At 72.7% G+C, this 49,856-nt stretch carries 35 protein-coding genes and 1 pseudogene; 20 read left to right on the forward strand and 16 right to left on the reverse strand.

Translation table 11 applies throughout. The features are described from left to right. The 3 genes and pseudogenes from G472_RS39555 to G472_RS40825 all read left to right on the forward strand — a co-directional run. Window positions 1–378, forward strand: a pseudogene (locus tag G472_RS39555) (calcium-binding protein); the annotation flags it as partial. A 359-nt stretch (window positions 379–737) separates the two neighbouring features. Continuing rightward, window positions 738–1,952 (forward strand): PAS domain-containing sensor histidine kinase, encoded by a 1,215-nt coding sequence (locus G472_RS0122955; RefSeq protein WP_084536860.1) that lies wholly within the window; start codon window positions 738–740, stop codon window positions 1,950–1,952. A 165-nt stretch (window positions 1,953–2,117) separates the two neighbouring features. Then, window positions 2,118–2,552, forward strand: a complete 435-nt coding sequence (locus G472_RS40825; RefSeq protein ID WP_156927227.1) for a transposase — start codon at window positions 2,118–2,120, stop codon at window positions 2,550–2,552. Window positions 2,553–2,658: 106 nt separating this feature from the next. Here the strand turns inward: G472_RS40825 and glgX are convergent, their stop codons facing one another. Next, window positions 2,659–4,911 carry a glycogen debranching protein GlgX gene (gene glgX / locus G472_RS35115; RefSeq protein ID WP_084536861.1) on the reverse strand — a complete coding sequence of 751 codons (2,253 nt, stop codon included), beginning with the start codon at window positions 4,909–4,911 and terminating at the stop codon, window positions 2,659–2,661. Window positions 4,912–5,200: 289 nt separating this feature from the next. On the opposite strand from glgX, the gene G472_RS35120 reads away from it, so the two are divergent. The 7 genes from G472_RS35120 (at window position 5,201) to G472_RS35125 (ending at window position 16,080) form a co-directional block, all read left to right on the forward strand. Further along, entirely contained in the window at window positions 5,201–7,300 is a 2,100-nt protein-coding gene (locus G472_RS35120) for a hybrid sensor histidine kinase/response regulator (RefSeq protein WP_084536862.1), read from the forward strand. Between the two features lie 83 nt (window positions 7,301–7,383). After that, window positions 7,384–8,679, forward strand: a complete 1,296-nt coding sequence (locus G472_RS0122970; RefSeq protein WP_029010247.1) for a pentapeptide repeat-containing protein — start codon at window positions 7,384–7,386, stop codon at window positions 8,677–8,679. Between the two features lie 120 nt (window positions 8,680–8,799). Further along, a complete protein-coding gene (locus G472_RS0122975) occupies window positions 8,800–10,353 on the forward strand; it encodes an acyl-CoA carboxylase subunit beta (RefSeq protein ID WP_029010248.1) in 1,554 nt (517 codons plus the stop codon). Window positions 10,354–10,361: 8 nt separating this feature from the next. Next, window positions 10,362–10,715 (forward strand): OadG family transporter subunit, encoded by a 354-nt coding sequence (locus tag G472_RS0122980; protein ID WP_035693498.1) that lies wholly within the window; start codon window positions 10,362–10,364, stop codon window positions 10,713–10,715. Then, window positions 10,712–11,101, forward strand: coding sequence for a biotin/lipoyl-containing protein (locus G472_RS0122985; protein ID WP_029010250.1), 390 nt, complete (start codon window positions 10,712–10,714; stop codon window positions 11,099–11,101). Before G472_RS0122980 ends, G472_RS0122985 begins: the two co-directional genes overlap by 4 nt. 97 nt (window positions 11,102–11,198) lie before the next feature. Then, the gene (locus tag G472_RS0122990) at window positions 11,199–12,326 is read left to right on the forward strand and encodes a sodium ion-translocating decarboxylase subunit beta (protein ID WP_029010251.1); all 1,128 of its coding nucleotides are present in this window, start codon (window positions 11,199–11,201) and stop codon (window positions 12,324–12,326) included. A 100-nt stretch (window positions 12,327–12,426) separates the two neighbouring features. Then, window positions 12,427–16,080, forward strand: coding sequence for a tetratricopeptide repeat protein (locus tag G472_RS35125; protein WP_035693502.1), 3,654 nt, complete (start codon window positions 12,427–12,429; stop codon window positions 16,078–16,080). Between the two features lie 103 nt (window positions 16,081–16,183). Here the strand turns inward: G472_RS35125 and bcsN are convergent, their stop codons facing one another. From bcsN to G472_RS0123045, 10 genes are all read right to left on the reverse strand, one after another. Beyond that, window positions 16,184–16,879 carry a cellulose biosynthesis protein BcsN gene (gene bcsN / locus G472_RS35130; RefSeq protein ID WP_051341171.1) on the reverse strand — a complete coding sequence of 232 codons (696 nt, stop codon included), beginning with the start codon at window positions 16,877–16,879 and terminating at the stop codon, window positions 16,184–16,186. A 5-nt stretch (window positions 16,880–16,884) separates the two neighbouring features. Beyond that, the gene (locus tag G472_RS0123005) at window positions 16,885–18,615 is read right to left on the reverse strand and encodes a tetratricopeptide repeat protein (protein ID WP_029010252.1); all 1,731 of its coding nucleotides are present in this window, start codon (window positions 18,613–18,615) and stop codon (window positions 16,885–16,887) included. Continuing rightward, window positions 18,612–19,694, reverse strand: coding sequence for a family 8 glycosyl hydrolase (locus G472_RS0123010; protein ID WP_051341172.1), 1,083 nt, complete (start codon window positions 19,692–19,694; stop codon window positions 18,612–18,614). Before G472_RS0123010 ends, G472_RS0123005 begins: the two co-directional genes overlap by 4 nt. Window positions 19,695–19,697: 3 nt before the next feature. After that, window positions 19,698–22,130 carry a cellulose biosynthesis cyclic di-GMP-binding regulatory protein BcsB gene (locus G472_RS35135; RefSeq protein WP_035693504.1) on the reverse strand — a complete coding sequence of 811 codons (2,433 nt, stop codon included), beginning with the start codon at window positions 22,128–22,130 and terminating at the stop codon, window positions 19,698–19,700. After that, a complete protein-coding gene (gene bcsA / locus G472_RS0123020) occupies window positions 22,127–24,430 on the reverse strand; it encodes a UDP-forming cellulose synthase catalytic subunit (RefSeq protein WP_281173364.1) in 2,304 nt (767 codons plus the stop codon). The genes G472_RS35135 and bcsA overlap by 4 nt, the downstream gene beginning before the upstream one ends. Window positions 24,431–24,618: 188 nt before the next feature. Next, window positions 24,619–25,539 carry a LysR family transcriptional regulator gene (locus G472_RS0123025; protein WP_029010255.1) on the reverse strand — a complete coding sequence of 307 codons (921 nt, stop codon included), beginning with the start codon at window positions 25,537–25,539 and terminating at the stop codon, window positions 24,619–24,621. 70 nt (window positions 25,540–25,609) lie between these two features. Beyond that, entirely contained in the window at window positions 25,610–26,845 is a 1,236-nt protein-coding gene (locus tag G472_RS0123030) for a M20/M25/M40 family metallo-hydrolase (RefSeq protein WP_029010256.1), read from the reverse strand. Between the two features lie 3 nt (window positions 26,846–26,848). Then, a complete protein-coding gene (locus G472_RS0123035) occupies window positions 26,849–28,096 on the reverse strand; it encodes an allantoate amidohydrolase (RefSeq protein ID WP_029010257.1) in 1,248 nt (415 codons plus the stop codon). After that, entirely contained in the window at window positions 28,093–28,599 is a 507-nt protein-coding gene (gene uraD, locus G472_RS0123040; RefSeq protein ID WP_029010258.1) for a 2-oxo-4-hydroxy-4-carboxy-5-ureidoimidazoline decarboxylase, read from the reverse strand. Before uraD ends, G472_RS0123035 begins: the two co-directional genes overlap by 4 nt. Window positions 28,600–28,689: 90 nt before the next feature. Then, window positions 28,690–29,157, reverse strand: coding sequence for a bacteriohemerythrin (locus G472_RS0123045; protein WP_029010259.1), 468 nt, complete (start codon window positions 29,155–29,157; stop codon window positions 28,690–28,692). A 388-nt stretch (window positions 29,158–29,545) separates the two neighbouring features. Between G472_RS0123045 and G472_RS0123050 the strand changes: the two genes are divergently transcribed. From G472_RS0123050 to G472_RS0123085, 8 genes are all read left to right on the forward strand, one after another. Beyond that, window positions 29,546–30,754, forward strand: a complete 1,209-nt coding sequence (locus G472_RS0123050) for a urate hydroxylase PuuD (protein WP_029010260.1) — start codon at window positions 29,546–29,548, stop codon at window positions 30,752–30,754. 2 nt (window positions 30,755–30,756) lie between these two features. Further along, the gene (gene guaD, locus G472_RS35140) at window positions 30,757–32,118 is read left to right on the forward strand and encodes a guanine deaminase (protein ID WP_051341177.1); all 1,362 of its coding nucleotides are present in this window, start codon (window positions 30,757–30,759) and stop codon (window positions 32,116–32,118) included. Between the two features lie 54 nt (window positions 32,119–32,172). Next, window positions 32,173–33,045 (forward strand): IclR family transcriptional regulator domain-containing protein, encoded by an 873-nt coding sequence (locus G472_RS35145; RefSeq protein ID WP_051341173.1) that lies wholly within the window; start codon window positions 32,173–32,175, stop codon window positions 33,043–33,045. 151 nt (window positions 33,046–33,196) lie between these two features. Further along, window positions 33,197–34,966: a glyoxylate carboligase gene (gcl, locus tag G472_RS0123065; protein ID WP_029010261.1), complete on the forward strand. Its 1,770-nt coding sequence runs from the start codon at window positions 33,197–33,199 to the stop codon at window positions 34,964–34,966. A gap of 51 nt (window positions 34,967–35,017) precedes the next feature. After that, on the forward strand, window positions 35,018–35,815 hold the full coding sequence (hyi, locus tag G472_RS35150; RefSeq protein WP_051341174.1) for a hydroxypyruvate isomerase: 798 nt from the start codon (window positions 35,018–35,020) through the stop codon (window positions 35,813–35,815). Window positions 35,816–35,938: 123 nt separating this feature from the next. Then, window positions 35,939–36,844 (forward strand): 2-hydroxy-3-oxopropionate reductase, encoded by a 906-nt coding sequence (gene glxR / locus G472_RS0123075; RefSeq protein WP_029010262.1) that lies wholly within the window; start codon window positions 35,939–35,941, stop codon window positions 36,842–36,844. A 65-nt stretch (window positions 36,845–36,909) separates the two neighbouring features. Continuing rightward, a complete protein-coding gene (locus G472_RS0123080; RefSeq protein WP_029010263.1) occupies window positions 36,910–38,175 on the forward strand; it encodes a glycerate kinase type-2 family protein in 1,266 nt (421 codons plus the stop codon). 19 nt (window positions 38,176–38,194) lie between these two features. Continuing rightward, a complete protein-coding gene (locus G472_RS0123085; protein ID WP_029010264.1) occupies window positions 38,195–38,980 on the forward strand; it encodes an HpcH/HpaI aldolase family protein in 786 nt (261 codons plus the stop codon). Between the two features lie 13 nt (window positions 38,981–38,993). Here G472_RS0123085 and G472_RS0123090 read toward each other — a convergent pair whose 3' ends face one another. From G472_RS0123090 to G472_RS0123110, 5 genes are all read right to left on the reverse strand, one after another. Then, window positions 38,994–42,272, reverse strand: a complete 3,279-nt coding sequence (locus G472_RS0123090; protein WP_156927228.1) for a hypothetical protein — start codon at window positions 42,270–42,272, stop codon at window positions 38,994–38,996. Between the two features lie 85 nt (window positions 42,273–42,357). Beyond that, a complete protein-coding gene (locus tag G472_RS0123095) occupies window positions 42,358–43,293 on the reverse strand; it encodes a metal ABC transporter permease (RefSeq protein ID WP_029010266.1) in 936 nt (311 codons plus the stop codon). 20 nt (window positions 43,294–43,313) lie between these two features. Then, window positions 43,314–44,657, reverse strand: a complete 1,344-nt coding sequence (locus tag G472_RS0123100; protein WP_029010267.1) for a metal ABC transporter permease — start codon at window positions 44,655–44,657, stop codon at window positions 43,314–43,316. Next, window positions 44,654–45,490, reverse strand: a complete 837-nt coding sequence (locus G472_RS0123105; RefSeq protein ID WP_084536864.1) for a metal ABC transporter ATP-binding protein — start codon at window positions 45,488–45,490, stop codon at window positions 44,654–44,656. Before G472_RS0123105 ends, G472_RS0123100 begins: the two co-directional genes overlap by 4 nt. 12 nt (window positions 45,491–45,502) lie before the next feature. After that, on the reverse strand, window positions 45,503–46,489 hold the full coding sequence (locus tag G472_RS0123110; protein ID WP_029010269.1) for a metal ABC transporter solute-binding protein, Zn/Mn family: 987 nt from the start codon (window positions 46,487–46,489) through the stop codon (window positions 45,503–45,505). A gap of 210 nt (window positions 46,490–46,699) precedes the next feature. Between G472_RS0123110 and mntR the strand changes: the two genes are divergently transcribed. Further along, a complete protein-coding gene (mntR, locus tag G472_RS0123115) occupies window positions 46,700–47,134 on the forward strand; it encodes a manganese-binding transcriptional regulator MntR (protein WP_245593562.1) in 435 nt (144 codons plus the stop codon). Window positions 47,135–47,469: 335 nt separating this feature from the next. Beyond that, on the forward strand, window positions 47,470–49,152 hold the full coding sequence (locus tag G472_RS0123120) for a methyl-accepting chemotaxis protein (protein ID WP_035693508.1): 1,683 nt from the start codon (window positions 47,470–47,472) through the stop codon (window positions 49,150–49,152). The last annotated feature ends 704 nt before the right edge of the window (window positions 49,153–49,856 follow it).

Below are 49,856 nucleotides of genomic sequence, written 5' to 3' on the forward strand. Positions count from 1 at the left end.
GTGCTCTACGGCGGCATGGGCAACGACGTGCTGGCGGGCAACCGCGGCACCGACACGCTGTACGGCGGCGCGGGGGCCGACACCTTCCGCATCGAAGCACCGGGCGAAGGGGTCGACGTGATCGCCGACTTCGAGATCGGGGCGGACCGCATCGCGGTGGTCGGGCCCAATTTCGGCAACATCGCGACGGGCGTCCTGTCGGCGCAGCACTTCGCGCTGGACAACCCGCTGTCCGCCAACGCCACCTTCGTGTTCAACACGGCGACCGGCGTGCTGTCCTTCGACGCCGACGGCAGCGGGGCGGGGACGGCGGTGGCCATCGCCACCCTCAACGTCCGCACCCTCAGCCACACCGACATCACCGTGCTGGCAAGCTGAGGCCGGGTCCGGCAGCGGAAGGGGGGCGCCATCCGCTATCGGCGCCCCTCTTGCTGTTTGTCAACCCATGAAGGCCGCACATATCATGCGCATGAGCAAGGAGGATTTCATGCGCATTGCAGCCTACGACCCAGCGGCGAGGAAGCGGCCCACGAACGTGTCGCTGAACGAGGATCTGCTGGCGAAGGTTAAAGGGCGGTTTCCAGAACTCCAACGAGACCCGTAGCGCATACCCGTGGTTGATCTGGCGGCCACAATCCGCAGCGTTCCGTAAAATGCATAGCCCTTTGTCAGGCTACTTTGGCGCGAAAATTCATCAGACACTGTTGGGGTGACCGCAACCAGCCGGAACCCGTGGCATGACCGACCCGAGCCAGCAGAAGCAGCACCAGAACCGGGGAAGCGCGCAACGCGCCGCGCAGGACAAGATCGAGCGGTTGGGGCGCGTGGGAGGTCCATTCGTCGCCGCCGTCGAAGCCACGCGCATGCCGATGGTGGTCACCGACCCAACCATCGTCAACAACCCCATCATCTATGCGAATGCCGCCTTCCTGGAAATGTGCGGGTATGATCGCGAGGAGGTGCTCGGCCAGAACTACCATTTCCTCGGCGGCGAGAACACCGACCCCGAGGTGGCTCGCATGATCGACACTGCGCTCGGCGCCCGGCAGAACATCAACATCGAGGTGCAGTTCTATACCAAGGACGGCAGGGCGATCTGGGTAGCGCAACAGGTCAGCACGGTCACCGACGATCAGGACCGCGTCGTCCAGCACTTCTCCTCCTTCATCGACATCACCCACCGCAAGCAGGCCGAGGACCGTCTCCAGCGCATGACGGAGGACCTGGAGCGGCGCGTGCACGCTCGCACGAAGAAGTTGGAGGAAGCCAACGAGCGCCTGAAGGAAGAGGTCGAGCGGCGGGCTGCACTGGAGAGCGTATTGCGCGCCGCCCTGGAGGACAAACAGGAGGCGGTGCGCGAGAAGGAATTCATGATCAAGGAGGTCAACCACCGGATCAAGAACACTCTGCAAGCAGCGCAGTCGCTCCTACTGATCCAGTCCAACCAGGAAGACAGCGGCTGTGTAAAGGACGCGCTCCAGGATGCCGGTCAGCGGCTTGCCCGGCTGGCCGAGGTCCATGAACTTCTCTACCAGACCGAGGGCTACCAGACCATCGACGTGTCTAACTACCTGGAGACGCTGTGCCGCGGCCTGCTGACCTCGTTCCGCCGGGACCCGGACCAGGTCACTCTCGATGTCGATGCCGCCGAAACCGTCTGGGGGCCGGACTTGGTGCTGCCGCTGGCACTGATCGTCAACGAGGTGGTGAGCAACGCGCTCAAGTACGCCTTCCCGCAGGGGCGCCGGGGGCGCATTTGCGTCGAGTTGCGCTGCGCGCCTCAGAACATGTACCACCTGACGATCCGGGACGACGGCGTCGGCATGCCCGCCAAGCGCCGGGAGAACTCCCTGGGGCTGAAACTGGTGGACATGTTCGCCGAGCAGATCGGCGGCAGCGCGATCATCAAGAACGAGGGTGGTACGATCGTGACCGTCATCTTCCCGGCGTGATGGAGGAGCATCCAGTTGCACATCACAGAGCGGATTTTCTGAAAAGCGGCGGTATCGCTCGGGCGTGCCGTCACCTTCGCCGTCCCCCAGCGCTTCGGGATCCAACGGTTTCGCGCCGGTTTCCCCTGCATCTGACATGGGGAGGCGGGGACGGGGCCGACAGCGGTGGAACTGGTGGCGGGCCTCATTGACCAGATCGAGCGGGTCGTCACGGGAACCGGTCGGCCCCCAGCACCAACCGTCACCATCCTTGAGACGCTTCGCTTCTTCCTGCGGGAAGGCGTGCAGTGGCGGGAACGTCGGGCGTTACCGGATCGCGCCTTGGAATCAACATTGCGCCGTCGGCTGATGGACTGGAGCACAACGGCCCTCTTGCGCCGCGTCCACGCCGTGCTGATCCGCATGGTGCGCTCCGGCCCGGAAGCCGCCGAGCAGGCATGGGACGTCGTTGTGGATCGTTGCTCGGTGCGCGAAACGGGGCGGTGCCTTGACCGGGCCGAGCCCCACCGACCGCGGCAAGCCAGGAACCAAGTACCACCTGGTTGTTTCGACGGATGGGCTTCCGCTTGCGGTGTTGCCCTCGGCCGCGAACGTTCATGACATCCGGCTCTTTGAACCGCAGTTCAGATCGATGTCGTGGCATTGGCCGGGAAGGGGCATACCGATGGCAGCATCGAGACGCCGTCGGTGCCCCTCCCCGCGGTGCTCATGTCACCGGCACGCCGGCCGGCTGACCGGCGGTGGCGTCGGTGGTGACGGTCTCGGTGCCGTCACGCGCCGCCCGGGCGGCGGACTTCACGCCGTTTTCCGGCCGCCGGTCGGGCATCAGCTCGAACAGCAGCAGGGTGCGGCCGGGCACCGGGACCTCGTCGCCGGTGCGGCTGGCCGACAGCTCGACCCGGTCGGGGCCTTCGGTGTCCACCAGGCGCAGCCAGCGGCTGCCCCCCGCCACCGCCGGCAGGGTGAAGGGCACCACGTCGTGGTGGGCGTTGACGATCAGCAGCAGCGTGGCGTCGGAGGCGCGTTTCTTGATGCCGGTGGCCTGGGCGCGGCCGTCCATCAGCATGCCCAGACAGCGCGCCATGGGGTCCTGCCACTGTTCGGTCGTCTTCTCCTCGCCGGACGGGGTCAGCCAGGTGACGTCCTTGACGTCCAGTTCGGCGTTGTAGGCGCCCACCAGGAAGCGGCCGCGGCGCAGCAGCGGGTGGCTGCGGCGCAGCGCCAGCAGACGGCGCACGAAGGCGGTCAGGGCCCGGCCGTCGTCGTCGATCGCCTCCCAGTCGATCCAGGAGATCTCGTTGTCCTGGCAGTAGGCGTTGTTGTTGCCGCCCTGGCTGCGCGCGAACTCGTCGCCCGCCAGCAGCATCGGGGTTCCCTGGGAAAAAATCAGCGTTGCCAGCAGGTTGCGGATCTGGCGCAGGCGCAGCTCCCGGATCTCCGGGTCGTCGGTCGGGCCTTCGGCCCCGTGGTTCCAGGACAGGTTGTGGGCGTGGCCGTCGCGGTTGTCCTCGCCGTTGGCCTCGTTGTGCTTGTCGTTGTAGGAGACCAGGTCGGCCAGCGTGAAGCCGTCATGGGCGGTGACGAAGTTCACCGACGCCCAGGGACGGCGGCCGCGGCGGGCGAACAGGTCGGCGGACGCGGTCATGCGCGTCGCCAGCTCCGGCAGCTTGCCCTCGTCACCCTTCCAGTAGGCGCGCACGGTGTCGCGGTAGCGGTCGTTCCACTCCGCCCAGCCCGGCGGGAAGCCGCCGACCTGATAGCCGCCGGGGCCGCAGTCCCACGGCTCGGCGATCAGCTTGACGCGGGACAGCACCGGGTCCTGGCGGCAGGAGTCGAGGAATCCGCCGCCCTGGTCGAAGCCGTGCGGCTCACGCCCGAGAATGGTGGCCAAATCGAAGCGGAACCCGTCCACATGCATTTCGGTGACCCAGTAGCGCAGGCTGTCGGTCACCATCTGCAGCACCCGCGGGTGGCTGAGGTTCAGCGTGTTGCCGGTGCCGGTGTCGTTGATGTAGTAGCGGGTGTCGGGCGCCAGCCGGTAATAGCTGGCGTTGTCGATGCCCTTGAACGAGAGGGTGGGGCCCATCTCGTTGCCCTCGGCGGTGTGGTTGTAGACCACGTCGAGGATCACCTCGATGCCGGCGTCGTGGTAGCGGGCCACCATCTCCTTGAACTCCGCCGTGCCGCCCGACGCCAGGTAGCGCGGATCGGGGGCGAAGAACCCCAGCGTGTTGTAGCCCCAGTAGTTGCGCAGCCCCTTTTCCAGCAGGTAGCGGTCGTCCACGAAGGCGTGGATGGGCAGCAGCTCCACCGCGGTGACGCCCAGGGTGCGGATGTACTCCACCACCTCCGGCGCCGCCAGGCCGGCGAAGGTGCCGCGGTCGCGGGGCGGCACCGCCGGGTGCAGCATGGTGTAGCCGCGCACGTGCGTTTCATAGAGGACGGTGCGCTCCCACGGGGTGCCCGGGTGGCGATCCTGACCCCAGGTGAACGCGGGGTCGACCACCACGCATTTGGGCATGCCCGGCGCGGAATCGCGGCGGTCGAACGAGAGGTCGGCGCGGTTGGAGCCGACCCGGTAGCCGAAATGGGCGTCCGACCAGCGCAGCGGCCCCATCAGGTGCTTGGCGTAGGGGTCCAGCAGCAGCTTGTTGGGGTTGAAGCGGTGGCCCGCCCGCGGCTCGTACGGGCCGTGGACGCGATAGCCGTAGACCGTGCCGGGACGGGCGTCGGGCAGATAGCCGTGCCACACCTCGTCGGTGTATTCCGGCAGCTCGATCCGCTCCAGCTCCCGCCGGCCCTCGGGATCGAACAGGCACAGCTCCACCTTGGTGGCGTTGGCCGAGAACAGGGCGAAGTTGACCCCCAGACCGTCCCATGTGGCGCCCAGGGGGTAGGGGAGTCCTTCACGCACACGCGAACGGCGCAGAACGCGGGGGGCGCTGGGTGTTTTGCTCACGGAGGGGCCTCGGCGCTGGGAAAATGATGGATGGCGCCCTGCAACAACGGGTGAACGTCACCTTCGATCCGCAAGGCGTGCGCAAATACCACGCCTGTCCATTGGAAGAATGTCACTTATGATCTTGGTTATAGACGTCAAGACAGGTCGCAACCAAAGTTACCGCATGTTAACATCCGCGCCGTCGAAAAAGGATGAATACAACCCGATAGATCCCTGATCGGACAAGGGTTCCGGGTTCGCCCGTGCCACCGCAGCCCGACCGCAGCAGCCCGACCGCCCCACCGCCATGCTCCGTTCCCTGGCCCCCGCCCTGATCCCGCTGCTCGCCCCCCGCACGGCGCTGCTCGCCATCGTGGTGACGGTCTGTGCGCTGGGGGCGGGGTCGTGGGGGGCGGTGACGCTGCTCGACCACCGCGACACGCTGGCCCGCGCCGGTGCCGAGACCGGCCGGGCTGCGGCGGCGGTGGCCGGGCAGGCGCTGGGGGTGCTGGAGCCGCGCGCGGCCCGGGTCGACGCGCTGGCGCAGCGCCTGGCGGAGCACCCGGACGAGGCGGCGGACGGCGCCGCCGTGGCTGCCGTGGCGGGGGCGGACACCGCTGGCGCCCTGGCGGTGGTCGATGCGGCGGGGCGGTCCCTGGCCGGCCCGCCCGTGGCGATCACCGCGGGCGACGCGTACCGGCCGGCGCGCGGAGCCGGGCCGGCGGTGCTGACGGTGGAGGTCGGCGGGGTTGCGTCGCTGGCGCTGGCCCGCCGCATCGCCGGGCCCGACGGCGAACCCGACCGGTTCGTGCTGGGGCCGGTGCCGCGGCCGGACCTGGCGGCGGTGCTGGACGCCGCGCGAGGCGACGCCGCCCTGTACCATCCCGACGGGCGGCGGCTGATCGGCGACGGGCCGGAGCGGTGGGCGCCCGACGACGGCGCGCGGCTGTGGTCGCGCCGGCCGGTGGACGGACTGCCCCTGTTCGCCGGCGTGTCGGTGGCGCGCGCCGCCGTGCTCGCCCCCTGGTGGAGCCGGCTGGAGCGGGGGGCGGCGGTGGTCAGCCTCAGCCTGGCGGCGCTGCTGGGCGTTGCGGCCGTCGGCTGGCGCAGCTTGCACCGCGAGGAGACGGCCATGCGCGCCCTGGCCGAGGCCAACACCCGGCTGGAGCGCCGGGTGGAGGAGCGCACGGCCGACCTCAGCGCGCTGAACCGCAAGCTGATCGCGGCGCTGGCCGACAAGGAGCGGGCCAACCAGGCCAAGGCGCGCTTCCTGTCGGCGGCCAACCACGACCTGCGCCAGCCCTTCCAGGCGCTGCGCCTGTTCCACCACCTGTTGAGCGAACGGCTGGCCGACCCGCGCGACCGCGCCATCGCCGATAAGATGGGCACCGCACTGGACAGCGGCGAGGCGCTGCTGCACGCGCTGCTGGAGGTGGCGACGCTGGACGCCGGCGTGGTCAAGCCGACCATCGACGCGGTGTCCATGGACGACGTCCTGAAGGGCGTCGCCGCCGAGTTCGCCCCCGCCGCCGCTGCCAAGGGGCTGGAGCTGCGGGTGCTGCCCTGTGCCGCGACCGTGCGCAGCGACCCGGTGCTGCTGGCGCGCATGCTGCGCGACCTGGTGGGCAACGCCGTCGCCTACACCGCCGGTGGCGGTGTGCTGGTGGGCTGCCGCCGGCGCGGCCAGTGGCTGCGGGTTGAGGTGTGGGACACCGGCGCCGGCATCCCGCCGGAGCATCTGGACAGCATCTTCGAGGACTTCGTCCAGCTCGCCAACCCCGAGCGCGACCGCACCCGCGGCCTGGGGCTGGGGCTGGCCAAGGTGCGGCGCAAGGCGGCGCTGCTGGGCCATACGGTGGACGTGCGCTCGCGGCCCGGCCGCGGCTCGGTCTTCTCGATCACCGTGCCGATGGCGGCACCGGAGCCGGCGGCCGCCCCCTCCGCCGCCCGCGGCGGGACCGGCGAGCCGCGGCCGGCGGCCCGGCGCATCCTGGTGGTGGAGGACGATCCCGTCCAGCGCGCGGGCATGCAGCTTCTGCTGGAAAGCTGGGGTCATCGGGTGACCGCCGCCGCCGACGGCGGCGCCGCCCTGGCGGCGGTGCGCGCCGGCGGCATCCCCGACGCGATCGTCACCGACTTCCGCCTGCCCGGCGACCTCACGGGGGTGCAGGTGGTGACCCGCATCGCCGCCCTGGCCGACCGCCCGGTGCCCGGCATCATCCTGACCGGCGACACCGCCCCCGAACGCATCCGCGAGGCGGTGGCCACCGGCTGCCGCCTGCTGCACAAGCCCTTCTCCCCCGACCGTCTGCACGATGCCCTCCAGGCCCTTGCCGCCACCGACCCCGGCGGCGGCACGGGCGGCGCCACCGCCGCCCGCCGCACGGCGCAGCACGCCGCGGCGTGAGCACGGGGGCGGGGCGGATGGTGCGATTATCGGTTCGTTAACCCAGCCGCCGCCACCATCGGGGAGCATCGGAGCCCGCCCCCATGACCCAGTCCCGCTCCCTGACCCGCCTTGATCAGGCGCAGCTCGACGCCGTGGTGCGGCGGCACGAGATGTTCCGCAACGCCCGCATGGGGGGAGCGCGGGCGATCCTGTCGTTCTGCGATCTGTCGGGGCTGGACCTGTCGGGGCGCGACCTGGCGCACGCCGATCTGGTGGGGGCGTCGCTGAAGGGGACGAACCTGTCCGGCGCCCGGCTGGATTGCGCCGCCATGTTCGCCTGCGACCTCCGCCAGGCCAACCTGGAAGGGGCCAGCCTGATCAAGAGCGACCTGCGCGGCGCCTGCCTGCGCGGCGCCATCCTGGTGGGGGCCAACCTGTTCGAGGCGGACCTGCGCGACGGCTCCCTGGCCGAGAAGGACCGGGACGGCAGCCTGCGCGTGGTGCATGTGGACGCCGCCCGCCCGGCGGAGGCGTCGGGGGCCGACCTGTCGGGGGCCAACCTGACCAACGCCCGCCTGTCGGGCGCCATGGCCATCCACACCGACTTCACCGACGCGGTGATGAAGGGGTGCAAGCTGGTGCGCGCCACCATGCGCGGCGCCAACTTCTCCGGCTCCAACCTGGAGGGGGCGGACCTCTCCGGCGCCGATCTGCGCGGTGCCTGCCTGCGCGGCGCGGTGCTGACGGGGGCGGCCATGACCATGACCGACCTGACCGACGCGGAGATGGACGACACCCTCACCGACGCCCCGGTCGGCCGCGTCATCGCCGAGCTGGGGCGGTCCCTGGAGGAGTTGCTGCACGACCACATCCAGTGGGTGGGCACCGGCGGCGCCCGCGGCACGGCGCTCGACCTGACGGAGTTCGACCTGCGCCACGCCCCGTCGCTGGCCCATGCCTGCCTGACCATGCTGCGCGCCCCGCGCGCCACCTTCTACGGGCTGGACCTCACCGACGTGCAGCTCCAGGCGGCCAACCTGGACGGCGCCGACCTGCGCGTCTCCCGCCTCACCGGGGCCGACCTGCGCGGCACCAGTCTGAAGGGCGCGCGGATGAACAACGCCGACCTGCGCGGCGCCAACCTGCGCCCGCTGGTGTTCGACGAGAAGCGCTCCATGCGGGCCGATCTGTCGGGCGCGAAGCTGCGCTACGCCGACTTCCGCGGCGCCTGCCTGCGCGCCGTGATCCTGGCCGGTGCCGACCTCTCCTACGCCGATCTGCGGGATTGCGACCTCGCCGGCGCCGACCTCAGCCACGCCCGGCTGTTCGGCGCGAAGCTGGAGCGCCGGGCACTGGCCGGCGTCACCCTCGACGGGGTGGCGGGCCTGAAGATGTGAGCATGTGCGGCGACGCTTTTGATCCACATCACGGTGCGGCCGCCCGCCGCCCCCTAAGGTCGTAGGACCGGACCGCCCGCGGTCCCCCGCCTCACCGTCCTTCCGACCCACCGGATTCCCATGGCGATCAGACCCGACCTGTTGCAGGACCTCGCCGCGCGTCGCGAGAAGGCCGCCGCTTCGGCGAGCGAGGAGAAGATCGCGCAGCGTCACGCCAGGGGGCAGTTGACGGCGCGCGAGCGGCTCGACCTGCTGTTCCAGCCCGGCACCTTCCAGGAATTCGGCCGCCACGTGCAGCACGCCACCCGCCATTTCGGCATGGAGGGCAAGGAGCTGCCGGGCGACGGCGTGGTCGCCGGCAGCGGATTCGTTGACGGCCGGCCGATCGCCGCCTTCTCGCAGGACTTCCTGGTGGCCGGCGGGTCCCTGGGGCGCATGCACGCCCAGAAGATCTGCGACGTCATGGATCTGGCCGGCCGCGCCGGCATGCCGCTGGTGGGTTTCAACGACAGCGGTGGCGCCCGCATCCAGGAAGGGGTGGAGAGCCTGTCGGGCTACGGCCAGGTCTTCAACCGCAACGTCCTGCTGTCGGGCGTCGTGCCGCAGGTGGCGGTGATCTGCGGCACCTGCGCCGGCGGTGCCGCCTACAGCCCGGCGCTGATGGACTTCATCGTCATGACCCGGCGCGGCGCCAGCATGTTCATCTGCGGGCCGCAGGTGATCAAGGCGGCCACCGGCCAGGACACGACCATGGACGAAATCGGCAGCGCCGAGGCGCACGCCGCCATCTCCGGCAACATCCATTTCGTGGCCGAGGACGACGCCCACGCCGCGGCGCTGGTGCGCGAGCTGCTGTCCTACCTGCCGTCCAACAACATGCAGGATCCGCCGCACCGCCTCGATCCCGAGCTGACGCTGGCCGACGACCCCGCCATTGAGGACCTGATCCCCGAGGCCGGCAACGCCGCCTTCGACGTCCACAAGGTGATCGCCCGGCTGCTGGACGACGGGCGCTTCCTGGAGGTGCAGGCGGCGTTCGCCCCCAACATCGTCGTCGGCTTCGGGCGCATCGACGGCATGGTCGTCGGCATCATCGCCAACCAGCCCAACGTCAAGGCCGGCGCGCTGGACATCGACGCGGCCGACAAGGCGGCGCGCTTCATCCGCGTGTGCAACGTCTTCTCCGTCCCCCTGCTGACGCTGGTGGACGTGCCGGGCTTCCTGCCCGGCGTGTTCCAGGAACGGCACGGCATCATCCGCCACGGCGCCAAGATGCTGTTCGCCTACGGCTCCGCCACCGTGCCGAAGATCACCGTCATCATGCGCAAGGCGTACGGCGGCGCCTTCCTCGCCATGTGCTCGCGCGACATGGGGGCCGACCTGGTGCTCGCCTGGCCGACCGCGGAGATCGCCGTCATGGGCGCCGAAGGGGCCGTCAACATCCTCTATAGGCAGGAGCTGGAGGCGGCCGACGACCGCGCCGCCCGCGCCGCCGAGCTGGCCCGCGCCTACCGGCAGGAGTTCGCCTCCCCCTACCTGTCGGCCGGCAAGCTGTTCGTCCACGACGTGATAGAGCCCCGGCGCACCCGCGCCGCCGTGTCGCTGGCCCTGCGCACGCTGCTGTCCAAGCGCGAGAGCCGGCCCCCGAAGAAGCACGGCAACATCCCGCTGTAGGCGCCGCCATGGAGCACCTGGTCTTCATCCTGACGGGCTTCGGCACCGTCCTGGCCGTCCTGGCGCTGCTGGCCGGCTTCCTGGCGCTGGTCGGCCGCGTCTTCGCCGCCCGCCCGGCCGCGGCTCCGGCCCCGGCCGCGCCGCCCCCGGCCCCGGCGGCCGAACCGGCGGTGCCCGCCCACCATCTGGCCGCCATCGCCGCCGCCGTCGCCGTCATGACCGACGGTCGCGGGCGCGTGGTGCGCGTGCGCGCCGCCGCCCACCGGTCCGACGCCTGGGCCCGCCACGGCCGCGCCGAACATTTCGCCGGCCACCGGGTGCGCTGGGGCTGGACCACCAAGACCCACAAGGACCCGCTATGAGACGCTTCCGCATCACGGTCGAGGGCACCCCGTACGAGGTGACGGTGGAGGAGCTGGACGCTCCCGCCCGGTCCGACGTCGCCGCCGCGGTTTCCGCTCCCGTCGCTCCGCCGCCGGCTCCGGCGCGCGCCCCCGCTCCCGCCCCCGCGGCGGCCGGGGCCGCTCCCGCCGGGCCCGGCGCCGTGGTCAGCCCGCTGGCCGGCACCATCATCGCCGTCGCCGCCAAGGCGGGCGACCGGGTGGAGGCCGGGCAGAGCCTGCTGACGCTGGAGGCCATGAAGATGCAGACCTCCGTGGTGGCGCCGCGCGCCGGCACGGTGGCCGCCGTCGCCGTGGCCGCCGGGGCGACGGTGCAGGAGGGGCAGGTCCTCCTGACCATCAACTGAACACGCAACGGCGGGCGCGCGCCGAATGGCGCGCCGCCCGCATGGCGTAAGAACCCGGCGGTCCGGCCCCTTCGGACCGCGGATGAGAGGTGCCGTCGTGGAAGCCTTGTCCGAGATGTGGTCCCTGACGGCGCTGCCGCACCTGACCATCCAGATGGTCATCATGTGGGGTGTGGTCGCCGGCCTGTTCTATCTGGCGATCCGGCACAATTTCGAGCCGCTGCTGCTGGTGCCCATCGCCTTCGGCGCGCTGCTGGCCAACCTGCCGACCGAGGGGCTGATCAACCCGCCGGCGGGGGAGACGCCGGGCGGGCTCTACCATTACATCTCCCAGGGCATCCACCTGGAGCTGTTCCCGCCGCTGATCTTCCTCGGCGTCGGCGCGCTGACCGACTTCGGGCCGCTGATCGCCAACCCGCGCACGCTGCTGCTGGGGGCGGCGGCGCAGTTCGGGGTGTTCGCCACCTTCCTCGGCGCCGTCGCCATCGGCTTCACGCCCGAGCAGGCATCGGCCATCGGCATCATCGGCGGGGCGGACGGCCCCACCTCGATCTTCCTGGCCAACAAGCTGGCGCCGGAGCTGCTGGCCCCCATCGCGGTGGCCGCCTATTCCTACATGGCGCTGGTGCCGCTGATCCAGCCGCCGATCATGCGCGCCCTGACCACGCCGGAGGAGCGGCGCATCCGCATGCGCTCCCTGCGCACCGTGTCGCGGCTGGAGAAGGTGATCTTCGCCCTGTCCGTGACGGTGTGCTGCATCCTGCTGGTCCCCGCCGCGTCGGCGCTGATCGGCATGCTGATGCTGGGCAACCTGCTGCGCGAATGCGGCGTGACCGAACGGCTGTCCAAGGCGGCGCAGAACGAGATCATCAACATCGTCACCATCTTCCTCGGCACCAGCGTCGGCATCACCATGACCGGGGAGCGGTTCCTCAACCCCGAGACCCTGGCGATCATGGCGCTGGGCATCGTCGCCTTCGGCGTGTCCACCGCGTCGGGCGTGCTGATGGCCAAGGGGATGAACCTGGTGACCCGCGACAAGATCAACCCGCTGATCGGCGCCGCCGGCGTGTCCGCCGTACCCATGGCCGCCCGCGTCGCCCAGGTGGAAGGGCAGCGCGCCGATCCCGCCAATTTCCTGCTGATGCACGCCATGGGTCCCAACGTCGCCGGCGTCATTGGCACGGCCGTCGTGGCGGGCTACTTTATCGCCATGCTGACGTGACGCTGGCCCGGTCGGCGGGCCGATGACGACCGCAGGGGACGACGACCGCAGGGAATGAGCGCTTGAGAGGTCCATCCGTCTTTCGGTCCCTTCGTCCGCAATGACGGCGGGACGGCTCCTGGCCCGCGCGGTGGAGCGGCACCGGGCCGGCGACCTGGCGGAGGCGGAACGCCTGTACCGGCAGATCCCGGCGGCCGGGCCGGAGCACACCGAGGCGCTGCATCTGCTGGGCGTGCTGGCCCACCAGACCGGCCACCACGACGCCGCCCTGCGGCTGATCGGCCAGTCCCTGGACCGCGACGCCGGCCGGGCGGAGGTGCACGCCAACCACGGCCTCGTCCTGCACGCGCTGGGCCGCGTGGCGGAGGCGGAGGCCGCCTACCGCCGGGCCCTGGCCCTGCGCGAATCCTACCCCGAGGCGCACAACAGCCTGGGCAGCGCGCTCCAGGAGCAGGGCCGGCCGGCCGAGGCGCAAGCACACTACCGCCGGGCCCTGGATCTCCGGCCCGCCTATCCCGAGGCGCTGGTCAACCTGGCGACGCTGCTGCGCGACGCCGACCGGGTGGTGCCGGCGGAGGCGGCGTTGCGCCGGGCCGTGGCGCTGGCACCCGACGATGCCGCGGCGCTCGACACCCTGGGCGTGATCCTGACGGAGACGGGGCGGGCCGCGGCGGCGGAGGCCGTCCACCGCCGGGCCCTGTGCCTCGCCCCCGGCGACCCGGAGGCGCTGGTCAACCTGGGGCTGGCGCTCCGCGCGCTGGGGCGGACCGGCGAGGCGGAAGCCTGCTACCGGCACGCCCTGGCGCACGCTCCCGGCGACGCCCTGGCGCGCTGGAACCTGGCGCTGCTGCTGATCGGCCGGGGGGATCTGGCGGAAGGGCGCGAGCTGTACGAGGCGCGCTTCGAATCGCGCCGCGTGGCGGGCGGGCGCGACCCCGGGGTGCCGCGCTGGCAGGGCGAGGACGCCTCGGCCCTGCGCCTGCTGGTGTGGCGCGAACAGGGCATCGGCGACGAACTGCTGTACGGCACCTGCCTGCCCGATCTGGCGGCGGTGGCCGGCCATGTGGTGCTGGAGGTGGACCGGCGGCTGGTCGGGCTGTTCGCCCGCTCCTTCCCGCGGGTGACGGTGCGGGCGGACAGCGTCGACGGGGCGGGGCGGGAGACGGTGGTCCCCGCAGACGCCGACCGCCATGTGCCGATGGCCTCGCTGCCCCGCTTCCTGCGGCGCCGCTACGCGGACTTTCCGCCGCGCACCGACTATCTGGTGCCCGACCCGCGGCGGGTGGAGCTGTGGCGCGACCGCCTGGCCGCGTGCGGGCCGGGGCTGCGCGTCGGCGTCTGCTGGCGCAGCGGACGCACCCACGGGGAGCGCAAGGCGCAGTACACCACGCTCGACCAATGGGCGCCCCTGTGGGCGCTGCCGGGGATCACCTTCGTCGCCCTGCAGTACGACGCCCGCGACGACGAGGTCGCCGGCGTCGCCGACCGCTTCGGCGTGCGCCTGCACCGCTGGCCCGACACCGACCTGAAGGAGGATCTGGAGACGGCGGCGGCCCTGACCGCGTGCCTCGACCTGGTCATCACCGTCCAGTCCTCGGTGGGGGAGATGGCCGGGGCGCTGGGGGTGCCGGTGTGGCGCTTCAGCGCCGGCCCCGACTGGACCATGCAGGGCACCGGTTGCCGCCCCTGGTTCCCGTCCATGCGCATGTGGAGCCCGGGTGCCGCCGGCGCCGGGCTGGACGGGGTGCTGCACGCCATGGCCGCGGAGCTGCGGCGCCTGCGCGACGCCGCCGACCCCTTTGCGGCGCTGGCGGCGGCGGCCGACCGGCTGTTGGACGCCGGGCGCGGGCCGGAGGCGGAACCCCTCTACCAGCGCGTGCTCGCCGCGCGGCAGGAGCACCCGGCGGCCCTGCACGGCTATGGCCGGCTGGCCGCCGCCGCCGGGCGGCCGGACATCGGCGCCCACCTGATCGCCCGCGCCATCGCCGCAGGCGGCGGCACCGCGGCCCGCCACCGCGACCACGCGCGGGCCCTGCACGCGCTGGGCGCCGCGGCGGAGGCGGCGGAGGCGTACGGGGCGGCGCTGGCCATCGACCCCGCCGATCCGGAGTCGCGCGGTGCCCGCGGCGTCCTGCTCCTCACCCTCGGCCGGGCGGCGGAGGCGGAGGCGGCGCTGGCCGGAGCGGCCGCGCAGGCAGCGGATTGGGCGGGGCTGCACGCCAACCGCGCCCTGGCTTTGCACGCTCTCGGGCGTCACGCCGACGCGGCGGCGGCGCTGCGCCGGGCGCTGGCCCTGGACCCGGCCCTGGCGGAGGCGTGGAACACGCTGGCCTCCCTGCGTCCGGGGGAGGATGCGGCGGCGGCGGCGCGCTGCGCCGGCCGCGCCCTGTGCGTACGCCCCGCGTACGCCGAGGCGTACGGCAACCTCGGCCTCGCCCTGGCGGCGCAGGGGCGGGCCGAGGCGGCGGTGGAGTGCCACCGCGCCGCGGTGCGCCTGCGCGATGACCCGGCGGCGCTGGCCAACCTGGCGCTGGCGCTGGAGGCGGCGGGTCAGGGCGACGCCGCCGGCCTGGCGTGGTGGCGCCTGCTGCTGGCGGACCCCGGTGCGCCGGCGGGCTGGGCTGGCTTGGCCGACCTGCGCCAGCGCCAGGGGCGGGGGGAGGCGGCGGTGCGGGCGTGGCGGCGCGCCCTGGTGCTGGCGCCGCAGCGGGCGGAGTGGCACTACAACCACGCCAACGCCCTGCACGCGCTGGGCCGGCCCGACGCGGCCGACGCCGCCTACCGCCGCGCCGCGGAGGCCGACCCGGCCCTGGCGCTCGCCCGCTTCAACCGCGGCTATGCGGCGCTGGCCCGCGGCGATGCGGTGGCGGGGTGGACCGGGCTGGAGGCGCGCTTCGCCGCCGGCCGCGCCCATCCCGACCGCCGCTTCCGCCGCCCCGCGTGGGACGGCGGCGACCTTGCCGGGCGCACCGTGCTGGTGTGGCGCGAGCAGGGTGTGGGGGACGAGCTGATGTACGCCTCCTGCTACCCCGACCTGATCGCGCGCGCCGGGCGGGTGATCGTCGAATGCGATCCGCGCCTGGTGCCGCTGTTCGCCCGGTCCTTCCCCCGGGCGACGGTGCGGGCGGCGACCGACGACCCCGACGACATGGACGTGCACGTTCCCGCGGCGTCGCTGCCGCTGCACCACCGCCGCACGCTGGCGGCCTTCCCGCCGCGGGCCGGCTGGCTGAGGGCCGACCCCGCGGCGGTGGCGGCGTGGCGGGACCGGCCCTTAGCGGCCGGCCCCGGCCTGCGGGTGGGCCTGTGCTGGCGCAGCCGGTTCCGCGACGCCCGCCGGTCCGCCGGCTACACCGGCCTCGCCGCGTGGGCGCCGCTGTTCGCGGTGCCGGGGGTGCACCCGGTGATCCTGCAATACGACGACTGCGCCGCCGAGGTGGCGGAGGCGGAGGCGCGCTTCGGGGTGCGGCTGCACCGGCCGGCCGGCCTCGACCTGCTGAACGATCTGGACGGTGCCGCCGCGCTGACGGCGTCGCTGGACCTGGTGGTGTCGGCCGGCACCTCGGTGGCCGAGATGGCCGGGGCGCTGGGCGTGCCGGTCTGGCGCATCGGCGCCGCTGGCGAGTGGACGGCGCTGGGCACCGCGGTGCGCCCCTGGTACCCGTCCATGCGCCTGTTCGCCCCCCGGCCGGGGGAATCCATGGACGACCTCCCCGGCCGGATCGCCGCGGCGCTGCGCCGGGAGTGCCCATGAGCTGAGGATCGGAGCGTACCGGTGCGGGCCCCCACCCAACCCCCCGCTTCACTCGAAGGTCAGGATGGCGATCGATCGGGCAACGGCGGCTGCGGTGCGCCGGTCAGCGGTCGGGGGCGAGCGGCAGGGGGGCGGCGGGGGGCGGGGTGTAACTTCCGGCGTCCAGGATGTCGGGGGCGGCGGTCAGGGTCAACCGGTCGAAGGGGGCCAGCAGCGCCGCGGCGGTGACGTCGCGGCCGCACATACGCCATTCCAGGCGGACGGCCGACAGGGTTTCCGGCAGCACGCGGGTGCGGTCCTCGATGAGCTGCCAGGCCAGCACGCACCGCCGGGTGGCGTCGCCGGCCACCGCGTAATCATAGTCCCCGTAGCGGTTGCGCCCGGCCACGGGGGCAATGTCGGCGTCCAGGCCGGGGAATTCCCGCTCCAGCGTGTCGCGCAGCCGCTCCTCGGTGTAGAGGGGCACGGGGAAGGGGCGGTCCGGCCGCGTCAGGGCGCCCAGCACGCTGTCCGGCACGGCCTCCACGTCGATGCTCAGGCGGTTCTCGCCGGGCAGGCTGGTCGGGTTCTCCAGGACCAGCACGTAGGACCGGTAGAGGGCGCCGATCGTCCGCGCCCGCGCCCCGACGGCGGCGGGCATGCCGCCGGCACCGGTCAGGACGGGCACCTCCCCGGCGGGAATGCGCGACCAGGTGGTCGGCACCCGGTCGCCGGTGTCCTGGCGCAGGCCGGGCCCGCAGCCGGCGGCGGCGAGGGCCGCAAGCGCGGCGACGGCGATGGAGACGGCGGGCTTCGGCACGGCTCTCACTCCCCCCTGTAGATGGCGCGGCGGGCCACGGACACCGCCTCGCGCGTGTCGGCGGTGCTGAGCCGGCGGTCCAGCGCCTCGAACACCGCCAGCGCCTCGTTCTGCCGGCCCAGGGCGTACAGCGACCAGCCGCGCATCAGCGTCAGGCCGCGCGGCTCCGCCTCCAGCTCGCGCCGCGCGTCCAGCAGGCGCAGGGCGTCGCGGTGGCGCTGCTCCTCATAGGCGCGCAGCGCCTGGCTGGCCAGGGCGCCGGCCCGCAGGTCGCGGCGCTGCGCCTCGCTCAATTGGCTCGTCGGCAGGTCGCGGACCACGCCGGTGGCGTCGTCCTGGCGCAGGCGGGCCTGCAGGGCCCCGTACTCGGCCCCCTCGGTCAGCCGCCGGCGCTCGGCCGGCGGCGCCGACGGGGCCAGGGCCAGGGCCTGCGCGAAGGCCGCCTCCGCCTCGGTCGGGCGGTCCAGCTCCATCAGGCACCAGCCGCGCTGCTGGGCCAGCGCCGCGGTGAAGCGGTTGGCCCGCCGCTCCGCCTCGATCAGGTCCAGGCAGCCGCTCCAGTCGCGCGCGGCGAGGGCGCGGTCCAGCGGGCTCGGCCCGCGGGGTGCCGCGGGGCCGCCGGTGCCGGCGGGACGCTCCACCGCGCGCACCGCCTGGTCCACGCGCCGCGACGTGCCGCGCCACGGGCGGGCCGCCTCCAGCGCCTCGGCCCGCCGGTTCAGGCCGGCATAGGCCAGCACCAGCCCTTCCGCCGCCCGTTCGCCGGGCTCCCACTCGTTGGCGCGGCCGAACCACTCCAGCGCCTGCGCGAAGCGGCGGCGGTTCTGGTGGAACCAGCCCAGCGCCAGGGCGCCGTCGGCGTCGCGCCGCTCCAGCACCGCCGCCTCCGCCCGCGCCAGGTCCGCCGCCGCCGGCTCGGCGCCGCGCGCGCCCAGGCGGGCGAGGGTGCGGCCGACCTCCAGCTCCGCCAGGGCGCCGCGCACCGCGGCGTAGTCCTCCCCCTCGGCGGGGTTGGCGGTGGCGCCCAGCTCGGCCAGGTCGCGCACGCGCTCCGGCGGCAGGTGGGCGGACGCCTTGAACAGGGTGTCCCGCCGCTCCGCGGCGCGCGGACAGGTGGTGACGGCGGTGCGGTACAGGGCGAACGCGTCCTCCGTCCGGCCCAGGCGGCCGTACGCCTCGGCCGTGCGCCACAGGGTGTCCAGGCGGGCGCAGGTCAGCACCCGCGGCTCGGCGGCCGCGGCCTCCACCACCTCGCTCCAGCGGTTGGCCTCGCTGGCGTCGCGCACCCGCCGGGTGGCTTCGGCCAGGTCGAGTTCCTCCAGCAGGCGGGCCGAGGGCTGCCAGCCCGGCGTGCGCACGCGCTGTTCGGCGATGGCGGCGCGGGCCTCGGCGATGCGCCCGGCGGACAGCCGCTCCCAGAAGGGGGTCTCGTCGACGCCGCTCGGCTGCGCCTGCGGCGCGAACAGGTCGGCGGGCGGGTCCCACAGGGGATCGATGGCCTTCAGCCGGGCGATCTCCGCCTCCAGCCGGGCGACGTCGCCGATGCGCGCGTAATAGCGCAGGGCCGTCTCGTCGATGCGCCCCGGCACCGGGGCGCCGGGGGAGTCGACCTCCACCTCCACGCCGGGGGCGAGCGCGCGGGGCGTGGCCTGCGCCGCGGCCTGCGACGGGAACGCGGCGGCCAGCAGGGCGGCCGCCGCAGCCGGGATGAGGGCCGGGAAGAGGGGGCGGGTCATGGGGCGAATCCGAGGCTGCGTTCCGCCAGGCGGGTGAGAAGGAGGAGCACGGTGGAGTAATAGTCCTCGCCCGTTGCCCCCGGCGGCACGGTGACGTTCGCACCGGTGGAGGCGAGGCGGGCGGCAAGGCGGTGGACGGCGAGCATGCCCGACGACGCCGCCACCTGCGCGGTGGTGCCGCCCGGCAGCGACACGGTGGCCGGCACCGGCCCTCCGGCAAAGCGCGCGGTCAGCGCGCCGTAGGGCCGGAAGTAATAGGGATCGCGCAGGCCGCCCCAGGCGAGGTACAGGGGCACGCGGATGGCATCGTACCCGAACTGCTTGCGGAAGCCGTCGGGCAGGGTCACGGTCCCGTCCGCCTCCACCTGCGCCCAGTCCGGCGGAAGCTGCCACTGGCTGAACCGTGCCTTGGCCAGCAGCACCAGCCCCGACGTCACAAGCTCCTGCCAGGGGCCGTCCGGATCGGCGGCGGCCATGGCGCGGAAGGCCGGGAAGACCAGATAGCTGGGATTGACCACCACCGCCGTGCCCTTGCGGAACCCTTCCATGCCCGGCAGGGGCAGCGTCAGGCCGGCGTGGCGCACCACGAGATGGCGCGCCACCGCCCGGGTCAGGGTCACGCCGGGCTCGCGCAGGCCCGAGTCGGGCCACAGTTCGCCGGCGCGCAGCAGCGCCCAGGCGATCAGGACGTCGCCGTCGGTGGCGTTGTTGGGGTCGGTGACGCCCTTGCCGGGCTCCCACTTCCAGGCAACGAGCCCGTCGGGACGCACCATCAACTGGCTGCGCGTCCAGTCCCACAGGCGCCGGAACGCGGCGCGGTCGCGCGCCGCCGCGGCCAGCAGCATGCCGTACCCCTGGCCTTCGGAATGGCTGATGCCGGCGTTGCCGGTGTCCACCACCCGTCCGTCGGCGGCCACGAAGCGGGCGGCGAAGTCCGCCCACGCGGCCGGTGCCAGCTCCGCCTCGCGGCCGGCGGCCGACATGCCCGTTCCGGTCATCGCGCCGGCGCCGACGCCGGCCGCGGCGGCGGCCGCGGCCGCGGTGATGGCGAGGGCGGTCCGCCGGTTGATCGCGCGCATGCCCTAGTCCTCCTTCGTGCGGCCGAGCCGGAGCAGGATGTGGATGGTGAAGGCCAGCACCACGACGGCCCCGAGCAGCAGGCCGAACAGCACGTCGATGCGCTGCGACAGATGGCTGGCCACGATCAGGAACAGGTTGCCGAGATCGGCGCGGTTCACCAGGATGCTGTAGCGGGCTGCCGGCGCGATGGCGTCCATCCCGCCGCCGGTGCTGCGCCACAGGGCCGCACCGCCCTCCAGCATCGTCCACAGCGGGGCGGTGACCAGGCGCTCCGCCGCCCGGGCCACCACCCCCGGGTCGGCGCCGGTCAGCACCGTCCATGTGGCGTCACCGGCGGTCGGGGCGCGGAACTGCAGCAGCGCCGTGTCGGGCAGCATGTCGTCGGCCCCGAGCGTCAGGGACTCGGCGGCGTGTGACGTATCGTCCGCCGCACCGGCGCGCCCCACCAGCTCGATCAGCCGGCCGACCAGGGCGGTCAGCGAAACCGACCCGTCGTCGGGCGGCGGGACGGTGCGGTCGGCCGGGGTCTCCCATCGGGCGGCTCCGTTGCGCGCGCCCGACGGCACCACCGGCTGTCCGGCCGCCGCCGGCTGCGGGGCGCCGCGCACCGCGCGCAGCCGTTCCACGATGCGCCGCCGCTCCGCGTCGGGCAGCGGCTCGCCCGCGGCCTCCGCCTGGGAGATGCGGGTGCCCGCCTCCAGCAGGCTGGCCAGGCGATCGGGGCCGATCCGGGTGCCGTCCAGCGCCGCCTGCGGCAGGCTGGTGACCGGTCCGACGATCAGCGCGTCGCGGGTGCCGGGTGCGGTCCAGCCCACGCTGGGCACCGGGTGCAGCACCTCCCCGGCACTCTGCGCCAGCCGCGCCACCAGGGTGAGCGCCACCCCGTGCCAGGCGTCGCCCTGGCCGGCGACCACCAGGTCGAACGGTTCGGGCCGGCTGCCCTCGTCGGGGCGCACGAAGGGGAAGCCGGTGCGCGCGGTGGTCCCCAGGTCGGGCATGCCGACCAGCCGGGCGAAGCCGGGGATCTCCAGCTCGCTGCTGTCGAACAGGGTGAAGGTCGGCTTGCGGACGGCGAACAGGCAATCCGTCTCCTGCGCCGGCGGAAGTTCCGCGTCGAACTCGATCCGGTTGGGGCCGGGGCGGAACAGGTTCATGGGCAGGCGCATCTCGGCCCGCCGGATGTCGCCGCTGGAGCGCCGGTCCACCTCGATGGCGCCGCCGATGCGGCCGTTGATGCGCACGTTCAGCACCGCCCCCGGACCGATCTCCCCCTCGAACGCGGCGTTGACCCGCAGGGCGATGGTGCGGTCCGCCACCGGCCGGTAATCGGCCGGCAGCCGCACCGTGAGGCGGCCGGAATAGCGGTAGCCGGTGTGGGTCGCCGTTTCGAACCCCAGGCGCGACAACCGGTAGCGCCCCTCGCCCAGCGTGTCGGGAGGCGGCGCCATGCGGGCTTCCGGCGGGCCGTCGAGCACCACGGCGGCCTGCGGCGGCAGCGGCCGGCCGGGATCGGCCAGCCGCAGCAGGGCGCGGTCCACCTCCTCCGGTGTGCGGCCCGACGCCACCAGGACGAACCCGCCGGGCATGTCCGGCACGGGGTAGACGCCCAGGAACGGGCCGGTCACGCCCTGGAGCACCGGTGGGGCGAGCACGCCGCTCAACTCGTCGCGGGTGCCGATCAGAATCGACTTGGGGCCGGGCATGGCCGGGCCGGGCACCGGCACCGGTGCCGCCTCGCCGGTGCGCGGCGGGGCGGGCAGGGCAACGGTGATCACGCGCGGCGCCCGGTCGCCCAGGGTCAGCGCGTAGGCCTGCGCCGCCAGCGCTCCCCAGCCGAGATGGTCGGGCCGCATCGCCTCGCCCACCCGCAGGACGGCGAGCGGCGATGCCGCCCGGTCGCTCGCCGCCAGAAGCTGGGGCAGCATCGCCAGATCGGGGGCGGGCGGCGCCCCATCGCTGCGCAGCACCAGGGAGGAGCGGTCCAGATTGATGCGCGTCCACAGATCGAAGGTGCCGCGCACGTTGCAGAACGCCCGGTGCTGGGCCTCCTGGCGCAGGGTGATCCGGTTGGCGCCGGGGCGCAGGCGGCCCGGCGGCAGGGAGATGGACGCGGTGACCGGCCCGCGGTAAGCGGACAGCGGTAACTCCGCCAGAGGCTCGCCGTTGAGCGACAGCAGCAGCCGGCTGCGTTCCGGCAGCAGGTCGATGCCGTTCTCGTACTGCAGGGACAGCACCACCTGGCGCAGCGGTGCGGTGGGCGGGACCATGACGGTGAGGTCCAGGTGGTCGATTTCCCCCGCCAGCTCGGCCCGCGCCGCGCCGTCGGCCGGGCCGGACAGGGGCACCACCCGCTCATCCGCGGCGCGGGCCGGGGCGGGTCCGGTCAGCGCCGCCAGGACCGCCAGGACCATCAGCAGGGCACGCGCGCCGGTCATCGTTCCTCGGCCTCCGCCGCCGGGCGGCCGGCCAGCGTCCGCACGCCCAGCACCAGCATGGCGACGATCGCCACCGTCGCGCGCGGGACGATGCGCGAGAAGAAGTACACGAAGCCCAGCATGAGGTTGGGCGCGTTGGAGCGCTTGCGGCCGATCCAGGCGTCCCAGCCGGCACTGTTGCCGAACACCAGGCGCGACACGGTCAGCACCTCGTCACGGTCGGCCGGGGCGAAGCCGGCGCCCACCAGCAGCTCGCCGCCGCGCGCTTCCGTGCGCAGCAGCTTCACCCGCGTCGCCAGGACCTGGCCGTCGATGGGATCGGCGGTGGAGAACAGCGGCTTGTCCTGCCCGGCCAGCCGGTCGCCCCAGCGCCCCTCGACGCGCAGGCCGAGCCCGCCCGCCGACACGTCGGCGACGGTCAGCGGCACCACCGTGCCGTCGTCCAGGGTCAGCTCCCCCGGGCGGTCCATGGCCACCCGCTCCTGCTTGCGCACGCGCTTGCGCTCGTACACCACCGCCAGGCCGCTGGCCGCCAGCAGGAAGCTCAGCAGGTTCCACACCGCCACCGGGGCGATGGCGTCGCGGTGTTCGGGGAACATGGCGTAGCGCCAGGCGCACAGGGCGAGCCCCGCACCCAGCAGCAGGGCCACCACCAGGAAGGGGCCGGCGTGCTCGGAGAAGCGGGTGCGGTCGACCGCCTCGCCCTTGGCGGTCACCTTGAAGGTGGGTTTGCGCGGGCTGAAGATGGTGGACAGGGCGGCGCGGCCCACGTGCAGGGACTGCACGTATTCGTAAAGCTCGGAGAACAGCGGCCAGCGGGTGCGCCCGTGGAGCAGGTGCCCCAGGAAGATCGCCGAGAAGATGTGCGGCAGGACGAAGCAGGTGAAGTCGTACAGGTTGACCCGGAAGATCTCCAGCCCGAAGAACGCGTAGCACAGCGGCGCCAGCATGAACACCGGGCGCCAGAACCAGAAGAACCAGTACATCATCGTGCTGGCGTAGCAGAGGCGCTGGGGGATGGTCAGGCCGCGTTTCAGCCACGGGTTCTTGAGGATGAAGAGCTGGATCATCCCTTGCGCCCAGCGGGAGCGCTGAGCGATGAAGGTGGAGAAGGTTTCCGGCTGCAGCCCGGCGATCAGGGGGCGGGGCAGGTAGGCGCTGCGCCAGCCGCGGGAATGCAGTTCCAGGGCGGTTTCGCAATCCTCGGTGATGGTTTCGCCGGCCAGCCCGCCGACCTCCTGCAACGCCGTGCGCCGCAGCACCGCCGCCGAGCCGCAGAAGAACGAGGCGTTCCACCGGTCCAGCCCCGGCTGGATGGAGTAGTAGAACATCTCGTTCTCGCCGGGCATCCGGTCGAAGGTGCGCAGGTTGTATTCCACCGGGTCGGGATTGACGAAGAAGTGGGGCGTCTGCACCAGGAACAGGCCGGGATCCCGCTGGAAGAAGCCGACCGTGCTGCGCAGGAAGTCCACCGTCGGGGCGTGGTCGGCGTCGAGGATCAGGATCAGCTCGCCGGACGAGCGGCGGAAGGCATAGTTGACGTTGCCCGCCTTGGCGTGCTCGTTGCGCTCGCGGGCGATGTAGCGCACGCCCAGGCGCTCGCACAGGGCCGACAGGGTGGCCCGCCGCTCCCGCGCGGCCGCGGCGGCCGCGGGGTCGGCCTGGTTGACCTTCTGGTCGGTTCCGCCGTCGTCCAGCAGGAACACGGTGAAGCGGTCGCGGGGATAGTCGATGGCCACCGCCGCCGCGAGCGTCGCCTCCAGAAGCTCTGTGTCTTCGTTGTAGCTGGGGATGAAGACGTCCACCGTGGGCCAGGTCGCCGGCTCCCCGACCAGCGGCACGGGCTTGCGCACCACCGGGTCGAGGATGACGAACAGCGACAGGAAGAACAGGGTGAAGGTCATCAGCTCGGCCAGGAACAGGATCAGGCCAGGGATGAAGTTCAGCAGGTCGTCGGCCGGCGGCAGCGTCCCGTCGATGCGCCAGAAGAAATAGCGCAGCGTGATGAAGGCCAGCAGCAGCACCGTCATGGTGCGCGCGTGCCAGAACCGTTCGGAAAAGCGGCCGAGCACGCCCGCCACCACGACGATGGCGATGGACACCGCGGCGCTGGCGTCCCGTCCCACGGGCAATGCGGCCAGGCTGAGGAACGCCGCCGCGGACACCGCGCACAGGGCCCACATCAGCCACCGGGTCAGGCGCGTTCCCGCGCCGGCCGGCGGGCGCGTTCCAACGCCCGGCGGCGGCGGCGGTGGCCGGCGATCATTCGCAGACGAAGAAAGCGACGGGGTGATCGGCACTGAGCAAACCTGAAGACGGGCAGGGACGAACCAGACATACAGTATGCTTAAAATGCGGCAAGCATTTTCGTTGAGGCCGGAAGGCGTACAAAAAACGGCCGATGAGGCGTTGCGACATACGCACGCTCTGTCGAAGCGCAATGTTGCCGGTCGTCCCGCGCTGTCGCAATTTGCGACAAGGTGTCGCGTTACATGATGGCGTCCGGGTCGATGGCGGTGAGCGCCGTGCGGGTACGGTCCACCAGGAAATCGGCGAACACGCGCACCTTGGCCGGCAGCAGGTTGCGGTGCGGATAGAGGACGGCCAGGGACACGGGTTCCGGCGGGGTGGCGGGCAGCACCGGTTCCAGGGCGCCGCTGCGCAGGTGTTCGGCCACCTCCCACAGGGGTTTCTGGACGATCCCCTGGCCGGCCAGCGCCCAGGCGGTGAGCACGTCGCCGTCGTCGGCGTCGATGCAGCCGGCGACCGCCAGTTTCATGGGGCCGTCCGGCCCGCTCAGCGTCCAGCGGTACTGCTGCGAGCCGGGAAAGCGCAGCAGCAGGCAGTTGTGGGCCAGCAGGTCTTCCGGCCGCTGCGGCCGGCCGCGGGCGTCCAGATAGGCGGGGGCGGCGCACAGCACCCGGCGCAGGTCGGCGATCTTGCGCACCACCAGACCGGAGTCCTTCAGCACGGCCATGCGGATGGCCACGTCCACGGCCTCGTGCAGCAGGTCGATGAGATGGTCCGACAGCCGCAACCGCACGTCCACCGCGGGATGGGCGGCGCGGAACTCCGGCACCAGGGGGGCCAGCAGACGGCGGCCGAAGCCCAGGGGCGCCGTCACCCGCAGGTTGCCGGCGGGCACCCCGGCCTCACCGGCGACGCTGCTCTGCGCCCGCTCCACGGCGTCCAGCACCTCCAGGCAATGCTCGTGGAAGACGGTGCCGGCCTCCGTCGCCCGCACCTGCCGGGTGGTGCGGTTGAGCAACCGGGTCCCCAGATGCTCCTCCAACTGCTGGATGCGGTGGCTGACCACCGCCGGCGACAGGCGCAGGCTCCGCCCGGCCGCCGACAGGCTGCCCAGTTCGACGACGCGCACGAAGATGCGCATGTTCTCCAGCAAGGCCATCCCATCCCCTCCGCCGGTCAGCGGAGGGCATTGGTGCACCGCACCGGGGTGCGGCGCAAGCCCGGCCGTATCAGGTGCCCGTCAGCAGGTCGCGCAGGGTCAGGGCCACCACCTCGGTCGCCCGGTACAGGTCGTCCAGGGGCAGGCGCTCGTCGGCGCGGTGGGCGTTGGCCTCCTCGATGCTGCGGGGGCCGGCGCCGTAGAGGACGATGGGCACCCCGGCGGCGGCGTAGTGGCGGGCGTCGGTGTAGAGCGGCACGCCGGTGGCCCCCACCGGCTCGCCCATCACGGCCGTGGCGTGGCGGCACAGCAGGGTCTCCAGCCGCTCGGTGCCGGCGACGGGCTTCAGCGGCTCGGCCAGCAGGATGCGGCGCACCGCCACCCGGGCGGCGGGGAAGGCGGCGGCCGCCCGCTCGATGACGCCGCGCAGCTCCGCCTCCACGGCGGCGCCGGTCTCCTCGGGGATCATGCGGCGGTCGAGGCGCAGGGTGATGCGGTCGGGCACCACGTTGGTGTTGATGCCGCCGCGGATCAGGCCGACGGTGAGCTGCGGCGTGCCGATGCCGGGGATGGCCGAGACGGTGCCGGCGTAGCCCTTGCGGTGGGCGTACAGGGCGGTCAGCACGTGGTTGGCGGCCTCCAGCGCGTCGATGCCGGTGGCGGGCAGGGCGGCGTGGGCGGACTTGCCGGTCACCTCCACCTCCAGGTGCAGGCAGCCGTTGTGCGCCGTCACCACCGCATAGGAGAAGCCGGCGGCGATGGCGAAGTCCGGCCGGGTGATCCCCTCCTCCAGCAGCCGGCGCGGGCCGATCTCGCCCCCCGTCTCCTCGTCGTAGGTCAGGTGCAGCTCCACCGTGCCGGCGGGCGGCACGGGCAGGCGCTCCAGGGCCAGCAGCGCCCAGGCGTAGGTGGCGAAGTCGGACTTGGACACCGCCGCGCCGCGCCCGTACATCCAGCCGTCGACGATCTCGGCGCCGTAGGGGTCGCGGGTCCACCCCTCGCCCGGCGGCACCACGTCGCCGTGGGCGTTCAGCGCCACCACCGGGCCGTCGCCGAAGCGCCGGCGCACCACCAGGTTGGTGGCGCTGATCATGCCGTTGGCCCGCGCCACGTCCGCCGGCACGGGATGACGCTCGACGGTGAAGCCCAGCTCCTCCAGCAGCGCCGCGGCGCGCTCGGCGTGGGCGGCGCAGTCGCCCGGCGGGTTGTCGGAGGGCACCCGGACCAGCTCCGCCAGGAAGCGGGTCTGCTCGGCGCGGTGGCCGTCCAGGAAGGCGCGGATGAGGGAGGCGCTGTCGTCGGTCATGACTCAGGTCCGTTCGAGGCCGGAGGGATCCAGGTGGCGAATGGTGTCGAGAAGGACGCGGACGGCCAGTCCGGCGTCGTCGGCGGTGATCGCTTCGGCGGGGTGGTGGCTGATGCCGCCGGCGCAGCGCACGAACAGCATCCCCACGGGGCAGAGGGCGGCCAGCGCCATGGCGTCGTGGCCGGCGCCGCTGGGCAGCCGGTGCGGCGGCACGCCGGCCCGTGCCGCCGCGGCCTCCAGCGCCGCGATCAGCGGCCCGGCGCAGGCGACGGCGGGGGCGTCGTGGGTGCGCTCCGCGTCGAAGCCGACCCCGCGCCGCGCCGCCACGGCGCGGCAGGCGGCCAGGATGTCCGCCGCCGCCGCGGCGCGGGCGTCGTCGCGCGGGGCGCGCACGTCGAGGGTGAAGCGCACCGCGCCGGGGATGACGTTCACCGCCCCCGGCACCGCCGCGATGCGGCCGACGGTGGCGACCAGATCCGGCTCGGCGGCGCCGCGCGCCTCCACCGCCAGCACCATCTCGGCGGCGGCGGCCAGCGCGTCGCGGCGCAGCCCCATGGGCACGGTTCCGGCGTGGCCGGCGGTGCCGGTCACCGTCAGCGCGAAGCGCGACGCGCCGTTGATGGCGGTGACCACGCCCAGCGGCAGCCCGGCCGCTTCCAGCACCGGCCCCTGCTCGATGTGGACCTCCAGGAAGGCCAGCACGTCGGCGCGCCGGCGTGCGACGGCGGCGAGGTCGCCGGTGCAGCCGAAGCGGCGCAGCGCCTCGCGCACGCTGATCCCGTCGGCGTCCACGGCGTCGAGGGCGGCGGGGTCGGCGGTGCCGGCGACGGCGCGGCTGCCGGTGAGGGTGACGGGGAAGCGCACTCCCTCCTCGTCGCCGAAGCCCAGCACCTCCACGGCGAAGGGCAGGCGCTCGCCGGCCCGGTGCAGTTCGGCCACCGCGGCGACGCCGGCCAGCACCCCGAGGTTGCCGTCGTACGCCCCCGCGTTGCGCACGGTGTCGATGTGGGAGCCGATCAGCAGCGCCGGCCGGCCGGGCTCCGCGCCCTCGTAGCGGCCGACGACCGTTCCCGCCCCGTCCAGCCGGACGGTCATGCCCGCCTCGCTCATCCACCCCGCCAGACGGTCGGCGGCGGCGCGGTGCGCGGGCGTCAGGTAGAGGCGCGTCAGCGCCCCGGCCTCTTCGGAAAAGGCCGCGAAGGCGTCCAGGCGCTCCATCAGCGCCCGGCCGATGGGATCGCCGCCGGTCATTGCGCCAGCGCCCGCAGGCGCAGCAGGGCGATGCGCTCCACCTCGTCCAGGGCGGTGGCAAACTCGGTGTCGGGGTCGTTGGCCACCCGGCGCTCGAAGGCGGCCAGGATCTCGTCGCGCCGCCGCCCCCGGACCGCCATGATGAAGGGGAAGCCGAAGCGCGCCCTGTAAGCGTCGTTCAGGGCGGTGAAGCGGGCGAACTCCTCGGGCGTGCAGCGGTCGAGCCCGGCCGACGCCTGTTCGGCCGTGGAGTCCGCGGTGAGGCCGCCGGCCACCGCCAGCCGCCCGGCCAGGTCGGGGTGCGCGTGCAGCACGGCCAGTTGCCGGTCCCGCCCGGCGGCGCGGAAGACGGCGCACATCGCCGCGTGCAGGGCGTCGGTGCCGTCACCGGCGGCCGGCGGGCCGGCGTCCCACACCGCCGCGGCAATCCATGGCGAATGCTCGAACACGCCGCCATAGGTGGCAAGAAAGCGTTCCCGGTCCATGCCGGCAGGGGTCGTCATCCGTGGGGCCTCCGCCAAAGGAAGACCCCACCATAGCCGGGACCGGCGGCGGACACCTTACGGAATGCTTTGAAACTGTTTTCTCGGGGATCAGGTCGCGCCGGAACGGACGAAGCGGGCGAAATCCCGATCCTCCACCAGGATGTGCTCGCGCATCCACAGCTTGACGAACTCCGCGACGACCAGCAGGGACGTGCGCTCCTGCGGCAGCCGGTCCAGCCGGGCCACCGTCGCGCGCAGCCCGGTGTGGAGCGTCCGGTGGCGGTCCAGACCGGTGTAGCCGAACCGGGCCATCGCCTCCTCCTCGTCGTGGAAGTGGAGGTCGGCGTAACGGATCAGGTCCCGCGCCATGCTGTCCAGAAGGTGGATCGACCCGCCCCGTTCCACGGCGTGCACGAAGTCCCCGTGCAGCGCGAACAGGCTGCGGTGCTGTTCGTCGATCCGTTCGATGCCGGTCTCGTAGGAGGGATGCCAGATCAGGCAGGCGGCCGGCGGCATGCCGGGCGGCCGGCGCAGGGGGGTGAAGGGACCGGGCTCCATGTCCGCGTCATGGCCCATCAACGGCTCCCGTCCGGGTTCAATAACGGCAAGCTGCATGGCTGACATCCATCCGAGACCCGCCCAAGAAGGAAAATATGCGCCTGATCTCGTTCCAAAACCATCATCCGTAAGAAGGAGAACGGCGCACACTGTCCCTTTGTATGCGGAGAAGGAGTGTCAGGGGCTGCGTTATGCTCTCACAGTGGCGTTTGAATTCTCTGCCCGATTGTGACGGTTTCTTCGTTTCCGGGCGGCGAATTTTTCTTCCGGCAACGCCGGGTGGCGATCCGGCGGGAACGCCGCCTTTCGGAAATTTTTGAAGCAGTTGGCGATCGCAGCCACCGTTCCGGCGCGTGCGGGGGGTGGTAGAAAGGAAAGGGACGGACGGGGAGCGAAGGGGGCGGCGATGGATGTGATGGCGGATGCGGCGGCGTGGGACTGGGTGAACTTCATGGTGCGCTGGCTGCACGTGGTGGCGGCCGTGGCCTGGATCGGCTCGTCCTTCTACTTTATCCACCTGGACGCCAGCCTGCGGCGGCGCGACCACCTGCCGGCCGGCACCGCCGGCGAGGCGTGGCAGATCCATGGCGGCGGCTTCTACAACATGGTGAAGTACACGGTGGCGCCGCCGCACCTGCCGGCGGAGCTGACCTGGTTCAAGTGGGAGGCCTACACCACCTGGATCAGCGGCTTCGCCCTGATGGTGGTGCTGTACTACCGCAGCGCCGACCTTCTGCTGGTCGACCCCGACGTGCTGGCGCTGGAACCCTGGCAGGCGGTGGCGATCTCCGTGGGTCTGCTGGTGCTGGGCTGGGTGGTGTACGACCGGATGTGCCGGTCGCCCCTGGGCCGCGACGACGGCCGGCTGGCGGCGGCGGGCTTCGTGTTCCTGGTGGCGACGGCCTGGGTGACGACGCAGGTGTTCAGCGGCCGCGGCGCCCTGTTGCAGATGGGAGCGCTGATCGGGACGATGATGGCGGCCAACGTGGCCATGGTCATCATTCCCAACCAGCGCCGCACCGTGGCGGCCATGCTGCGCGGCGAGGCGCCGGACCCGGCATTGGGCCGGGCGGCGAAGCAGCGCTCGCTGCACAACAACTACCTGACGCTGCCGGTCGTCTTCCTGATGATCTCCAACCACTACCCGCTGGCCTTCGCGACCCCGTACAACTGGGTGATCGTGGCGCTGGTGCTTGTCGTCGGGGCGGCCATCCGCCACTTCTTCAACAGCCGCCACGCCGGCAAGTCGACGCCCTGGTGGACCTGGGGCGTCGCCGTCGCCGGCATGGCCGCCGCCGCCTGGCTGGGCGGCGTCGGCCCGACCCGGCCGGTGCAGACGGCCGCGGCGTCCCCGGTGACCTTCGCCCACGTGGAGGAGATCGTCCTGTCCCGCTGCAGCATGTGCCACACCGCATCCCCCGTGTGGGAGGGCCTTCCCGCCGCCCCCCGCGGCGTCGTCCTCGACAGCCCCGAGGCGATCCGCCGCCACGCCGGCCCCATCGGCATCCACGCCGGCCTGAGCACGGCCATGCCTCCGGCCAACGTCACGCAGATGACCGATGCGGAGCGCCGCGTGCTCGCCCTGTGGGCGGCCGACCCCGCGGCGGTCCGGTGAGCGTGACCGGGACCGAGAACGGGGCGGGCAGCGCTCCGGCCGCCCTGCGCGGGCGCCTGCTCAGCATCACCGCTGACCCGGCGGGGCCGGGCGACACGCCCGGTTTCCTCTATCTGGAGGACGGGATGCTGCTGATGGCGGACGGGCGCATCACCGCCGTCGGCCCGGCGGACGCGATGGCGCGGCGGCTGCCGGCGGGGGCGGTGGTCGACCATTTCCCCGACGACCTGATCGTGCCGGGCTTCATCGACACCCACATCCATTTCCCGCAGACGCAGGTGATCGCCTCCTACGGCGCGCAGCTCCTGGACTGGCTCAACACCTACACGTTCCCCGCCGAACAGCGCTACGCCGACCCCGCCCGGGCCGCCGCCGACGCCCGCTTCTTCGTGGAGGAGCTGCTGCGCAACGGCACCACCACCGCCGTCTGCTACGGCTCTGTCCACCCGCAGTCGGTGGACGCGCTGTTCACGGCGGCCGAGGCGCGGGGCATGGGGCTGGTGGCGGGCAAGGTGATGATGGACCGCAACGCGCCCGCCGCCCTGACCGACACGGCCGAGCGCGGCTATGCCGAGAGCCGGGACCTGATCGCGCGCTGGCACGGGCGGGGGCGCCAGCGCTACGCGGTGACGCCGCGGTTCGCCATCACCTCCACCCCCGCCCAGCTCGACGCCGCCGGGGCGCTGCTGAAGGAGTTCCCGGACGTCCACCTGCAAACCCACCTGTCGGAGAACCCGGACGAGATCGCCGCCGTGCGCGCCCTGTTCCCCGCGGCGGCGAGCTACACCGACGTCTACGACCGCCACGGGCTGCTCGGCCCGCGCTCCCTGTTCGGCCATTGCCTGCACCTGGAGGAGGCGGAGCTGCGCCGCCTGTCCGAAACCGGATCGGTGGCGGTGTTCTGCCCCACGTCGAACCTGTTCATCGGCAGCGGCCTGTTCGATGCCGCGGCCATGGAGCGGCCCGACCGGCCGGTGCGCACGGCCCTGGCCACCGACGTGGGTGGCGGCACCTCCTATTCCATGTTGCGGACCGCGGCGGAGGCGTACAAGGTTCTGCAACTGCGCGGCCGGAACCTGCCCGCGCTCGCCGCCCTGCACCGGATGACGCGGGGTAACGCCGCGGCGCTCGGCCTGGAGGGGGAGGTGGGGGCGCTGGAGCCCGGGCGCTGGGCCGACGCGGTGGTGCTGGACGCCCGCGCCACCCCGGCCATGGCGCACCGGATGGCCGCCATCGACGGCGACCCGGAGGAGGAGCTGTTCGTGCTGATGACGCTCGGCGACGACCGGGCGGTGCGCGCCACCTACGTGCAGGGGCGCCGTGTTCACGACCGCGCGTCGGATTCCGCTCGCCACGCGGGCTGAAAACGTGGAAACTCGTCCGCATCGTGGAAGATGGCACCCGGGGAGGGGCGGACGATGGCGAAGGGTCGGCAGGCGGAGACGGTGCGCGCGCGCGTCAGGACGGTGGCGGAGCGCGGCGGTGCGGCGGACAAGGGCGCGGCGGCCGACAAGAGCGGCCAGGTGCAATCCCTGCAACGCGCGCTGGCCATCCTGCAAACCCTGGCCAACAGCCACGACGGCCTGACCCTGACCGAACTGTCGCAGACCGTGGGGCTCGCCCCCTCCACCACGCACCGGCTGCTGACCACGCTCCAGCAGCAGCAGTTCGCCCGGTTCGACCCCATCGGCAACGTCTGGCAGGTGGGGGTGGGGGCCTTCACCGTCGGCAACGCCTTCGTGCGCACCCGCGACGTGGCGCTGATGGCGCGGCCGGTCATGCGCCAGCTCATGGAGGACAGCGGGGAGACCGTGAACCTCTACGTGGAGGACGGCGGCGAGGCCATGTGCCTGACCCAGATCGAGTGCCGGCAGCTCATGCGCGCCATCGCCCGGCCGGGCGGCCGGGTGAAGATGCACTGCTCCTCGGTGGGCAAGGCGATCCTCGCCTGGCTGCCCGACCGCGACGTCACCAAGGTGCTGGAACGCCACGGCCTGCCGGCCTTCACCGAACACACCATCGCCACCCCGCGGGGCCTGCGCGACGATCTTGCCCGCATCCGCGCGCGCGGCTACGCGGTGGACGACGAGGAGCACGCGGTGGGTATGCGCTGCGTGGCCGCCCCCATCTTCGACGAACACGGCCGCCCCGGCGCCGCCATCTCCGTCTCCGGCCCCGCCGCCCGCATCGACGACGGCCGCCTGGCGCTCGTGGGCTCCCTGGTGGTGGAGGCGGCGCGCACGGTCACGCACGAGCTGGGCGGTCTGTCGGCGACCCGCGCCGCCTCGTAAGAGACGCTTCCGGTTCTATTTAACTCACCGGAAACAAATGATAAAACGCCGAAATTCCACATCACGAAAACGCTTCCATACCATCTTGCGCGATGCGCCCCTCCCGGCCTAGCCTTGTCGTCAGGACATCGCACAAAGGGAGGGACCAACGATGCCGAAGATGACCGCGATCGAAGCGGCGGTTCACGTCCTCGAAAAGGAAGGCGTCACGGTCTGCTTCGGGGTGCCCGGCGCCGCCATCAACCCCTTCTATTCCGCGCTGATGCGCAACGGCCGCATCGGTCACGTGCTGGGCCGCCACGTGGAAGGCGCCTCGCACATGGCGGAGGGCTACACCCGCACCCGGGCCGGCAACATCGGCGTGTGCGTCGGCACCTCCGGTCCCGCCGGCACCGACATGATCACCGGCCTCTATTCGGCCATGGCGGATTCCATCCCCATCCTGTGCATCACCGGCCAGGCGCCGCGCGCCCGCCTGCACAAGGAGGATTTCCAGGCCATCAACATCGCCGACATCGCCCGGCCGGTGACCAAGATGGCCACCACGGTGCTGGAACCGGCGCAGGTGCCCTACGTCTTCCAGCAGGCGTTCCACCTCATGCGCTCCGGCCGTCCCGGCCCGGTGCTGGTCGATCTGCCGCTCGACGTGCAACTGGCGGAGATCGAGTTCGATCCGGAGACCTACACGCCCCTGCCGGCCTTCAAGCCGGCGGCCAGCCGCGCCCAGATCGAGAAGGCGCTGACGATGCTGAACGCGTCGGAGCGGCCGCTGATCGTGGCCGGCGGCGGCATCATCAACGCCGACGCCGGCGACCGTCTGGTGGAGTTCGCCGAGCTGACCGGCATCCCCGTGATCCCGACCCTGATGGGCTGGGGCACCATCCCCGACGACCACCCGCTGATGGCCGGCATGGTGGGCCTGCAGACCTCGCACCGCTACGGCAACGCGACGATGCTGGAGTCCGACTTCGTGCTCGGCATCGGCAACCGCTGGGCCAACCGCCACACCGGCTCGGTCCCCGTCTACACCAAGGGCCGCACCTTCGTGCACGTGGACATCGAGCCGACCCAGATCGGGCGCGTGTTCATGCCCGACTTCGGCATCGTGTCGGACGCCGGCGCGGCGCTCGACCTGTTCATCGCCGTGGCGAAGGAGATGAAGGCCGCCGGCCGCCTGAAGGACCGCAGCGCCTGGGTGGCCGACTGCCAGCGCCGCAAGCGCACCATGCTGCGCCGCTCCGACTTCGACACCAAGCCGATCAAGCCGCAGCGCGTCTATCAGGAGATGAACCGCGTCTTCGGCCGCGACACCCGCTACGTCTCCACCATCGGCCTGTCGCAGATCGCCGGCGCCCAGTTCCTGCACGTCTACAAGCCGCGCCACTGGATCAACTGCGGCCAGGCGGGGCCGCTGGGCTGGACGCTGCCGGCGGCGCTCGGCGTGCGCGCCGCCGATCCCGACTGCGACATCGTTGCCCTGTCGGGCGACTACGACTTCCAGTTCCTGATCGAGGAACTGGCGGTGGGCGCCCAGTTCAACCTGCCCTACGTGCACGTGCTGGTGAACAACTCCTACCTCGGCCTGATCCGGCAGGCGCAGCGCGCCTTCCAGATGGACTTCCAGGTCCAGCTCTCGTTCGAGAACATCAACGCGCCGGAGGTGAACGGCTACGGCGTCGATCACGTCAAGGTGGTGGAGGGGCTGGGCTGCAAGGCCATCCGCGTTACCGACCCCGACGACCTCGGCGCCGCCTTCGCGAAGGCGAAGGCATGGACGAAGGAGTTCCGGGTGCCGGTGGTGGTCGAAGTGATCCTGGAGCGGGTGACCAACATCGCCATGGGCACCGAGATCGACAACGTCACCGAGTTCGAGGAGGTGCTCGACATCTCCGAACCCCGGCCCGAGACCGTGCTGGTGTAACATCCGGCCCCGCGGGGACCGGCAGCCAAGAACCTTCAGGGAGAACGAACGATGGCGAAATTCGCAGCCAACCTGTCGATGCTCTACACCGACATCGACTTCCTCGACCGCTTCGATGCGGCGGCGAAGGACGGCTTCACCGGGGTCGAGTACCTGTTCCCCTACGCCTTCGCCAAAGAGGACCTGGTGGAGCGCCTGCGGCGCAACGGGCTGACGCAGGTGCTGCACAACCTTCCCGCCGGCGACTGGGACAAGGGCGAGCGCGGCATCGCCTGCCTGCCCGACCGCGTCGAGGAGTTCCGGGAGGGCGTGGACCGCGCCATCGCGTACGCCACGGCGCTCGGCTGCACGCAGGTCAACTGCCTGGCCGGCAAGGCACCCGAGGGCGTGTCCGCCGACACGGCCATGCAGACCTTCGTCGACAACCTGAAGTTCGCGGCGCCGCGCCTCCGGGACGCCGGCATCCGCCTGCTGGTGGAGCCGATCAACACCCGCGACATTCCCGGCTTCTTCCTGAACACCTCGCGACAGGCGGAACGGGTGCTGGACGCCGTCGGCTCCGATAACCTGTTCATTCAGTACGACGTCTATCACATGCAGATCATGGAAGGGGACCTGATCCCGACCATCCAGCGTCTGCTGGCGAAGATCGCCCACGTGCAGATCGCCGACAATCCCGGGCGCAACGAGCCGGGGACCGGCGAGATCAACTATCCCAACATCTTCGCGGCGCTCGACCGGCTGGGCTATCAGGGCTGGATCGGCTGCGAGTACAAGCCGGCGGGCAAGACCACCGACGGTCTCGGCTGGTACGCTCCCTACTGCATCAAGCCCGAGCCGGTCGCCTGATACGGCCGGAAAAAGATCCGTTCCGTTGGTTTCCAGCCGTGAAGCCCGACAGATCAATGCTTTGCATTGATCGATCGGGTCATACCGACAGCCGACAATCGATATTTGCGGAGGAGAGACGCTATGAAGGTGGGATTCATCGGCCTCGGCATCATGGGCCGCCCCATGGCCGGTCACCTGATTAACGGTGGCCACACCCTGTTCGCCTACGACATCAACCCGGTCCCGGCGGATCTGGTGGCGGCCGGCGCCACCGCGTGCACCAGCGGCCGCGACGTGGCGGAGAAGGCGGACGTCATCATCACCATGGTGCCCGACACCCCCCATGTGGAGGCGGCGCTGTTCGGTGAGAACGGCGTGGCAGCGGGCCTGACGGCCGGCAAGACCGTGGTCGACATGTCCTCGATCTCGCCCATCGCCACCAAGGGCTTCGCCAGGCGCATCAACGAGCTGGGCTGCGACTACCTGGACGCCCCGGTGTCGGGCGGCGAGGTGGGGGCGAAGGCGGCGTCGCTGACCATCATGGTCGGCGGCCCGGACGCCGCCTTCGAAAAGGTGAAGCCCCTGTTCGAGCTGATGGGCAAGAACATCACGCTCGTCGGCGGCAACGGCGACGGCCAGACCACCAAGGTCGCCAACCAGATCATCGTCGCGCTGAACATCGAGGCGGTGGCCGAGGCCCTGCTGTTCGCCTCCAAGGCCGGTGCCGATCCGGCCAAGGTGCGCCAGGCGCTGATGGGTGGGTTCGCCAACTCCCGCGTGCTGGAGGTGCACGGGGAGCGCATGGTGAAGCGCACCTTCAACCCCGGCTTCCGCATCGAGCTGCACCAGAAGGACCTGAACCTGGCTCTGTCCGGTGCCCGCGCGCTGGGCCTCAGCCTGCCCAACACGGCGACGGCGCAGGAGCTGTTCAACGCCTGCGCGGCCAACGGCGGCAGCGGCTGGGACCATTCCGCCATGGTCCGCGCCCTGGAGATGCTGGCCAACCACGAAGTCGCCCCGACGCCGCAGGCGGTGGCGGCGGAGTAAGCTGTCCTCAGCCTCCTCCCCCGCCCGGAGGCGGGGGAGGGCCATCGAAGCGAACGGAGGCACCCATGGAAACCCCCCGGCACCTGCTGGAAGCCATGTTCCGGGCCGCGGTGGATGCGGCGCTGCCGGCGGTCTGCGTGCCGCCGCACCTGCCGGCCCCGCCGAAGGGGCGCACCGTGGTGGTGGGGGCCGGCAAGGCCGCGGCGTCCATGGCGAAGGCGGTGGAGGACCACTGGCCGGGTGACCTCGGCGGCCTGGTGGTGACCCGCTACGGCCACGGCGTGGCGACGGAACGGATCGCGGTGGTCGAAGCCTCCCACCCCGTGCCCGACGCGGCCGGCGAGGCGGCGGCGCGGCGCATCCTGGAGACGGTCGGCGGCCTCGGCCCCGACGATCTGGTGCTGTGCCTGATCTCGGGCGGCGGCTCGGCCCTGCTGGCGGCGCCGGCGGCGGGGCTGACGGTGGCCGACAAGCAGACGGTGGCCAGGGCCCTGCTGCGCTCGGGCGCCGACATCACCGAGATGAACTGCGTGCGCAAGCACCTGTCGGCGGTCAAGGGCGGCCGGCTGGCCCTGGCGGCGCACCCGGCGCGGGTGGTGTCGCTGGTGATCTCCGACGTGCCCGGCGACGATCTGTCGGTCATCGCCTCGGGCCCCACGGTCGCCGATCCCACCAGCTTCGCCGACGCCCGCGCGGTGATCGCCAAGTACGCCATCGACCTGCCGCCCGCCGTCAAGGCCCACCTGGAGCGCGGCGAGGGCGAGACGCCCAAGCCCGGCGACCCGCGGCTGGCCGGCGCGCAGACCCTTCTGGTGGCCACGCCGCAGGCGTCCCTGGAGGCCGCTGCGGCGGTGGCGCGCGCGGCCGGGGTGACGCCGCTGATCCTCGGCGATTCCATCGAGGGGGAGGCGCGCGAGGTGGCCCGGGTGCACGCCGCCATCGCCCGCCAGGCGGCGCGCTTCGGCCAGCCGGCGGCGGCGCCGTGCGTGATCCTGTCCGGCGGCGAGACGACGGTGACCGTGCGCGGCACGGGCCGCGGCGGGCGCAACGCGGAGTTCCTGCTGGCCCTGGCGGTGGCGCTGGACAGCGCGCCGTCGGTGTGGGCGGTGGCGGCGGACACCGACGGCATCGACGGCACCGAGGACAACGCCGGCGCCATCCTCACCCCCGACACCCTGGCCCGCGCCGCGGCGGCGGGGGTGCGGGCGAAGGAGCGGCTGGCCGACAACGACGGCTATTCGTTCTTCCGCAGCGTCGGCGACCTCCTGGTCACCGGGCCGACGCTCACCAACGTCAACGATTTCCGCGCGATCCTGATCGACGCGCCGTAACCAGCAGGAGGGAACACCCGTGAAGATCGCGCAGAACCGCTTCCGCCGCGGCCTGGAGGCCGGAGAGGTGCAGATCGGCCTTTGGTCGATCCTGTCCAGCCACCTGACCGTCGAGATCCTGGCCGGCGCCGGGTTCGACTGGCTGGTGCTCGACACCGAGCACGCCCCCAACGAACTGCCGATGGTGCTGAGCCAGCTTCAGGCCTGCGCCGCCGGCGGCCCGGCCCACCCGGTGGTGCGGGTGCCGTGGAACGACATGGTCACCATCAAGCGCTACCTGGATATCGGCGTGCAGTCCTTGCTCATCCCCTACGTGGAGACCGCGCAGGACGCGGCCAACGCCGTCTCCTACACCCGCTACCCGCCCAAGGGGCTGCGCGGCTTCTCCGCGGCGCCGCGGGCCAACGGCTTCGGGCGCGTGAAGGACTATTGCGCGGTCTGCGACGACGAGATGGCGGTGCTGGTCCAGATCGAAACGCGCAAGGGCCTGGACAACATCGAGGCGATCGCCGCGGTCGACGGCGTGACCGGCCTGTTCATCGGTCCCGGCGACCTGTCGGCCGCGTTGGGCCACGTCGGCAACCCGAAGCACCCGGAGGTGCTGGAGGCCATCGACGACGCCATCGCCCGCATCCGCGCCGCCGGCAAGCCCGCGGGCATCCTGACCCCCGACGCGGCGCTGGCCCGGCGCTACATCGAACTGGGCTGCACCTACGTCGCCGTCGGCTCCGACGTGGGCATCCTCGCCCGCACCGCGGAGGCGCTGGCGACCTCCTTCAAGGGGGCGGCGACCGCGGCCCCGTAGCGCCGGAGGGACGTCAGGCCGCCGGTTCCTGCACCCGGCAGGGGCGGTCGTCGCGGCGCAGCAGGTCGCAGGCTTCCCGGGCCGCCGCGGCGTCGCCGTCGACCTCCATCACCACGGCGAAGCGGCCGGTGGCGGGATCGGGGGTGACCCGCGGCGCCGTCGCGGCGACGCGGTGGAAGGCGCCGGGGCGGGTGCGCTGCGCGTGCATCAGGTCGATGACCGCGCCCAGGCGCGAGGCGTAGCTGCCGACCACCACCGTGGGCTTGCCGGCGGCCGTGACGGCGGGACCGGGAGCGGTGGCGGCTGCCGGAACCGCCGCCACCGCCACGGGCGGCCCGCCTAGCGTGGCGTCGTCCAGCGCCACCAGCCCGCCCTCCGGCCCGATGGTGACGGTGCGGCGATAGGCGGCGGTGACGCCCCGGCGCGCCGCGGCGTCGGCGTCCAGCTCCACCGTGTAGCTGCCGACGGGCACGGCGGTGAAGACGTAGACGCCGTCGAAGGCGGTGCGCTCGGTGGCCGCCACCGTGCCGTCGGCGGCGACCAGGCGGACCGGCACGCCGCGCAGGGGCTGGGCGATGCCGCCGGCGTCGGCGGCGAGGATGCGGCCCTCCACCTCGCCCGCCATGATCACGGGGATGTCCACGGGGTGCAGCACGCCCGGCCGCGGCACCACCGACCAGCCGCGGGTGGCCGGCTGCAGATAGGGATCGCCCAGGCTGCCGGGGTCGATCAGCACGTCGGTGGGCACATGGGACGGCAGGCCCCCCAGCACCGCCACGCCGCGGGCGTCGGTGGTGGCGATGGCGCCGGTCTGGCGGGCCATGACCATGGCGCCCTCGACCGGGCGCCCGCCGGGGGCGCCGCCGGGCAGGTCCTCGAACACGCGCACCGACACCCCGCCGCTGTCCGGCAGGGAGGAGCTGGCGAACATCATCCCGCCGTAGCGCGGCTCGCGCCGGATGGCGGTGGTCAGCTCCACCAGCGCTTCGACCCGACCGTCGCTGCCCACCAGCACGCGCGGCCCGATGGCGGCGCGGCCGAGGTCCCAGCTCAACCGCGCCCCGGCGGTGTTGGTGTCGGTGCGGGCGTAGCGGGCGGCGCTGACCTCCCCCCACACCCCGGACGCCAGGGGGGCGCTCACGGCGATCTCGGCGGCGGTCAGGCGCGGCGGGTCGCGGCCGTCGGCGGCGCCGCGGCCGCCGACGCCGATGTGGCCGTCCAGGCCGGCGCGCGCGATGACGCGCACCCCGCCCAGGCCGCTGTAGGCGGTGGCCGTCCCGCTGACCCGCGTCTCGTCGCCGGCGGCGGTCTCGCGCCGCTCCACCAGGCCGCTGACCGACAGGGCGCTGACGCCGGCCCCGATCCCCAGCCGCGCCCCCAGCGCGGTGGCGGGCGTCGCTCCCGGCCCCCACAGCCGGTCGCCGCTGAGCGCGTAGCCGAGGCGCACCGACCCGTCCAGCAGCAGGTCGCGGTGGAGCGACAGGCCGATGCGGTACTGCCGGCCGGAGCCGCCGGTGTGGTCGGCCAGATCCCCCAGGACGCGCTGGGTCACGCGCACGGCGTGGCCCAGCAGGTCGGTCTGCACCGTGCCGTCCAGCGCCCAGCCGCCGCTGCCGTCGACCACCCCGTTGAAGGCGCCCAGCACGCCGTACGCCTGCGCCGCGACGCCGCCGACGGCGTAGGTGACGCGGCCCCGGCCGGGATCGACGGTGGTGATGCCGGCGTTCAGCGACAGGTTCTCCGACACGCCGTAGGACAGGCCGGCGGCGGCGCGCAGCGTGCCGGTCGTCGGCGTCTCCACCAGCCGGCGGTCGTAGAAGGGCTGGTCCTTCTGGCTGAGCGTCACGTCGTAGATCAGTTGGCCCGGCGCCGCCAGGCCCAGGCCGATGGGGATGGAGCGCACCTCCTCCCGCCGCTGCCCCTGCGGCCCCAGCAGGACGATGCGGAAGTCGTTGCGGCCGAGGAAGACGTCCACGTTCTCGAAGCGGTAGCGCCCGTCGGGGCCGACCCGGCGGGAGGCGATGAGGGTGCCGTTGCGGTACAGCTCGGCGTCCCAGTCGGCCGGCGCGTCGCCGACGAAATCGGTGGTGTCGTAGGTGGCGGTGAAGCCCAGCGGCCGGTTGGTGATGCGCGCCCCGCGCTCGTAGCGGCCGCCGCCGATCACCGGCAGCGTCGCCGTCGGCACCTCGCCCGCCTCCATCAGGGTGGCGCCGGCGGGCAGGCGGCCGTCGGGATCGAAGCGGCGCAGCGTCACCCGCGCCGTGTCCAGCCACGCCCCGTCGCGCACGCTGGTGTCGCCGGCGGCGTGGACGGAGGCGTTGCCGTACAGCAGGTCGCCGGTGCCGACGACGCCGTAACGCACGCCGGTGCGCGCCACGCCGTCCGCATCGCGCGACCAGCGCGGCCCCGCCGTGGCGTCGATGGCGGGCCAGGTCAGCGGCTCGTACCCGGCGGCGTGGCGCGGCAGCGGCGGCCCGGCGGCGCGCGCGAGGTCGGTGCGCGACAGGCGCTGCTGGCGGGCCAGGCGCTCCTGCACCGGCAGCGGCTCGGCCGGGTCGAGGGTCACGGCCAGGTCGCGCAGATCGGGGGTGAAGGCGATGCCGAACCAGGTGCGCAGCATCCGGGTCGGCACGAACACGTCCACGTCGTCGCGCACCACGGCGTCCCGCGGCACCAGGAAGCGGCGCCCGCCCGCCACCGCCTCCTCCGCCGCGAGGTCGAGGCGGAACGGCCGGTCCTCGCGCACGAACCAGCCCGCGGCGGTGCCGGCCCGGCCGTCCACGTCGATGGGGAAATCGACGGCCGCCGCGAACTCCCCCAGCGCCAGCAGCACGTCGTCGCCCCGCTTGATGCCCGCCACCCCGTCGGCCAGCACCATCCCCTGAAGCCGCAGGGCCAGCAGCAGCACCTCCCCGTCGGGGATGCCGCCATCGTGGTCCGCCGGAGCGGGCGGCGGGTTTGCGGCGGCAGGGGCGGGGGCGGGGGATGCGGCGGGGGCCGGTGCGGGGACCGCCGGTACCGTCTCCGGCGCCCCGTAGACGCGCCGCGCCCGGTCCAGGAAGCGGCGCAGCGCCTCCTCCTCGTCGGCGCGCCGGTGCGGGGGTGCGGCGGGGACGGGCTCGTCGGGCAGGCGGGCGACCCGCATCACCGGCACCACCACCCACGCGCGCCCGGCGCTGCCCGGCTCCGTCATCTCCGCCAGGTCCCAGCGCGCCGCCCGCGCGTCGACGAGCCAGCCCGCCCCGCCGGCCGCCGCCGCCGCCAGGACCAAGCCCCCCGCCGCCCATCGCATCCCGCGTCCCGCCACGCCCGGCACCCAACAGGTGAAAGCGGTGCAGGATGATCGCGCGGTGGTGAAGAAGTGGTTTCTTCGGGGGTTACGCCACCCGCCGGCCCGCCATCCGCCGACCCAGCACGCCGTGCACCGGGCCCAGCAGGATGGCCAGCGCCATCAGCACGCCGCTGACCACGGCGATCATGCCGCTGGCCGCCAGCGCCCGGTCGACGCCCAGCCACAGCGGGGCGAAGGCGGCCAGGGCGTAGCCGCCGAGTGCGGCGACGGCGGCGAAGGCGAGGCTGAGCGCGATCTGCACCCCCAGCCGGTCGGTCAGCATGCGCGCCGCCGCCGCCGGGCAGATGAACATGGCGATCACCAGGATGGAGCCCACCGCCTCGAACGCCGCCACCGCCACCGCACCCACCAGCACCATCAGCCCCAGGTTGATCATGCCCGCCGGGAAGCCCAGTGTCGTCGCCAGCTCCGGGTCGAAGGAGGCGAGCGTCAGCTCCTTGCGGAAGGCGAAGACGGCCAGGGCGGTGACCGCCAGCACGCCGGCCAGCACCACCACCTCGCGGGGCAGCGCCGCCAGTGCGGCGGGGTCGAGCAGCGACTCCGGCCCGGCCGCCGCCAGCCACAGGATGCCCTCCAACTGGCCGTAGAGGATGCAGTCGGCGTCGAGGTCGACGTTCTGCGCGGCCGCCTGCTCCATCATCACGACGCCGGCGGCGAACATGACGGAGAAGACCACGCCCATGGCGGTGCCCGACTCCAGCCGGCCGTAGCGGCGCACCAGCTCGATCAGCACCACCGCCACCAGGGCGGCGGCGATGGCGCCGGCGAACAGCGGCCCGGCCGCCCGGGTGCCCGCCAGCAGGAAGGCGCCGACGATCCCCGGCAGCACCGCGTGGGAGATGGCGTCGCCCATCAGGCTCTGCCGCCGCAGCACCAGGAAGTTGCCGAGCAGGGCGCAGGCCATGGTGGCGAACAGGGCCGCCAGCATGGCGGGCAGGTCGAGCTGAAGGAAGGTCTGCATGGGCGGCACCCTCCGTCCGGTCAGGCGTGCAGGCTGCGCGGCACGCCGCGCAGGCGGGGCAGCCGGCCGATGGTGGCCAGCCGGGCCTCCAGCTCCGCCACCAGGGCGCCATCAAGCACATGCTCCACCAGGTCGGCGGAGCGGTCCACATGGGTGGGGGCGAGGTGGGCGAAGTTCACCAGATACTCCTCCCACAGGCGGTGGTTGCGGGTCAGCCGCCACGCCTCCTCCTGCCCCGCCGGCGTCAGGGCGACGGCGGCGGCGTCGCGGCGCAGCAGGCCGCGGCGGCGCAGATCGGCCAGCACCAGCGCCCGGCGCAGCGGCGGCCAGGAGCGGGCGATGCGCAGATCGGCAAGGTCCGCCGGCGCCCCGGTCGGGCGCTGGGCCGCCTCCGCCGCCTCGAACAGGGCGCGCAGCAGGTGCTGGCCCTCCACGCTCACCCGCAGGCGCAGGTGGCGCCACGCCGCGGCGGCGACGCCGCGCCGCGGGGCGAGGAACAGGCTGACCAGGAACAGCGCCCCCGCCACCAGCACGATGATGCCGCCGGCGGGAAAGCGCGGCAGCAGGGCCGACAGGGCGGTGCCGACATAGCCGCTGGCCATGCCGAAGCCGGCGGCGATAACCACCATGGTGCCCAGCCGGTCGGTCCAGAAGCGCGCCGCCGCCGCCGGCACGATGATCAGGGCGATCACCAGGATCAGCCCCACCGCCTGCAACCCCACCACCGTGACCACCACCACCAGGGTCATCATGGCCAGGTCGATCAGCCCGACCGGCCAGCCCTGAGCGGCGGCGAAGCCGGGATCGAAGCAGACCGCCCGGAATTCCTTGTACAGCAGGGCGGTGGCCAGCACCGCACCGGTGGCGACGGCGGCGATCAGCAGGGCGTCGCCGGCGCTCATGGCGGCGGCCCGGCCGTAGATGAAGGTGGCGATGCCACCCTCCGCCCCGGTGCCCAGCGTCTGGACGTACGAGAGGATCACGGCGCCCAGGCCGAAGAAGACGCTGAGCACGGCGCCCATGGCGGCGTCCTCGGGCAGGCGGGAATGGCGCACGATCAGGTGGACCACCAGCACCCCGGCCACCCCCGCCGCGGTGGCGCCGGTCAGCAGCACCGGCAGGCTGCGGCCCTCGCCGCCCAGGGCCGTCGCCGCCAGGAAGGCCAGGCCGATGCCCGGCAGGGTGGCGTGGCTCAGGGTGTCACTCATCATCGCGCGCTTGCGCAGCACGGTGAAGCTGCCGACCACCCCGGCCGCCAGCCCCAGCAGCGCCACCCCGATCATCACCACCGCCGTGTTGTAGCCGGCGCGCAGGGTGAGGACGTCCAGCACCTGCGCCGCGGTTGGCCAGACGGTGCCGCTCATCGCCCGGCCTCCGCGCGGGCCAGCGCCGCCGCCGCGTCGTCCAGCAGGGCCAGCCGGCCGCCGTAGGTGCGTTGCAGGTTGGCGGCGGTGACCGTGGCGGCGGCCGGCCCGGCGGCCACCACCCGGCCGTTCAGCAGCAGCACATGGTCGAAATAGTCGGTGACCGTTTGCAGGTCGTGGTGGACCACCACCACGCTGCGCCCGCCGTCGCGCAGCGTGCGCAGCACGTCGACGATGGCGGTTTCGGTGGCGGCGTCGACACCGGCGAACGGCTCGTCCATGAAGTAGAGGTCGGCCTCCTGCGCCAGCGCGCGGGCCAGGAAGACGCGCTGCTGCTGGCCGCCGGAGAGCTGGCTGATCTGGCGGTCGGCGAAGTCCGCCATGCCCACCTTGTCGAGGCAGGCGCGCGCCGCCGCACGGTCGGCCGCACCGACCCGGCGCAGCCAGCCGATGCGGCCGTAGCGCCCCATGGCCACCACGTCCAGGGCCGACACGGGGAAGTCCCAGTCCACGCTGCCCCGCTGGGGCACGTAGCCGACCCGTCGCCGCACCCGCGCCAGCGGCCGTCCCCAGAACTCCACCGCGCCCGAGGCGGCGGGCACCAGCCCCAGCACCGCCTTGATGAAGGTGGACTTGCCGGCGCCGTTGGGGCCGACGATGGCGGTCAGGGCCCCGGCCGGCAGGTCGTACTCCACATCCCACAGCACCGGCTTGCGGTTGTAGGCCACCGTCAGGCTGTGCACCGACAGCGGGCTGTCCGCGCTGTGCTCCGGCCGGCCGGCCAGCGACGCGGCCTCGGCCGAGGCGTAGGGAAGGATGGAGGAGAGCCGCATGGGAGAACCCCCTTATTGCGCCTGCGCGAGCCGGCCGTCCAGCCCGCGTTCCGGCGCATCGCCGCCCAGGGCGCGGGCGATGGTTGTGACGTTGTGGTCGATCATGCCGACGTAGGTGCCCTCGTAGGTGCCGGGGGGACCCATGGCGTCGGAATACAGCTCGCCGCCGACCGCCACCGTGTGGCCGCGTGCCGCCGCGCCGGCGACCAGCGCCCGCACGGACCGGTCGGGGATGGTGGATTCCACGAACACTGCGGGGATGCGGCGCTCCACCAGCAGGCCGACGATGCTCTCGACGGCCTGCAACCCCGCCTCGGACTCGGTGGACAGGCCCTGGATGCCGACCACCTCGAAGCCGTAGGCGCGGCCGAAATAGCCGAAGGCGTCGTGGGCGGTGACCAGCACCCGCCGCTGCGGCGGCACGCTGTCCAGCACGTCTTTGGAATAGGCGTGCAGGCGGTCCAGGTCGGCGTGATAGCCGTCGGCGCCGGCGCGGTACGCCGGTTCCCCGGCGGGGTCGCGCGCGACCAGCGCGTCGCGCACCACCGTCAGCGCGCCGGCCCAGGCGGTGGGGTCCATCCAGACGTGGGGGTCGTAGTGGCCGTCGGCACCGTCGGGTTCCAGAAGACGCTCCTCGCCGATCAGTTCGGTCACCGCGTGGACGGGCTTGCCGGAGGTGGCGACGCGCACGAAGGCGTCGGTCATGCGACCCTCCAACAGCAGCCCGTTGTAGAAGATCACGTCGGCCCGCAGCATCGCCGCCATATCGGTGCGCGTGGCCCGGTAGAGGTGCGGGTCGACCCCCGCCCCCATGAGCTGCACCACCTCCGCCCGCTCCCCGGCGACGGCGCGGACCAGGTCGGCGATCATGCCCGTGGTGGCCACCACCCGCAGCGGTTCCGCGGCGGTCGCCGGGCCCGGCATCACCAGCCGGCCGGCGACGGGCAGCAGCGCCAGCGCGCCCAGCGCCCCCAGAAGCCGTCGGCGTCCCGTTGCCATCGCTCGTTCTCCCCTGGCCGTTCATCCCGCCTGAACCACATGGAATAGCCATGGCTAAATTCAAGCGCATGGGCTGCACTGTGTGGCGGATTCTGCACCGCGGAAACATCGGGGCCAGCGGTGCAAAGATTATTGCCTTGGCTATGAAACCGAAGTGCGCTACCGCTGTACGGTCTTTCCATGGGATCGGCGGGCAGGGGAGGGGTGCGGGTGAACGAGACCGAGGCCGACGACGAGGTCCGGGCGGAGAGCTTCCGCCAGGCGCGCAGCGCCCGCCGGCTGGAACTGGTGGAGGACTACCTGGAACTCATCGCCGACCTGATCGACGACCACGGCGAGGCCCGGCAGGTGGACATCGCCGCGCGCCTCGGCGTGGCCCAGCCCACGGTGGCCAAGATGCTGCGCCGCCTGTCGAAGGACGGCTTCATCACGCAACGCCCTTACCGCGGCGTCTTCCTGACCGAGGAGGGCCGCGCCGTCGCCGAGCGCAGCCGCACCCGTCACCGCATCGTCGAAGCCTTCCTGTGCGCCGTCGGCGTCAGCCCGGAAACCGCCCGCCTCGACGCGGAGGGCATCGAGCACCACGTCAGCGCCGAGACGCTGGAGGTGTTCGAACGCTTCCTGGAGCGCGCGGCGGACGCGTAGGAGCGGTGGCGCACCGGGCGGTGGTTGCCTGAAACGATCGGACCCGCCCCGCGCAATTTGCACGTATGCGAATCTGATACAAAATGCCGTATGACGCTGATTCTGTCAAAAAGAGACGGAAGGTCACGGGAAAGCCGATAAATTCGGTCGATTCACGGAATATTGACGCTTTAGATTTTTCTTTTTTTCCGATGTGCCCATGACATTGGCGCATAGCTGCACGTACAGTTGATGCTTTTTCATCGGCTATACTTTTAACGCTGCATTAATGGTATCGGCATCCTTATGTCTGCATACGTGGGTATGCCCAGTGTGTGCGGTGCAGAGGGGTGGCTATGAACTTCCGGGATGTGAGGATCGTCAACAAGGTGCTGGCGGTGATCGGGCTGATGGCCCTGCTCTCCGCGGCGTTGACCGGAACGGCGCTGGTCAAGATGCGCGGCATCGACCGGAGCTACTCGGAGGCCCTCGACGGGCCGGCCACGGCTTCGACGTGGCTGGCACGGGCCAACTCTCTGCTCAACGCCGGGGCCCGCGACGTCAACGTCATGGTGCTGGAGAACGACGAGGCGGCGATCCGCGCGGCGGTGACCGAGTTCGAGAACGATGCCCGCGGCATTCTGGAACGGCTGGACACGGTGGTGGCCGCCCTGCCGTCGGTGCGGCCGGAGGTGGAAGCCCTGCGGTCGCGGATCGAGGGGCTGTTCGCCGTCGCAGGCGAGGTCAGGGCGGAGGCGATCCGCAACAACGATGACGCCGCCCACAAGATCATTACGGACCGCTTCGACCCTCTGTACATGGAGGTGCGCACCCGGTTCCGCGGGCTGATCGAGGAGGTGGATGCCCGGGTACAGGCGGCGTCGGAGGGGGCGACGGCGGACACCCTGGCGGCCATCACCTGGATGCTCGTCGCCGCGGCCGTCGGACTGACCGCCTGCTTCGCCATCGCCATCGTGCTGACCCGCCGCACCGTTTCCGGCCCGGTGGAGCGGTTGACCGTCTCCATGGATGCGCTGGCCGGTGGCCGGCTCGACATCGCCGTGGAGGGGCAGGACCGCCGCGACGAGATCGGCGGCATGGCCAGGGCGTTGCAGGTCTTCAAGGACAACGCCGCCGAACGGGTCCGGCTGGAAGCCGAGCAGGCGGCCGAGCGCGTGGCCAGGGAGAAGCGCACCGCCGCCATGGAGCGCCTGATCGGCGCGTTCGACCGGTCCGCGTCGGGCGTGCTGGGCGCCGTGGCGTCGGCGTCCACCGAACTCAGCCACACGGCCGAGAGCATGGCCGCACTGGCGGAACAGACGAACCGGCAGGCGTCGGCGTCCGCGGCGGCGGCCGAGCAGACCTCGGCCAACGTCCAGACCGTGGCGTCGGCGACCGAGGAGATGTCCGCGTCCATTCAGGAGATCGGGCGGCAGGTCGCCCGCTCCACCGAGATCGCATCGAAGGCGAGCCGGGAGGCGGAGCACACCACGGAGTCGGTGCGCAGCCTGGCGGACGCGGCCCAGCGGATCGGCGACGTGGTGCGGCTGATCCAGGACATCGCGAGCCAGACCAACCTGCTGGCGCTCAACGCCACCATCGAGGCGGCGCGGGCCGGCGAGGCGGGCAAGGGCTTCGCCGTGGTGGCCAGCGAGGTCAAGGCGCTGGCCAACCAGACCGGCAAGGCCACCGAGGACATCGCCGCTCAGATCGCGGCGGTGCAGACCGCCACGCAGGGCACGGTGGCGGCGATCGAGGGGATCGGCGCCACCATCGGTTCCATCAACGAGATCGCCTCGACCATCGCCGCGGCCATCGAGGAGCAGAACGCCACCACCGGCGAGATCACCCGCAACGTGCAGCAGGCGGCCCGGGGGACCGAGGAGGTGAGCGGCAACGTGGTGCAGGTCAGCGACGCGGCGACGCGCACCGGCACGGCGGCCACACAGGTGCTGGGCGCCTCCAACGAGCTGTCGCAGCAGGCCGAGACGCTGCGCCGCGACGTGGAGCGCTTCCTGGCCGACATCCGCGCCGCCTGACCCGGCGCTTGCGGCAACCGATAATCGCTCATCTGATGGCGGTTATCGTCGTATTGAACGTGTAACCGTCATTATGTTGACGTTTAGCCTGATGGGCCCCGGGGACGTGGCGCGCGCCGTGGCGGACAGGGCGCGGGCGCGCAGGCTGGCCCCTGGCCAGACCCGGGCGGAGGCGGCGGAGCGGAGCGGCATCGGGCTGTCGTCGCTGCGCCGCTTCGAGTCCACCGGCAGGATCGCCTTCGACGCCCTCGTCCGCCTGGCGTTCGTGCTCGACTCGGTCGAGCACGTCGCCGGCCTCTTTCCGGAGCCGGAGTTCCGCACCCGGACGAGGTGGTGTCGCGGCCGCAGCGCCGGCGCGGCCGGCGGACGAAGGGTGAGCTGCGGTGAGGCGTGCTACCCTCCTGAGGGTGTCGCTGCCCCCGGGACGCGGACGATGAGGAGCCGGTCGGGCGTCTGGCCGTGCGCGACGGCACGGTGTACTTCGAATTCGATGACGCGTTCATTGTCTCGGAACGCCTGCTGTCCCTGGCGTTGAAGAGCTGTTCGTAGCAGTCATACGGTTCCCGCCTGAAGGCTTCAGAGGCTGTTCGTAGATGTTATGCGCTGAGATCCTGGGCAGTGAGCCGCTTCAGACGCCGAGCAAGGATTGAGACGAAGGCGATCTCGATGGACGCGACGAGGTGCTCCTTCGTCCGCTCGACGAT

Source organism: Azospirillum halopraeferens DSM 3675 (genome assembly GCF_000429625.1).
GTDB classification, from domain to species: domain Bacteria; phylum Pseudomonadota; class Alphaproteobacteria; order Azospirillales; family Azospirillaceae; genus Azospirillum; species Azospirillum halopraeferens.

Excerpts from the sequence above, each read along its gene's own strand:
- G472_RS0122955 (WP_084536860.1), top strand. The coding sequence starts at position 738 with ATGACCGACCCGAGCCAGCAGAAGCAGCACCAGAACCGGGGAAGCGCG.
- G472_RS35120 (WP_084536862.1), top strand. The coding sequence starts at position 5,201 with ATGCTCCGTTCCCTGGCCCCCGCCCTGATCCCGCTGCTCGCCCCCCGC.
- G472_RS0122970 (WP_029010247.1), top strand. The coding sequence starts at position 7,384 with ATGACCCAGTCCCGCTCCCTGACCCGCCTTGATCAGGCGCAGCTCGAC.
- G472_RS0122975 (WP_029010248.1), top strand. The coding sequence starts at position 8,800 with ATGGCGATCAGACCCGACCTGTTGCAGGACCTCGCCGCGCGTCGCGAG.
- G472_RS0122980 (WP_035693498.1), top strand. The coding sequence starts at position 10,362 with ATGGAGCACCTGGTCTTCATCCTGACGGGCTTCGGCACCGTCCTGGCC.
- G472_RS0122985 (WP_029010250.1), top strand. The coding sequence starts at position 10,712 with ATGAGACGCTTCCGCATCACGGTCGAGGGCACCCCGTACGAGGTGACG.
- G472_RS35125 (WP_035693502.1), top strand. The coding sequence starts at position 12,427 with ATGACGGCGGGACGGCTCCTGGCCCGCGCGGTGGAGCGGCACCGGGCC.
- G472_RS0123005 (WP_029010252.1), bottom strand. The coding sequence starts at position 18,615 with ATGACCCGCCCCCTCTTCCCGGCCCTCATCCCGGCTGCGGCGGCCGCC.
- G472_RS0123010 (WP_051341172.1), bottom strand. The coding sequence starts at position 19,694 with ATGCGCGCGATCAACCGGCGGACCGCCCTCGCCATCACCGCGGCCGCG.
- G472_RS35135 (WP_035693504.1), bottom strand. The coding sequence starts at position 22,130 with ATGACCGGCGCGCGTGCCCTGCTGATGGTCCTGGCGGTCCTGGCGGCG.
- G472_RS0123025 (WP_029010255.1), bottom strand. The coding sequence starts at position 25,539 with ATGGCCTTGCTGGAGAACATGCGCATCTTCGTGCGCGTCGTCGAACTG.
- G472_RS0123030 (WP_029010256.1), bottom strand. The coding sequence starts at position 26,845 with ATGACCGACGACAGCGCCTCCCTCATCCGCGCCTTCCTGGACGGCCAC.
- G472_RS0123035 (WP_029010257.1), bottom strand. The coding sequence starts at position 28,096 with ATGACCGGCGGCGATCCCATCGGCCGGGCGCTGATGGAGCGCCTGGAC.
- uraD (WP_029010258.1), bottom strand. The coding sequence starts at position 28,599 with ATGACGACCCCTGCCGGCATGGACCGGGAACGCTTTCTTGCCACCTAT.
- G472_RS0123045 (WP_029010259.1), bottom strand. The coding sequence starts at position 29,157 with ATGGGCCATGACGCGGACATGGAGCCCGGTCCCTTCACCCCCCTGCGC.
- G472_RS0123050 (WP_029010260.1), top strand. The coding sequence starts at position 29,546 with ATGGATGTGATGGCGGATGCGGCGGCGTGGGACTGGGTGAACTTCATG.
- G472_RS35145 (WP_051341173.1), top strand. The coding sequence starts at position 32,173 with ATGGCGAAGGGTCGGCAGGCGGAGACGGTGCGCGCGCGCGTCAGGACG.
- gcl (WP_029010261.1), top strand. The coding sequence starts at position 33,197 with ATGCCGAAGATGACCGCGATCGAAGCGGCGGTTCACGTCCTCGAAAAG.
- hyi (WP_051341174.1), top strand. The coding sequence starts at position 35,018 with ATGGCGAAATTCGCAGCCAACCTGTCGATGCTCTACACCGACATCGAC.
- glxR (WP_029010262.1), top strand. The coding sequence starts at position 35,939 with ATGAAGGTGGGATTCATCGGCCTCGGCATCATGGGCCGCCCCATGGCC.
- G472_RS0123080 (WP_029010263.1), top strand. The coding sequence starts at position 36,910 with ATGGAAACCCCCCGGCACCTGCTGGAAGCCATGTTCCGGGCCGCGGTG.
- G472_RS0123090 (WP_156927228.1), bottom strand. The coding sequence starts at position 42,272 with ATGCGATGGGCGGCGGGGGGCTTGGTCCTGGCGGCGGCGGCGGCCGGC.
- G472_RS0123095 (WP_029010266.1), bottom strand. The coding sequence starts at position 43,293 with ATGCAGACCTTCCTTCAGCTCGACCTGCCCGCCATGCTGGCGGCCCTG.
- G472_RS0123100 (WP_029010267.1), bottom strand. The coding sequence starts at position 44,657 with ATGAGCGGCACCGTCTGGCCAACCGCGGCGCAGGTGCTGGACGTCCTC.
- G472_RS0123105 (WP_084536864.1), bottom strand. The coding sequence starts at position 45,490 with ATGCGGCTCTCCTCCATCCTTCCCTACGCCTCGGCCGAGGCCGCGTCG.
- G472_RS0123110 (WP_029010269.1), bottom strand. The coding sequence starts at position 46,489 with ATGGCAACGGGACGCCGACGGCTTCTGGGGGCGCTGGGCGCGCTGGCG.
- G472_RS0123120 (WP_035693508.1), top strand. The coding sequence starts at position 47,470 with ATGAACTTCCGGGATGTGAGGATCGTCAACAAGGTGCTGGCGGTGATC.